The sequence below is a fragment of the Albidovulum marisflavi genome (assembly GCF_025751435.1).
GTDB lineage: Bacteria > Pseudomonadota > Alphaproteobacteria > Rhodobacterales > Rhodobacteraceae > Albidovulum > Albidovulum marisflavi.
The window spans coordinates 1-57671 of the sequence record NZ_JAOWKY010000006.1 but is presented as its reverse complement, the minus strand read 5'-3'; the positions used below and the strand labels follow the sequence as shown (position 1 = coordinate 57671).

41 protein-coding genes and 1 tRNA gene (1 of these 42 running past the window's edge) are annotated in these 57671 nt (G+C 60.7%); 17 read left to right on the top strand and 25 right to left on the bottom strand.

Translation table 11 applies throughout. The annotated features are described in order from the left end of the window. From rnd to purM, 3 genes are all read right to left on the bottom strand, one after another. A protein-coding gene (gene rnd, locus OEW28_RS17450) for a ribonuclease D (protein WP_263736078.1) crosses the window boundary here: on the bottom strand, positions 1-190 show its start. The gene continues 965 nt to the left of window position 1, outside the view; the window shows 190 of its 1155 coding nt (coding positions 1-190); it begins with the start codon at positions 188-190; its stop codon lies beyond the left edge, outside the window. A gap of 159 nt (positions 191-349) precedes the next feature. Continuing rightward, entirely contained in the window at positions 350-940 is a 591-nt protein-coding gene (gene purN / locus OEW28_RS17445; protein WP_263736077.1) for a phosphoribosylglycinamide formyltransferase, read from the bottom strand. Further along, complete coding sequence (gene purM / locus OEW28_RS17440) at positions 937-1980, bottom strand: phosphoribosylformylglycinamidine cyclo-ligase (RefSeq protein WP_263736076.1); 1044 nt, start codon at positions 1978-1980, stop codon at positions 937-939. Before purM ends, purN begins: the two co-directional genes overlap by 4 nt. 256 nt (positions 1981-2236) lie before the next feature. On the opposite strand from purM, the gene OEW28_RS17435 reads away from it, so the two are divergent. Next, a tRNA-Ile gene (locus OEW28_RS17435) sits at positions 2237-2312 on the top strand. A 91-nt stretch (positions 2313-2403) separates the two neighbouring features. Then, entirely contained in the window at positions 2404-3966 is a 1563-nt protein-coding gene (locus OEW28_RS17430; RefSeq protein ID WP_263736075.1) for a DUF6538 domain-containing protein, read from the top strand. A 75-nt stretch (positions 3967-4041) separates the two neighbouring features. On the opposite strand, the gene OEW28_RS17425 is transcribed toward OEW28_RS17430, so the two are convergent. The 12 genes from OEW28_RS17425 to OEW28_RS17370 form a co-directional block, all read right to left on the bottom strand. Then, on the bottom strand, positions 4042-7185 hold the full coding sequence (locus tag OEW28_RS17425; RefSeq protein WP_263736074.1) for a DEAD/DEAH box helicase: 3144 nt from the start codon (positions 7183-7185) through the stop codon (positions 4042-4044). After that, complete coding sequence (locus OEW28_RS17420; protein ID WP_263736073.1) at positions 7178-8491, bottom strand: EH signature domain-containing protein; 1314 nt, start codon at positions 8489-8491, stop codon at positions 7178-7180. The genes OEW28_RS17425 and OEW28_RS17420 overlap by 8 nt, the downstream gene beginning before the upstream one ends. Beyond that, positions 8488-9564: an OmpA family protein gene (locus tag OEW28_RS17415; protein WP_263736072.1), complete on the bottom strand. Its 1077-nt coding sequence runs from the start codon at positions 9562-9564 to the stop codon at positions 8488-8490. The genes OEW28_RS17420 and OEW28_RS17415 overlap by 4 nt, the downstream gene beginning before the upstream one ends. Further along, positions 9564-11654: a hypothetical protein gene (locus OEW28_RS17410; protein WP_263736071.1), complete on the bottom strand. Its 2091-nt coding sequence runs from the start codon at positions 11652-11654 to the stop codon at positions 9564-9566. The genes OEW28_RS17415 and OEW28_RS17410 overlap by 1 nt, the downstream gene beginning before the upstream one ends. Positions 11655-12000: 346 nt before the next feature. Then, positions 12001-15234 (bottom strand): type I restriction endonuclease subunit R, encoded by a 3234-nt coding sequence (locus OEW28_RS17405; protein ID WP_263736070.1) that lies wholly within the window; start codon positions 15232-15234, stop codon positions 12001-12003. Next, positions 15234-16370, bottom strand: coding sequence for a DUF4268 domain-containing protein (locus OEW28_RS17400; RefSeq protein ID WP_263736069.1), 1137 nt, complete (start codon positions 16368-16370; stop codon positions 15234-15236). Before OEW28_RS17400 ends, OEW28_RS17405 begins: the two co-directional genes overlap by 1 nt. A gap of 14 nt (positions 16371-16384) precedes the next feature. Continuing rightward, positions 16385-16810, bottom strand: a complete 426-nt coding sequence (locus OEW28_RS17395) for a hypothetical protein (protein WP_263736068.1) — start codon at positions 16808-16810, stop codon at positions 16385-16387. Further along, positions 16810-18201 (bottom strand): restriction endonuclease subunit S, encoded by a 1392-nt coding sequence (locus tag OEW28_RS17390; protein ID WP_263736067.1) that lies wholly within the window; start codon positions 18199-18201, stop codon positions 16810-16812. Before OEW28_RS17390 ends, OEW28_RS17395 begins: the two co-directional genes overlap by 1 nt. Beyond that, positions 18198-19718: a type I restriction-modification system subunit M gene (locus OEW28_RS17385; RefSeq protein ID WP_263736066.1), complete on the bottom strand. Its 1521-nt coding sequence runs from the start codon at positions 19716-19718 to the stop codon at positions 18198-18200. Before OEW28_RS17385 ends, OEW28_RS17390 begins: the two co-directional genes overlap by 4 nt. Before the next feature lie 249 nt (positions 19719-19967). After that, positions 19968-22601 carry an AAA family ATPase gene (locus OEW28_RS17380; protein WP_263736065.1) on the bottom strand — a complete coding sequence of 878 codons (2634 nt, stop codon included), beginning with the start codon at positions 22599-22601 and terminating at the stop codon, positions 19968-19970. Then, positions 22598-23713 carry a metallophosphoesterase family protein gene (locus OEW28_RS17375; protein WP_263736064.1) on the bottom strand — a complete coding sequence of 372 codons (1116 nt, stop codon included), beginning with the start codon at positions 23711-23713 and terminating at the stop codon, positions 22598-22600. The genes OEW28_RS17380 and OEW28_RS17375 overlap by 4 nt, the downstream gene beginning before the upstream one ends. Before the next feature lie 79 nt (positions 23714-23792). Next, entirely contained in the window at positions 23793-24593 is an 801-nt protein-coding gene (locus OEW28_RS17370) for a hypothetical protein (protein ID WP_263736063.1), read from the bottom strand. Between the two features lie 133 nt (positions 24594-24726). On the opposite strand from OEW28_RS17370, the gene OEW28_RS17365 reads away from it, so the two are divergent. Continuing rightward, positions 24727-25599, top strand: a complete 873-nt coding sequence (locus OEW28_RS17365; protein WP_263736062.1) for a helix-turn-helix transcriptional regulator — start codon at positions 24727-24729, stop codon at positions 25597-25599. A 298-nt stretch (positions 25600-25897) separates the two neighbouring features. Here OEW28_RS17365 and OEW28_RS17360 read toward each other — a convergent pair whose 3' ends face one another. From OEW28_RS17360 to OEW28_RS17350, 3 genes are all read right to left on the bottom strand, one after another. Beyond that, on the bottom strand, positions 25898-26920 hold the full coding sequence (locus OEW28_RS17360; protein ID WP_263736061.1) for a hypothetical protein: 1023 nt from the start codon (positions 26918-26920) through the stop codon (positions 25898-25900). 566 nt (positions 26921-27486) lie between these two features. After that, positions 27487-28155, bottom strand: coding sequence for an SOS response-associated peptidase (locus tag OEW28_RS17355; RefSeq protein ID WP_263736060.1), 669 nt, complete (start codon positions 28153-28155; stop codon positions 27487-27489). 1 nt (position 28156) lies between these two features. Next, a complete protein-coding gene (locus tag OEW28_RS17350; protein WP_263736059.1) occupies positions 28157-28429 on the bottom strand; it encodes a hypothetical protein in 273 nt (90 codons plus the stop codon). Between the two features lie 572 nt (positions 28430-29001). Between OEW28_RS17350 and OEW28_RS17345 the strand changes: the two genes are divergently transcribed. Continuing rightward, on the top strand, positions 29002-30189 hold the full coding sequence (locus tag OEW28_RS17345; RefSeq protein WP_263736058.1) for a PDDEXK family nuclease: 1188 nt from the start codon (positions 29002-29004) through the stop codon (positions 30187-30189). A gap of 116 nt (positions 30190-30305) precedes the next feature. Here the strand turns inward: OEW28_RS17345 and OEW28_RS17340 are convergent, their stop codons facing one another. After that, complete coding sequence (locus OEW28_RS17340; RefSeq protein ID WP_263736057.1) at positions 30306-32042, bottom strand: DUF7662 domain-containing protein; 1737 nt, start codon at positions 32040-32042, stop codon at positions 30306-30308. A 289-nt stretch (positions 32043-32331) separates the two neighbouring features. On the opposite strand from OEW28_RS17340, the gene OEW28_RS17335 reads away from it, so the two are divergent. Together OEW28_RS17335 and OEW28_RS17330 are read left to right on the top strand one after the other, a co-directional pair. Then, positions 32332-32802, top strand: coding sequence for a DUF6998 domain-containing protein (locus OEW28_RS17335; protein WP_263736056.1), 471 nt, complete (start codon positions 32332-32334; stop codon positions 32800-32802). A gap of 181 nt (positions 32803-32983) precedes the next feature. Continuing rightward, complete coding sequence (locus OEW28_RS17330) at positions 32984-35329, top strand: hypothetical protein (protein WP_263736055.1); 2346 nt, start codon at positions 32984-32986, stop codon at positions 35327-35329. A 53-nt stretch (positions 35330-35382) separates the two neighbouring features. On the opposite strand, the gene OEW28_RS17325 is transcribed toward OEW28_RS17330, so the two are convergent. Continuing rightward, complete coding sequence (locus OEW28_RS17325; protein ID WP_263736054.1) at positions 35383-36297, bottom strand: TerB family tellurite resistance protein; 915 nt, start codon at positions 36295-36297, stop codon at positions 35383-35385. Next, on the bottom strand, positions 36294-36746 hold the full coding sequence (locus OEW28_RS17320) for a hypothetical protein (protein ID WP_263736053.1): 453 nt from the start codon (positions 36744-36746) through the stop codon (positions 36294-36296). The genes OEW28_RS17325 and OEW28_RS17320 overlap by 4 nt, the downstream gene beginning before the upstream one ends. Positions 36747-36857: 111 nt before the next feature. Here OEW28_RS17320 and OEW28_RS17315 point away from each other — a divergent pair, with 111 nt between their 5' ends. Then, entirely contained in the window at positions 36858-37295 is a 438-nt protein-coding gene (locus OEW28_RS17315) for a hypothetical protein (RefSeq protein ID WP_263736052.1), read from the top strand. Positions 37296-37386: 91 nt separating this feature from the next. On the opposite strand, the gene OEW28_RS18915 is transcribed toward OEW28_RS17315, so the two are convergent. Then, complete coding sequence (locus tag OEW28_RS18915; RefSeq protein WP_412174814.1) at positions 37387-37581, bottom strand: exonuclease domain-containing protein; 195 nt, start codon at positions 37579-37581, stop codon at positions 37387-37389. 1025 nt (positions 37582-38606) lie between these two features. Between OEW28_RS18915 and OEW28_RS17305 the strand changes: the two genes are divergently transcribed. The 5 genes from OEW28_RS17305 to OEW28_RS17285 all read left to right on the top strand — a co-directional run bounded on the left by OEW28_RS17305 (position 38607) and on the right by OEW28_RS17285 (position 42996). Further along, positions 38607-39425 (top strand): hypothetical protein, encoded by an 819-nt coding sequence (locus tag OEW28_RS17305; protein WP_263736051.1) that lies wholly within the window; start codon positions 38607-38609, stop codon positions 39423-39425. A 72-nt stretch (positions 39426-39497) separates the two neighbouring features. Next, a complete protein-coding gene (locus OEW28_RS17300; protein ID WP_263736050.1) occupies positions 39498-40427 on the top strand; it encodes an HNH endonuclease in 930 nt (309 codons plus the stop codon). A 159-nt stretch (positions 40428-40586) separates the two neighbouring features. Then, positions 40587-40928: a zinc ribbon domain-containing protein YjdM gene (locus OEW28_RS17295; protein ID WP_263736049.1), complete on the top strand. Its 342-nt coding sequence runs from the start codon at positions 40587-40589 to the stop codon at positions 40926-40928. 274 nt (positions 40929-41202) lie between these two features. Then, positions 41203-42237 carry a DGQHR domain-containing protein gene (locus OEW28_RS17290; RefSeq protein ID WP_263736048.1) on the top strand — a complete coding sequence of 345 codons (1035 nt, stop codon included), beginning with the start codon at positions 41203-41205 and terminating at the stop codon, positions 42235-42237. A gap of 351 nt (positions 42238-42588) precedes the next feature. Beyond that, positions 42589-42996, top strand: coding sequence for a hypothetical protein (locus OEW28_RS17285; protein WP_263736047.1), 408 nt, complete (start codon positions 42589-42591; stop codon positions 42994-42996). 296 nt (positions 42997-43292) lie between these two features. Here the strand turns inward: OEW28_RS17285 and OEW28_RS17280 are convergent, their stop codons facing one another. Then, positions 43293-48323 carry a RecQ family ATP-dependent DNA helicase gene (locus OEW28_RS17280; RefSeq protein ID WP_263736253.1) on the bottom strand — a complete coding sequence of 1677 codons (5031 nt, stop codon included), beginning with the start codon at positions 48321-48323 and terminating at the stop codon, positions 43293-43295. Positions 48324-48700: 377 nt separating this feature from the next. Here OEW28_RS17280 and OEW28_RS17275 point away from each other — a divergent pair, with 377 nt between their 5' ends. Next, on the top strand, positions 48701-49486 hold the full coding sequence (locus OEW28_RS17275; RefSeq protein ID WP_263736046.1) for a PGN_0703 family putative restriction endonuclease: 786 nt from the start codon (positions 48701-48703) through the stop codon (positions 49484-49486). 51 nt (positions 49487-49537) lie between these two features. Then, the gene (locus OEW28_RS17270; RefSeq protein WP_263736045.1) at positions 49538-50647 is read left to right on the top strand and encodes a hypothetical protein; all 1110 of its coding nucleotides are present in this window, start codon (positions 49538-49540) and stop codon (positions 50645-50647) included. Between the two features lie 291 nt (positions 50648-50938). Here the strand turns inward: OEW28_RS17270 and OEW28_RS17265 are convergent, their stop codons facing one another. Further along, positions 50939-51340, bottom strand: coding sequence for an XRE family transcriptional regulator (locus OEW28_RS17265; protein WP_263736044.1), 402 nt, complete (start codon positions 51338-51340; stop codon positions 50939-50941). Positions 51341-51662: 322 nt separating this feature from the next. Between OEW28_RS17265 and OEW28_RS17260 the strand changes: the two genes are divergently transcribed. The 3 genes from OEW28_RS17260 to OEW28_RS17250 all read left to right on the top strand — a co-directional run bounded on the left by OEW28_RS17260 (position 51663) and on the right by OEW28_RS17250 (position 54908). After that, positions 51663-52187 carry a hypothetical protein gene (locus OEW28_RS17260; RefSeq protein ID WP_263736043.1) on the top strand — a complete coding sequence of 175 codons (525 nt, stop codon included), beginning with the start codon at positions 51663-51665 and terminating at the stop codon, positions 52185-52187. Positions 52188-52283: 96 nt separating this feature from the next. After that, positions 52284-52736: a hypothetical protein gene (locus tag OEW28_RS17255; RefSeq protein ID WP_263736042.1), complete on the top strand. Its 453-nt coding sequence runs from the start codon at positions 52284-52286 to the stop codon at positions 52734-52736. 711 nt (positions 52737-53447) lie between these two features. Then, positions 53448-54908: a multicopper oxidase family protein gene (locus tag OEW28_RS17250; RefSeq protein WP_263736041.1), complete on the top strand. Its 1461-nt coding sequence runs from the start codon at positions 53448-53450 to the stop codon at positions 54906-54908. Between the two features lie 30 nt (positions 54909-54938). Here OEW28_RS17250 and OEW28_RS17245 read toward each other — a convergent pair whose 3' ends face one another. Beyond that, positions 54939-57389, bottom strand: a complete 2451-nt coding sequence (locus tag OEW28_RS17245; RefSeq protein WP_263736040.1) for a heavy metal translocating P-type ATPase — start codon at positions 57387-57389, stop codon at positions 54939-54941. Positions 57390-57671: the final 282 nt, after the last annotated feature.

Below are 57671 nucleotides of genomic sequence, written 5' to 3'. Positions count from 1 at the left end.
ACAGGTCCTTGACCAGCGGATCGACAAGCACCGCCTCTCCGGTCTTGCCGGGCAGCGCAAGCTGAACAAGGCAGAGCTTGGAGTAATAGGTGCGTTCCCTCAGGAACTCGGTGTCGACGGTGACGTAGGGCTGGGCCTTGGCGACCTCGCAGAAGCGGGCGAGGTCCTCGGTCGTTGTTATGGTCTTCATTCGCGTCCCGTCTGTCGCGGGGTCATCCCGCTGGTTCGCCCTTGATAGAAACTTGAGACCCGATTGAAAAGGCGCACCGGCAATTGGCCGGGCAACTGTGACCGATGAAGCGCAATCGCACTGAGGCTGGACTATTGCGCAAGCCTCGGGGGCAATCCGTCAGTCCAGGTAGATGGGATGCCGCTCGCCGTCCGCGAAACGGCGCAGCACAGCCGGATAAAGCTGATGCTCGACCTTCAGCACGCGCGCCGCAAGATCATCCGCAGTGTCGCCGGGCCTGACCGGGACCCGGGCCTGGCCCAGGATCGGACCTGCGTCAAGTTCTGCCGTCACCTCGTGAACCGTGCAGCCTGCCTCGGCGTCGCCCGCATCGATCGCGCGCTGATGCGTGTGCAGGCCCGGGTACTTGGGCAGGAGCGAGGGGTGGATGTTCAGCATCCGCCCCTGGAACCGGCGCACGAAGTCGGGTGTCAGTACGCGCATGAACCCCGCAAGGCAGACGATGTCGGGTCTGGCCGCGAACAAAGGTTCAAGAAGCGCGGCCTCAAACCCCGCCCGGTCCGTGCCGAAGGGGCGGTGATCCACGGCCGCGGTTTCGATCCCCATTTCGCGCGCCCTGACCAAGCCGCCAGCATCCGGGTCGTTCGACGCCACCAGCACGGGTCGCGCCGGGTGATCGCCCGTCATGCTGCGGACAAGCGCCACCATGTTGGAGCCACCCCCGGAAATCAGGATGGCGACACGCTTCACAGAAGCTTCCCGCTGTAGCTGACGCCTTTGCCCTTCTGCACGCGGCCGATCACGGTCACGGTTTCACCCTCGGCCTCCAGCACGGCCTGCAGCGCGTCGGCCCGGTCGGCTGCGACCACCACAATCAGGCCGATGCCGCAGTTGAAGGTTTTCAGCAGCTCGGATTCGGCCATTCCCGCGGTCTCGGCCAGCCAGCGGAAGACTGGCGGCAGCGCCCATGCGTTCAGGTCGATCTCTGCGCCCAGATCATCGGGCAGAACCCGAGGCAAGTTTTCGGTCAGCCCGCCGCCGGTGATGTGCGCCAGCGCGTGAACGCCGCCCGCCCGGATCGCGGCAAGCGCCTGCTTCACGTAAAGCCGCGTGGGCGCCAGAAGGGCCGCGCCAACCGAGCCTTCGCAGAAGGGGGACCCAGCATCCCAAGACAGGCCGGAAAGTTCCACCACCTTGCGAACAAAGCTGTAGCCGTTCGAATGCACCCCATTCGAGGCAAGCCCCAGAAGCACGTCGCCGTCCTTGACCCCCGCAGGCAGATCGCCGCCACGCTCCATCGCGCCGACCGCAAAGCCCGCCAGGTCAAAGTCGCCGCCGTGATACATGCCCGGCATTTCTGCGGTCTCGCCACCCACAAGCGCACATCCAGAGGAAGCGCAGCCCTCGGCGATCCCTTCGATGATCCGCGTCGCCTGGGCCACGTCCAGCTTGCCGGTCGCGAAGTAATCAAGGAAGAACAGCGGCTCTGCGCCCTGGCAGACCAAATCGTTGACGCACATCGCAACAAGGTCGATGCCGATCGTGTCCACGTTGCCCGTGTCGATCGCGATGCGCAGCTTGGTTCCGACGCCGTCGGTCGCCGCCACCAAGATCGGGTCGGCATAGCCGGCGGCCTTCAGGTCGAACAGTGCGCCGAAGCCGCCCAGGCCCGCCATGGTTCCAGGCCGACCCGTCCGCTTTGCCGCCGGTTTGATCCGCTCGACAAGCTCATTGCCCGCGTCGATATCAACGCCGGCATCGGCGTAGGTGAGCCCGTTCTTGCTGGTCATGGTGATCCCCCGGATTCCGTCGCCGCTGCGATAGCCCAAACCGACCCCGAGGGCAACGCGCGATCCGGCCGACCACGATGCTTGTTTGACCTGCTCGCAGGCCAGCCGGGCCGAATGGGGGTGAACCAGCTGGGGGCATGCGGCATTCCGGGCGACGGACCCGCCGGATTGCCAGGCTATCCGTCCCCCCGCGTCCCGCCGCAGGCGCAGCGCGCCCTTGACCGCCGACCTGCTCCCCCCTAAGCAGTCATTGGCTGGGCCTGTAGCTCAATGGTTAGAGCAGGGCGCTCATAACGCCTTGGTTGGGGGTTCGAGTCCCTCCGGGCCTACCACACTATCCCCTTGATATAAAAGAAAACCCTTGCAATTTAGGGTTTTCTTCCGTTCTGTGGTTACAGTTTTGGTTACAAACCGCAGGCAGTCATGGCTGGCAAGATCAAGCATCTGGTGAATCGTTCAGGGCGCTACCACGCGCGCCTGGTGGTCCCGAAAGACCTCAGGAAGATCGTCGGAAAGACTGAGTTGCGAACGCCGCTCGGTGGCGACTACCGCCAGGCGGTCAGGCTGTTGCCCGGTGCGGTTGCGCAACTGCAGCACAAGATCGCACTCGCTGAACGCCAGCAGACCGGGAGCAAGGTTGGCGTCGGCGTCGCTCGCTACCCCCTCGCGCCGGACCAGCTTGCGCTTAGCCACTACATGCAGCGCCTCGCGTTTGACGATGTGCTGCGCAACGATCCCCGCTACGCCGCCGTCAGTATCGATGACCTACTTGTGGAGCGGCTTCGCCAGGCTATCGCCGGCAAGCTCAACGACAGTGAACTTCAAGAGCTCGTGGGTGAGCAGATTGATCGGTTCCGCTCCCTCGGCAACCTGACGGCTGAACGTGGCTCAGACGAATGGCGCATCATCGCTCGTGCACTTTGCAGCGCCGAGCTTGAGGCCCTGGCGCGCGCCGCTGAGCGGGACGAGGGCGACTACAGCGGCCGGCCTACTACCCCCATGCTGATCGACGCCCAGCCCCCTGCCCCGCCCCAGGAGACCGTGAACCTCAAGAAGCTCTGGGACGATTACAAGACGAGCCGCACACAGGCGGGCTTCATGCGCGACGGCGGCAAGCGCCAAGACCCGGTAATTGAAAACCTGCGCAAGTTCCTCCGGCACAACGACGCCCGGCGCGTGACAAAGAAAGACCTCCTAGCCTGGAGAGATCACTTGATGACTTCGCTGTCCGCCAAGACCGTGAACGACATCTACCTTTCGACGGTCCGCTCGCTACTCGGCTGGGCGCATGAAAACGAGCGTCTGCCTGAGAACGTGTCGACGACCGTCAAGCAGCCCAAACCCCGCAAGGTGAAGAGCCGGGAGAAGGGCTACACTGACCAGGAGGCGTTGACTGTCTTGACCGCCTCTATCAACTACCAGCCGAAACCGAACCAGTTTGGCTATGTCCGCGAAACACCTAGGCACACTGCCGCGAAGCGGTGGGCGCCGATCATATGCGCCTTCACCGGCGCACGGATCAGCGAGATAACGCAGCTCAGGAAAGAGGATGTGCGCCAGGAGGGTGACCGTTGGATCATTCGCATCACGCCCGACGCCGGCACTGTGAAGGCGGGCGATTACCGCGACGTGCCGCTCCACCGTCAGATCGTGGACCTCGGGTTTATCGACTATGTGAACGCCGCCGGCGCTGGGCCCCTCTTCCACAACGCGACAGAGCCGGAGAAGTTCGCCACCGCCGCCAGCAGCGTCTCGGATGAAATTTCCAAGTGGCTCCGGCGCTCGAAGGTCACACCAGAAGGCGTTCAGCCGAACCACGGATGGCGGCACCGCCTCAAGACGAAGGCGAGCGAGCTAGGAATAGACGCGCGCGTGATAGACGCGATCCAAGGCCACGCAGGACGAACAGCAGGCGACAACTACGGCGACGTAACGGTGGCTGCGAAGACGCGAGCGATTGACCGACTTCCATGGATCGCCGACTAGCTGGGCCAGTTAATTCCCTGGTTAGACCACGGTTTAATTATGCAAGCAGGTTATTTGTAAACTATGGTTGATCGCTCACGGTAGTATGTAAGTGCCAGAAGCATCTGGGATAATGTCGGGAACCCCTTCCCTCGCGAACATTGCGGACATGCTATCAGAAATGACGTTTCCGGCTGGGTCTTTGGGTCCAGCGTCGAGACCGTGCTGAAGGCCTTCCAGATCGGCTTGGGTATCTCCCATAGGCCAAAGCGCCTGGGAGGCCATCTTCCGCTTGCGCTGCATAAGGCTGTTGAGCAAGCAGTCGAATGACCCTTCCCTGTAGCCGGGATGAATCGCCAACGGCACGTGGACCTGCACTGGCCGAGTCTGGCCAATCCTGTGAACCCGGTCGTTGCACTGTTCTTCGACGGCCGGATTCCACCAACGCGACAGATGGATCACATGGGTTGCCGCTGTGAGTGTCAACCCGGTTCCGGCGGCCTTGGGGCCTAGAACGAGGAGATCGAACCCGCCATCATGCTCGAGATGCCGCTGGAAGTGGTTCACGATGGTCTGGCGCTTTGGAATTGGCGTGTCGCCGTTTATGATGTCGACACGGTTCAACCCGAAGAAATGCCGGGCGAGCTCGGCGAAACGGAACTGCATCTCCCTGTGCTCAATGAAGACTAGTGCACGTTCGCTCTTCGCCTTGATACCCTCGAGAACGCGCATCACGGCGGAGAGGCGCGCGCTCATTGCTACGAACTCTTCCGGCCCCAAGCTGCCCGGGAACCCGGGATGGACTGATACCGAGCGGATGTGGTGCAGCGATTTCAGCGCGGCACCAGGACCACCCTGGATCTTCTTGATCCTAGCCGCGTCGTAAGCTGCGGACTGGACCTGGGGCATCACTCGCGGATGTAGCAACCGGTCTTTCCGCGGAAGGTCGGTAGCCACCTCGTCTTTCAGTCGGCGCAAAGCGAGCGGAGGCCGATCGAGTTGCGGCTTGAAAACACGCGCATGGAGCTCCGTCATGTTCTCCTCATTGGGCACTCCGTAGGAGGCGCGGAACGCCTTGCCAGCCCCCAATGCGCCTGGAACCAACCGGTCCATGATGGTCCAGAGGTCCATGGTGGTGTTCTCGATCGGCGTTCCGGTCAATCCGATCCGGAAATCCACATTCATCGCCTCCACCGCCTTGGACGCGATCGTGTCTTTGTTCTTGATGTTCTGGATCTCGTCGAAAACCATGGCTGAGAAAGCAACGCGCCCTAGCGAGTGCTGGTAGTTCGCAAGCGTTGTGTAGGTGGTCAGGAACCAGTAGCGATGGGCTCGCCCCTCCTCGAAAGCCTCGTCGAGCCATTCGAGGTCCAGCAGCGGCAGGCCGGAAGCCGTTTCGGTGGCCTTGGCACCCGATACCTTGTGACCAGAAAGCGATGAGCCGTAGAGTCGCACGAGATGCCCGAACTTGCGAGCCTCGACATGCCGCTCGACCTCCTCTTCCCAGTTTACGAGCAGGGAAGTCGGCGCCACGACCATGATTGGTCCGCGCATTTTGGCCTGCGGCTGCTGCATGTGCTTTTGCAGCCAATTGAGAAACGAGATCGTCTGAAGCGTCTTTCCTAGGCCCTGTTCATCGGCATTGAGGATGCCGGGCAGACCCGACCGCCAGGCCCTGGTCGCCCAGTCGAAGCTGTCCATCTGGTGCTGACGAAGCTTGGTGACAATGCTGTCAGGCACTTCGCGGGCTATAGTTGGAGCGCGGGGGCGCAGATCTGCATGCCACGCGATATCTTCGGAATTGTCTAGTGTGTCGAGAATGATTGGCCCTGCGGGTTTCTCGTCATTATCCAGTGTATCGAGTGCATCTCCATCAGATGCTCTTACCTCCTCTTCAAGCCTATTTGCGAGGACAGCTCCTACCGCGGCCAATCGCTCCGGGCTCACCTCGACATTTTCGCCAGCAATTTCAACCAATGTCGCTTTCCCGGACTCCGACGCTGCCTTCATCCGGTCGTGCAGGGCTTCGAGATCTGGCGTCGCCATCTTCGAAACCGCTTCGGCAACTGGCGGGGAAAACACCTCGGGCAACCAGGTCGTTCCGCTGCCCTCGATGGGACGGGACGGTTTCTCGTAGACGACGACCCCTGTCACCCGCGCGGAATACTCCCGGCTTTCGACGAAAGCGGGACCGGCAACGGACTCGATCATCTCCTCTTGCCCGGCGGCGTCGAGTTGCTCGAGCGCCCCGCTTTGCTGAAGGTGGCGCGCCACCGCTTCGGTGATGAAGGCGCGCGGGTTCCGGATCACCGCTTTTCGTGTCTCCCGGTCTGCCTTCTGCGCTTGCACGAGCGCCTCGAGCACAGGCGCGCTTGACTGTTCGATAACCACGTAGCTGTTGTTGCCGAGCTGATAGGCCGGACGAGCCCCGAGAGCATTCACACGATACTGAAACGCCGCCAGCGCTTCGCCGGACAATTCCGCATCCACTTCAGACACGCCGCCATCGGCCAAGGCACGATCCGACAGATGACGCGAAGAATATGGGACGATCTCGAACTGTCCGAGGGTCGCATCCGGGGAGATCGAGAAGCTGTTCGCGATGCGGACCTCGAGACCGCGGAGAAAGCTCGTCATGGCCAGACCCGCCATGCCACGATTCTGCGGCAGTAATTCCAGCATCGTCTCATCGGGTTCGAGGGCCCGACGAAACTCGGCCAGAACCTTCCAGTGCTCTTCCACTGGCGCGTGTGCGTCGAACCCATCCGCGAGGTCCATTGCCCGCTTCATCCAGAGCGGCAGCCTTCGAGGGCCATCCGCGGTTTCGAGGAATGCGCCCTGACGACGGGGACTTTCTCTTCGACCTGCATTGCTCCACTCGTAAAGGAGCCGGAACTCCGGGCTACCCAAGGTGCCCGCCACATCGGTCCGGAGCGTCAGGTGCACGTCCTGCGGAAGCCCCAGCGCCTGGGCGGCGCCGGCACCCAAGTTCGCTGCGGCATCATGAGAAATCAGAATGTGTTCATCGGAAATGTCGACCTCGCCTTCATGTTGGTCGCCCCAAGCCCGCAGATCGGCGATGGCGAACAGAAGCTCCTTCTGATCATCCGGGACGTGGCCGAAGGTCCTGGCACGAGCATTTGCCTGGGTCAGGCGCGCGAGCAGGCCGCGCTTTTCCACAGGGAAACGGATTTCGATACGGTCGTCGACCAGTCTGTAAACGGGATGGTTCTCAGACATGGCGCATCACCCAGTCCCGCCAGACCGGAATCGAACTGTGGGACTTGGCGTTGCGGGAATATCGCATGATGTCGTCACAGTAGTATTGTGAGCCATATAGTTTCGGCGCCTTTGGATCATCCCGGTTGAAGATGTGGGTTCGATAGTTGTGGCATCCATCAACCACGATCTTGTTCCCGATCCGCATAATCAGGAGGGAGGTGCTGCCGCCACGATCAAGCTGCCTGCCAAACCGACGGTTTAGGTTCGTGGTATCGCTTCGGCTTAATCTCCGCTTCGCGTAGTGTAGCGCGTCACGGCCGAACGCCACCCAAGCCTCGTCGATCCGCCCATCCTCATAGAGACGCAGCCAGAAATCCCTTCTCAAGGGCCACATGTGGCTGCCTTGAGTTGCGGTGACCATATCGCAGAAGAACAGCATGTCCTCCTTGGTCAGCCATCGCAACAGCACCGCTCTTAGGTCGGGGTCAAAGCCGGACCAGATACCTCCTGAATGAGTTCTAGGGTCATTGTAGGCAGAGATGATAGCCTCGCTCAGATCACTGCGCACGGCGTCCGATGGTGTCTCGTTAACCCAGACTCGCAGCAGTGCCTCGACCGCGAGGCCGGCCCCAGCCTCAAGGGCATTTCCACCCTGAGGCACCAGCCATCTTAGCAGTTGCTCCCGTTCATCGGCCCGCTTCAAATGCGGTCCAATCTTTCGCACGAACTCCACATGAGCATGCCGCGTAAGCCCGGGTCCATGGGGCGCACGAATGCCGAGAGACTTCAACTTGCCGAATGGATCGTCAGACTCATACATCACCGAGGCCAGATTTGTCACGGCGCTGGCCGGGTCAAGCAAGTCCGGAAGCGCCGAGATCAGCCTGCGAGCGCGCTCGTCAAAATCGTCTCGTCGGTGGCGCAGAACCGCGCCAAGTGAGGCGGTCGCCTCGGATTTTGGGTCGAAACTTCCGACATAGACCCAGAGCATCGAAGTCAGGAACGAGGTCTGCGAACTTTGGCGCAGTTCCTCGTAGTAGAATTCGCGAACGTCTGCGAGATCTTCGCGTTCCCTCCGTTCCTCATCGAAAACTGCCACCGCCGCTGAAGCGACGCGTGATGTTTTCAATCCGCCCCAGTCCCAAGTTTCGATGCGGCGACGCATTTCCTGCGCGAGCCGCTCGCGGTCGCGGTCTTCAGGTTCCTTCACCGCGTCTGGCCAACGATGAAGGATGCGTCCCACCGCCTTGTCCAACTCTACGAACGAGGGAAGCACCCTCGAATTGAGGGAAATCGACTTAGCGAGAACGTCGGAGACTTTCATTCGGCATCAACCGCGAGTTCCGACAGCGCTTGCCGAATTCGGCGGATCCCGTCCGTGTCCTGCGGTGTGACCATGATGAAGCGCAGATCTATCCGGCGGTTCGTTGCGCGTCCTTCGGCCGTGTCATTGGTGGCAACGGGGCGATCGGGTCCGTAGGCTGCGACCGACAGGACCGGTTGGGTCTTGAAGTTACGGTGCTCCATGATCTCGGGCGCTGATCGCGTCATGGTGAAGAACGTCTGGTTGGCGCGCGCAGTCGACAGGTTGCGGTTGGTTGCGTCGGAACCGACATTGTCGGTGTGTCCTTCAATCTGGACGGATTCGATCAACACGAACTCGGGATTGCATTGCGTTGAGAATGCCGAGCGTTGCCCAACCGTATAACAGGGCAGGATTTCGTCGAGCCGCGTCGCGAGCCGAGAAACGATTGCTTGTTTTTGCCGCGTTAGGACTGACTGACCCGTCGCAAACAGGCCTTCACCCTGGAACCGCAGTGCGTCGCTTTCCTCGCTTAGCTCCACCTGAAGATCGGGGAAGTCCGTCTTGATCGCGTCGCGGAGCCTAATCAGTATGCCTTGCCGAGTTCTAGCCACCTGCGCGAGATACGCCTCGAGTGGATCGATCTGGTCCAACTGGGTAATCTTGGCCTTCAGCTCAGCGATTTCGATCCGAAGCTTTGCTATCAAATCATCCTTATTTTTAATCTCCTGATTCAGTTCTGCCAATTGTCGCTCCAGATTGGCGATGAGCTTCTTATTCGCGTCTATTTCTTGCTCCGCCTTTCGTAGCTTCCGTTCCGTTTCATCGAGCTGCTTAGAGAGATTCGATTTTTCACGCTCCAACTGATCAATGAGAAGCTCCCTTTCTTCCGCCAACGCACGCCAGTGATTGCGATCGTCTACCATCTGGTCGAATTGGCTACGCGGCACGGTATCTGTGGTCCGGACCTGGCTGGCGAAGAACGCCAGAAGGATCATAATGATGAAGAGAAAGCCGACAGTCATGTCGGTCATCGAGACAAACGCGCTCTCCTCCTCTTCCTCTTGAGCGCCGTTTCGGGCTTGAGCGCGCATCAGGCCCTCCTGCCTTGAGCCGGCAGAAATGCTTCGGCCTGTTCTACGACGCTTCTAAGCGTATCTATACCCGGAGCCAGTCGGTCACGCATTTGGGTGACGTGATCTTGGGCGGCACCGAGCGCCGCTTCAAGCTGGCTGTTGTAGTTAGAAAGCGCCTTGCCCAGCATGATGTCGATCTGATCCAGCTTCTCTGCCTGATCTGAGATTTCCTGCAAGGCAACGCGGGTGGCTTCGAGAGACGCCCTGATGCCTTCCCGTTCCGTTCCGAGCGCAGCCTGGGCTGTGTCGAGCACATGTTTCGAATAGGCGACGACACTCTTAGCGTCCGCTTGGACGATATCCGACACCGACGCGGTGGTTTCCGCTAGCTTGCGGATCTGGCTCTCGATTTTGTCGTGCGCGTTCCGCAGCGGCTCGACCGCGCCAACAAGCTGGCGGCTGGCATCCCCGAAGGACGCAGAAGCACCGGAGACCGCTTCCGCGCCACTGCGAAGTCCGGAAGCCGCCGAATTCGCACCGGCGACGCTGGTGTCGATGGCGGCCCCGAGATCCCCAAGCCGAGAACTCACGGCGTCCAGTTGGTGCAGCAGAGTGCCGCCGATTGTTTCGCCCATTGTGGCACCGAGCCGGGCGATTTCCTGACTTGCGGATTCGAAAGACTCCAGAACCACCTTGCCGGCTCCGTCGATGGCCCGGCTCGCAATCGTGGTAGTAGCCGCCATCTGCGACTGCGCGGCGGCGGCGCCGTCAGATGCAGCCGCGGCAAGCTCGTCGCGGAATCGTTCCGCGGCCTGACGCATTTCGTCTGCGGCAGATCTCATCGCGGCGGCGCCTTCTGATGTGTTGTCCCGGATACCCGCGAGCGTCTCATTCATGACGCTCAGGAGCTGTTCCGCGCCTCTCGTCATCGTGGAGGACGCCGTTTCTCCAGTCGCTGCAACCTGTTGTCGCAGATTGTTGATGGCAACAGCCATCTCCGCGAGGGCGCTCTGCAAGCCGTCTCCTGCCTGGGCATTGGAGGCGTTCATTCGGTCAACCATCAGGCTGATCCGGTCAGATGCCTCTCCAAGAGACTCGCTGGCGCGGTTCAGTGCGTTTCCGACCGAGTGCGTCAACTGTGTGGAAAGATCTCCAACCAAGCCTTCCATGCTTGCAGTTCCCATTCGACTCACCTTGTCGATGATGGGATCCATCTGTGCCGAAATGGACCGGGTTATGTGCTCCGGAAGCTCGTCTAGTGGCTTCCGCAACTCAGCCACCATAGAAAACCCGATCTCCCGAAGATGCTCTCTTTGTTCCGTTGCCGCCTTGAGCTGACGAAACCCAATATCCTCAAGGCTGACAAACACCAGCCTGCGCTCGATCCTCAGGCAAAGCTTGTGCAGTTCGTGATCGACGAAGTCTCCTCGCTTGCGCAGCAAGTAGGTAAAGACGATCGAGCACGCCAAGCCGACCAAGGACATGACGAACTTCGCCGACGCGATCTGCATGAAACCGGTCATTGCGCCCTGCAGACCCGCATCGGCGTTTGAAGCTCCCTGCATGGTCAGGGAAAATTCGTTAAGGGCAGCAACCAATCCAAGAAACGTCAGGAAGAGCCCGACAGAGACGAAAAGGTTTGGAAGAATCCGAAAGACACCGGGACCAAAGCCCAGATCATGAACATTCAAGAATGAGGATGGCCTGATGGAGTTCCGCTGCGTAATCGTTCCGTCCACGTCGTCAACAACCACTGTCTCACTGAACTCATCCCATGCCTCGGACAGATCAAACCACTGCTTCGAGGCGGCGCTTCGCTCCTTCACCTTCGCCCTGAACTCATCAAAACCGGATGAGAATTCGCGAATACCCGGATATGCCTCGACCATGGCACGCATTTCACCGACAGCCTTCACCTGATTTCGGGTGCGCAACCAAAACGTAAGTCCGAATACCAAGAGTGCGAGCACCAAAAGGATCGCAACAAGCCCTGGCGCCCCATCGTTCTTTGTCAAAAGTTCCGCAAGGGTAATAATCAGATCGACGACGGTGCGGCCAGCATCATCAATGGTTTGGTTGAGACCGACATTCTCAAGCTGGTTTTCCACTTAACCTCTCCAATCTCTTCTTACGTCTAGCAGGACACTTATGCCGTCAGCCGCGAGACTTGACATCTTCATCTTCTTCAGAGCGGAACCAGCCGATACAGCCGCGCCCTCTTTGGCGGATCCCCTTCCAGTAGACATCCGACGTCATCGCCCTGATCGGAAAGCAGTCTTGAAACGCCCAGTCAGAAAATTCATGAAACTCATTTGGTTACCTCTGTTTCCGGCAGGTAATCACCAGCGTCGAGCCCGTTCAACCTCATTCGATTTGACTTCAGCTAAAAGTGCAGGGGCGCACTGACCAGAACGCTTAGAAAGGCCCCGTTTTGATGAGGCCGAAATGAGCGTGCTATTCGAGCGGCCCGCACCCTTCCCGAAAGGCGCGTGCCGCGGTTGTCCTGCAAGGGATCATTCCGCACGGCGAACCGCCCAGAACTGTGCACTCACAGGTCCTGCCAAGACCGGCACTGTTCGCCTGAAGCCGAGCATCTGAGCTTTGAACCATATCAGACGCCAGTGCCTCCGCCTGCTTCAACACGGTCTTCACAGCCTCGCTCGTGAGATCCGGTGGGTATCCATGCCGCTGCAGGATCTTTTTCACCGCGACGCGCATCTTGGCCCGAACATTGTCCCGCCGCCACCAATCCGTGCCGGAGTTGCGCCGCACGGTCTCGACGAGTTCGGTGGCGATGACCCTCAACTCCTCGTTGCTCATAAGCTGCACGGCGCTCTCATTCTGCGCCAGCGCATCATAGAAGGCTCGCTCAGCATCGCTGAGACCGTCTTCCGGTTCGCGTTTCAAGTCCTTGGCGATGGCGATCAGTTCCTGGAGAACCTGGAGAGCGTCAACGCTGCGGTTGTGATACTTGGCGATCGCCTGCTCGAGGCGCGAGGAGAACTCTTCCTTGCGAACGATGTTGGTCCGGGTCCGTGCCGTGATCTCGCCGTTCAAAAGTTTCTTAAGCGCCTCGACCGCGAGATTCCGATGCTTCATGTTCTGCAGCTCGATCATGAAGGCATCCGACAGGACACTGATATCCGGTCGGTCAAAACCACAAACTTCGAGGATGTCGACGACTTCGGTAGAAGCGACGGCTCGATTGACCAGTTGCTGAATCGCGAAGTCGGCGCCCTGGGCGCCACCTGTCCCACCACCGGCTCCGACCTTCTCAAGCCCGGACCGCACGGCAGCGAAGAAGGCCACCTCCTCGGCATGAGACGTAGCCTGGGGGCTGCCAGACGCCAGCTTGAACGCTTTGACCAGGGCCGCGGCCGCATCATTGAACCGCTTGACGCCACTGGCCTTCTCGTCGGTCTTGTCCTTCTGGAGAACGTGATCGAGGGCACCGGGGAGGATCTTGAGCCTCTGGGCAGGCGCTCCGCCCAACGCGCTCGAATAATCGAAGCCGTAGAACTGCGCGCGCGCAACGTCGAGCGCATCGAGGAAGGCCGCAACCGCCTCGGCTTCGCTGATCCCGGTCTGCTGCTGATCGGACTGCGAGTAATGCGCCAGTGCGCTTTTCAACTCCGCCGCAATCCCGATGTAGTCGACGACCAGGCCCGCCGGCTTGCTCTTGAACACCCGGTTGACCCGGGCAATCGCCTGCATAAGCCCATGCCCTTTCATCGGCTTGTCGACGTAGAGCGTGTGCATGCATGGCGCATCGAAGCCCGTCAGCCACATGTCGCGCACGATGACCAGCTTCAACTTGTCTCCCGGATCCTTCATCCGGTTGCGGATCGCCTCTTGCCGAGCCTTCGATCGGATGTGTGGCTGGAACCCGGCCGGATCCGTTGCATTGCCGGTCATGATGACTTTGACCTCGCCGGTGTCATCCGTTTCGCCATGCCATTCGGGGCGCGCCGCGACGATCCGGTTGTAGACCTCGACGCAGATCCTCCGGCTCATACAGACGATCATCGCCTTGCCGTCCATGGCCTCAAGCCGTGCATCGAAATGCGTGAGGATGTCGGCCACGACCGTGTCGAGGCGCTTGTCCGCCCCGACCAACGCCTCGACCCGAGACCACTTGCGCGCCACGGCCGCGGCATCGCCCTCGGCCAGCGTCTCCGTTGCCTCGTCGAATTCATCGTCGAGAACTTCGGACAGATCTTCATCGAGCTCGATCTTCGCGACCCGAGCCTCGTAGTAGATCGGGACCGTCGCGCCGTCCTCGACGGCCTGGGCGATGTCGTAGATGTCGATGTAGTCGCCGAAGACCGCCCGCGTGTTGGCGCCCACAAGCTCCACCGGCGTGCCGGTGAAGGCCACGTAGACGGCGTTGGGCAGTGCCTGGCGCAGCTGGTAGGCCAGACCGTGGCGAATCTCGCCAGTGTCCTTGCTCAGCTTCGCCTCAAACCCGTATTGGGTTCGGTGCGCCTCGTCGACCATGACGATCACGTTCGATCGGTTCGTTAGTTCCGGGAACACCTCGCCCTTCTCGGGGCGGAATTTCTGGATCGTTGAGAAGACGATGCCGCCGACTTCGCGGTTGAGGAGCTCCTTCAGATCGCTGATGCTCTCGGCCTGAACAGGCTCCTCGCCAAGAAGATCCTTGCAGCGACCGAAGGTCGCGAAGAGCTGGTTATCAAGATCATTGCGGTCGGTCAGCACCACTAAAGTGGGATTCTCCAGCGAGGGGTGGCGCATTGCGCGGCCCGCGAGGAACGTCATGAGCAACGACTTTCCCGACCCCTGGGTGTGCCAGATCACCCCGCCCTTGCCGTCCGTCCCACGCGCGCCGAGGATGGTCTCGATCGCCTTCCTGACCGCATGGAACTGGTGGTATCCGGCGATCTTCTTTATAGGCCCACGGCCTTCATCTTCGAAAACCACGAACCAGCGCAGCATGTCGAGCAGCACCCGGCGGTTAAGCATCCCTTGGTTCAGGGTCTGCAGCGCCAGCGCCTCGTTTTCATCGACGATCGTCTCGCCGTCCACCGTCCGCCATCGCATGAACCGGTCGAAGCCGGCAGAGATAGAACCATAGCGTGCGTTTAGGCCATCCGAGATAACCGTCAGCAACGACGTGCGGAACAGGTCTGGGATGTCGTTCTTGTAAGTGTCGATCTGGTTGCAGGCGGCCTCGATGCTGGCGCCCTCCGTGCCCTTCAGTTCGACCACGACCAAGGGCAAGCCGTTCAAGAACAGCACAACGTCCGGGATGCGTGCGCTTTTTCCAACCACGTCCATCTGGTTGACGGCGCGCCAGTCGTTCACCTGGTCGTTCCAGTCCACGATCTGGACACGGGCGTTGCGCTCCTCACCGTCAGCGAAATAGGTCAGGGCAACGCCATTGACGATCAGGTCATGAAGGCGACGGTTTTCCTGGACGAGATCCGTGGCAAAGACGACGTCGCTCAGCCGCAGCGCCGCCTCCTTCACCGCCGTCTCCGGCAGTTCGGGGTTCAGTCGTCGCAGCGCGTCCAGGAACACCGGCTCAAGAATGGTATCCCGAAAGCTCGCGCGCATCGGGTGGCGCATCTCGGGCGAGATCTCGGAGCCGTGATGCCGGGCGAAGCCCTCGCGTTCGAGTGCTTCCAGGAACCACGCTTCGAGATCCGCTTCCGAGGTCCAGGCCATCAGCTGGCCTCCTCAATGTCGGCGTGCCGCCCCCTGAGCTGCGAGATCGGCTTTAGGAACGTCTCCTGAAGCTTCGCCATTTCGGTGGCCATCCAGTTGGCCATCTCCGGCCACACATCTTCGTTGAAGCCATCGAAGGGAGCCACCTGGACGATCTTGGACATCTTGCTGTCATCCATTCTCAGCCACTTGAGGGGCGTGCCGAAAGCGCTGTCGAACTCCGCCCGCCGCGCGAAAAGCTCGTCGAACAGGAGCTTGTTGCGCGCCTTGTCCGGCCCTCCGAAAACGACTTCGACGCGCGCCTCAGACTGGGTGAACGCCAGGCTGAAGATGATCGACCTCACGCCAGAGCCGCAGTAGATCCAGTTCTCACGCGAAGGGGACACGTTCTCATATCTGCTCATGCCGGCTTCCCGGAGTTTTCGCAGTGCGATCTCCCAGAACTTCAGGCGCAGCTTGTGACGCCTCTGCTGCACGCCCTTGGCGGATTTCTCTTCGCTCTCCTTCTCCGCCATGCCGATCATGAAATCCGCCGCCTCAGGGGTCGGGATCACCGGCTGAATGTCGATCAGGAGTTCGTCTCCGAATGCATATGGCGTCACCTTGAAGCACCGCGCGTCGATGCGGTGCTCGCGCAGCCAGAGGACCGTTGACGTGACCTCCTTGCGGAAGTTCGCGGCGATGAACATCAGGCGTTGATCGTGCCCAGGATTCAGGACCACCTCATCGAGGGCATCGACCTCCAGAAACTCGCAGATCCGCTGAACGGCACTGCCGCCGCCCTCGTGCCGATCGAGATATTGCTGGTAGATGTCGATGATCTGCGCCTTGGTCAGGCTGGACACGTAGGCCGCGTATTTCAGCGCCTGCCAGGCGACATCCCGGCCGGAGTCGTCGAGTTTGTTCTCGATCACCACCAGCTGCCCGTTGGCATCGAGCGCCAGCAGGTCCAGCCGCTCGCGCGTGTCGGCGAAACCGTCAAACTCCTTCTGGATGATCAGGAGATCCTCGCCAAGCGCGTCGGGCTGGTTGGCGAGCCATTCCTGCAGGTGGTCCCGCTCGCGGAGCGCGAGGTCAGAGAAGCGCTTCTCCTCGAGTTTCTTCAGCCGGTTCTGGGAGCGATTGACTTGGAACATCTTGCCTGCGCCTTTCAGAACGAGCCGTCTACTCTTTCGACCTGCTCAAGGACCTCTTGGGTCTTCGTCACCCAGTCATCCAAGAAGTGCAGGTCGATCTCTTCGCCGGGCCACAGGGACACTTTCTGCTGGTTGATATGCAGGTTGTCCTTCGCTGGTCCGGGACTGAAATGCTCTCCATAGCCCAAGACCAGCACACCCTCGAAGACCTCTGCGGTGACTGTGTTGGTCAAATCATCTCGCTCCGGGTGACGGCCATAGACCACGATGTAAGCGTCCGACTGAGGCGGATGCCGATCGTTCCACGCCTCAAGGTGCCGCAAGATGGAACCGACGGCCATGATCTCTTCGCCAGTCTGACAATGGCTGAGTATGCCGTGGACCATCTGAGCCACATCCTCCAACTCGCTTGGACAAGAAGGGATATAGCCATCGCCCATTATGCCACCGCCTCCACCTGCTCCCGCGCCTCGTCCACGCGCAGTTCGCCCGACATGAGCCGGGGCAAAAGCGTGTCGCGGAGGGTGGCGAGGGTTTGGTTTTCGTTTGTTCTTGCCCGCATAAGCAAGGGTTTGGTCAGATCGAAGAATGCATCCACAATTGCACCATTCCTTGGCAAGCAAAGCATTTCCGCCTCAAGAAATCTTGGCGTTTGGAAATTCGAGATTCCGGTGCTTTGGTTTTGATAACCCCATGTTCCACCATCAAGATAGAGCTGCTGAGCATGAAGAAATGACAACACCCCTGCCGCTGCGTTCACGGGGCGCAAACGTCGGCAGAAGCTCGCTGGCACGAGAGTTTGCTCAAATCGAGAAAGCTCGGCTTGCGTGATCAACAGAGTTCGGCCCGTAGGCTGTTTCGGGCTACCGCCAGAAACTTCCAACACAACGTCGAAGGGGCGAAGCGCTCGCTTGGTGATCTTCTTTTCTGTGCTGTATCTCGTCGGAACTCCACCTCGGCCGCCACTTAAGAGACCCGGAAAGTCGGTCCCCCGAATGATGCAGACCGGAGTGTCGTTGCTCGCGTCTGGAGCATCTGCTCCCCAATCGCCCCCAATAGTGTCCTCAATAAGCGTTCCGATGCATTGATGCTCCCACCCCACCGGCAGGCCATCATCTCCGAAGCTGTCGGGGAAGAGGGCGGCGGTGGCGGGGTCCATGTGGGCGGGGGGGCGGCCTTCGGTCTTGGCCCAGACGGGGTCGAAATCGACGAACCACGACCGATAGAGCGCCCGCGCCATCGCCTCCATCGTCGCCGCCGTCTTGCGGTTCAACTCGATCTTGTCATCCAGCGCCCCGAGGATCGCCGCGATCTCGCGTTGTTCGGGGAGGGGGAGTATCGGGACAGGCAACGCCCTGATCGTCGCCATGTTGAGGCGCTCGGCGACCGAACCATCCCGAAAGCCGCCAAGGTGACCCTCCATGACAGGCGAGTTAAGCCAGTAGAGCAGGAAGCGATGATAAAGATCCTTACGATCTGGCCGGATCAGCACCATCCGTTGCCCAAGGCAAACACGAGAGCCGCTCGGCACCTCGGCAGCAATCCCGAAGTAGGTTCCCTCGCGACTGTAAAGCAGATCGCCATACCGAGGCTCAGCCCGCGCAATCCGGTCCTCGTAAGTCTCTTCGGACACTCGGCCAGCACTTCTGAAATCGAATACTCGCCCCCGAATATCCTGAGATCGGACAACAAATGGTCCTTCCTCAACCAGATTCGGCGTGGTGTGCGGGCAGTCAAAGACACCTTCGCAGACTTCATCGAGACGCGCCCATCTCAAGGCGTGCGACCAGCCCTGCGCAGCCAAGGGCAGATGAAGCGGCTTCGCGTTCATCCCAGCGCCCCCAACCGCGCCTCGATTTCGGCCTCCAGTCGCCGCCCCTCGGCGAACTGGGCGCGCAGCTCGCCCATCAGGCGCTCGAACTTCTCCTCGAAGGGCTCGCCGTCCTCCTCTGCGGCCCCTGCGCCCACATAGCGTCCCGGGGTCAGGACGAAGTTGTGCTTGGCGATCTCCTCCAGCGACGCCGCCTTGCAGAAGCCCGGCTCGTCCTCATAGGCGCCGGCGTCCGGCTCCCCCCGCCAGGCGTGGTAGGCGCGCGCGATCCGGGCGACCTCGTCCTCCGACAGTTCTTTCTGTTTGCGGCTGCCCGGCACCAGCGCGCCCATCTTGCGGGCGTCGATGAACAGCACCTCGCCCCGCCGGTCGCGCAGCTTGGCGTCCTTGGCGATGCCGTTGGATTTATCCTTGGCCAGGATCCACAGGCAGGCCGGGATCTGGGTGCCGTAGAAAAGCTGCCCCGGCAGCGCCACCATGGCGTCCACCGCGCCCCCTTCGACCAGCGCGCGGCGGATGTCGCCCTCGCCCCCGGACATCGACGACATCGACCCGTTGGCCATCACCACGCCGCCGATGCCCGTGGCCGAGAGGTGGGCGTAGATGTGTTGGATCCAGCCGAAGTTGGCGTTGCCCACGGGCGGGGCGCCAAACTTCCAGCGCACATCCTCTCGCAAGAGTTCGCCCGACCAGTCGGAGATGTTGAAGGGTGGATTGGCGAGGATGTAGTCAAAGCGTTCGTCCGGAAAGGCGTCCTTGACCAGCGTGCCTTCGGAGTTCCAGCGGATGTCGGCGAAGATGCCGCGGATGGCGAGGTTCATCCGGGCAAGGCCGAAGGTGGTGTGGTTCCGCTCCTGCCCGTAGATGGCGATGTCATTGCGCTGGCCGGAGTGCGCCTCGATGAACTTCTCGGACTGGACGAAGAAGCCGCCGGTGCCGCAGCAGGGGTCATAGACCCGGCCCCGGGTCGGTTCGATCATTTCGATCAGCGTGTCGACGACGGATTTCGGCGTGTAGAACTCACCGCCGCGCTTGCCCTCGGAGCTGGCGAACTCGCCGATGCAGTATTCGTAGATGCGGCCGATCAGGTCGAAGTCCCGGCGGTCGCCATGCAGCTTGATGTTGGTGAAGAGGTCGATCAGGCCGGTGAGCATGCCCCGGTCGATGCTCTCCTTGCCGAAGACCTTGGGCAGCGCGCCCTTGAGGGTTTCGTTGTCGGCCTCGATCGCGCGCATGGCGTCGTCGATCATGATGCCGATCTTCGGATCCTTGGACTGCTTGGCGAGGCTCGACCAGCGCGCCTTTTCCGGCACCCAGAAGACGCTTTCGGCCAGGTATTCGTCCGGATCCTCGGGGTCGGCATAGTCGTCGTTGGTCAGCTGGTCATGAAGGCGTTCGAAGGAGATCGACACGTAGCGGAGGAACAGAAGGCCCAAGGCGATATGTTTGTATTCACCAGCGTCCATGGAGCCGCGCATCTTGTCGGCGGCAGCAAAGAGGGTCTTTTCAATGCTCACGGTCGGTCCTCGCAAATTTCTGGGTCTCCGGCGGACCGGAAAACAACATGGGAGAAGTCTTGGCTCATATCCCGGCAAGCGGCAAGCTTTGCGATGCCAAATGTGGAGGCCACAATCTCACGGCGCAGCGGCGGCGCATGTTCAACGAAGTTGCAGCGCTTCCAGCAACTTGCCGATCTCTCTTTGCCTTTCGGCCGCGGAGCAAATCGCGTCTGCATGCACGGGCCGCCAAAGCGTGGTTCAGCCTTTTCACGCCGCCTCCACAAGGACTTCAGCGCGGGTGCCACCCAATGCAGCGAAAGCACGTTGGCGGCAGGTAAGGACCAGGATCTGTTGATCACGAGCCGTGCGGTGCAGCGCCGTGAACATCGCCTCAATCCGGTCATCGTCGCTGTGAACGAGCGCATCATCCAGGATTACGGGCACGGCGCGGCCATCGGCCGCGAACAGGCGCGCGAACGCAAGGCGCGTCAGGATAGCCACCTGTTCTTGCGTGCCGCCTGAAAGGATTTCCATCGCCTCCGTCTGTCCGTCGCGGGTCAGAGTCACTGGCAATAGACTCTGGTCGTCGATCGAAAGCTGAGCCCCTGGGTATAGGATCGAAAGCAGGGGCTGAAGCTCCCGCAGCACAGGGCCAAAATAGGCATCCCGAGCCTTGGCGCGAGCGTCTTCCAAGGCCAGGCGCAGCCGGTTTAGCGCGCGCACTTCAGCTTCATAGCGGGCAGCTCGCGCCTCGGCTTCTGCGCGAGCGCCGGCAATGCCCGCGAGGCGCTCCTCAATCCCTTCGTCTGCCAGCGCCGAGATGGTGGCGTTCAGCCGAGCTAGTTCCTCGCGTCCGGCCGACTCAGCCTGCCGTGCCTGCTCGACCGCACTCCTCGCGCGCGCCAAGCCCGCTTCGCACGTGGCGAGGTCAGGGGCCGAGGACTTAAGGGCCTCTAGCGCCTGGGCCGCAAGCGAACCGGTGTTATGCAACTCTGGCAAGCGTTTGCGAATGAAGGCAATTTCCTCTGCCAGCTTTTCTGGCTCGCCCGCCTCCTCCTGTGCCTCGGTCAAACGGCGCTCCGCCGTGCGGCGATCAGCTTCGCCGCCAGCGCGCGCTTCACCTGCGGCTATCGCAACGGCATGTGCGGCCTTGGCACTGGCGCGAGCCTCGTCCTCTGCCTGTTCAGCCTTGGCCAGTTCGGCGGTCAGGGAGACGGGATCCTCGACTTCCGCAGGCGCTTCCGTAACTTCGGCTAGCGCGCTGGCGATGGCTCCTCGGAGGGCGTCCACGCCGTCAGGGGCGACTTCTGCTAGCAGTGCGGCGCCTTGGGCCAATGCCGCGTCCAGCCTGAGTGCCTCAGACCACGACTGGCGAGCTTGTGCCACGGTCTCTACGCCGCATCCAGCAAGGACCGCCTCGATGGCCTTGAGCGCCTTATCGACCTCGGCGCCAAGGTCAATGTCACGAGATTCCCCTGGATCAACGCGAAGGTGACCAAAGCCAGAGAGAGCAATCTCGGTAGCGACAAGGATCGGCTGAGGACCGGTTGGCAATAGCCGGCCATCGATCGTAGCTTCTGCGCCGGAATCTGGCATCGCCTCCACGGTAACCGCCTGAGACTCGGCCCGAGCGCGGGCGAAATCGAGCGCGTTCTGCGCCTTCTCCGCGATATCCAGCGCTTTCGCCGTCACGATAATGCGCTGGCGGCGAGCGCGATCACTGTCGATCGCGCCCTGCAAGCTGGTCGCGCGATCAAGCCGACGCCGCAGGTCCTCGGCTCGTGCTTGCGCTGAACGAGCGGCATCAGCCTTCATTGCACGCGCCAGGCGGAGGCGTAGTTCACGGGTCGCGGCCGCAGCGGTCTCCACAACCTCCGCTGCCGAGCGGTCACGAGAGGCCATATCTTCCGCACGGGCGCGGGCCGTCTTTGCTTGTTCCTCTGCTTCAGCCAAGATGCCGCGTGCTTGCTCCAACCGATCGACCAGAGCTTGAAGCCGATCAATTTCACGCTGTGCCGCCTTCGCATCGAGGGTCGCCACTCGCGCCGCCGCTTCGGCCTGTTCGACGCGCGCGTTATGCGCTTGCGCTGCCAGGTGAGCCGCCTCAGCCGCCCGAAGCCCATCCGCGCGTGCGGCTGCGTCATGCGGATCAGTTAGCCGCGCAAGACTCCGTTTCACCTCGGCCCGGCGCTCAAGGTCCGCCGATAGCCGAACAGCGCGCGGGCGCAAGTTGGCCTCTTCGCTCGCAAGAGTTTCGGCCTCTTCCAGAGCACGAGCCCATTCTCCCCCAGCCTTCGGCCGACCCGTAGCCGTGGCGAGCCGTTCATAGTCTTGCGCCACGCGATCGAGCACGGCATCCATACGCCGCCCACCGGTCATCATGTCGATCTCGCCCGCAACGGAAGAAAGCAGGTCGCGCCGCGCGGCGAGGCCGCGTTCGCGTTCGCGCCTGTCGTCCGTGCCGGCACCTTCAGGTTCCATGCCATGAAGCCCCTGCCGGACCCAGAGAAGACCAGACGGACCTGCCAGGTCCCCGCCCATCAACCTGTCAATCCAAGCCTCGGCCTCGTCTTCCTGAGCGATCAAGCGACCATTTGCATCCGTCACCCGTGCTTGAGGACGCTGCAGCCAACGCTTGGAAATCCGGAAACGGCCATCTGGGAGTTCCACCTCTACCGCCACCTCGGGTGCGCCCCCGGCATGAGGCTGCAGCGCCTTGACGGGAGCTTTGTGGCTGCGGTGCTTCTCAAAAAAAAGAGCATGGAGCGCATCGAAAAACGTAGACTTGCCGAATTCATTTGGCTCCGAGAGCACGGTTATGCCGTCTCCGATTCCGCTCAGACTGGCCCGTTTTCCCGCGAAGCGTCGCACATTGGTGATGTCGATCGTGCGCAATCTCATGCTTGCACCTCTTGCGCCAGAACATAGAGCCGCGACAAAGCTGCTGTTGCGGTATCCCGGTCGACCTGTGAAAGTGCCATGTCAGCCGCCTCCGACATCAGCGCTTCTGCTGCCTGCCTGAGTGCACCAGCGCGATCGATCTGGTCGAGATCCTCGGGCATCGCCTCGACCGCCAGATCTGACAGGTCTGCCGCGAACCAGCCGAAGTCAGGCGCGCATCGGGAAAGCTCGACCTCCAGCGATGCACGATCTGCCAACGGCAAACGGCCGGTGACAGAGAGGCGGATGAGGTGATCGCGTGCTCGGGCTTGTGGCAATACTTCTGAAAGACGGGATGCAGCGTCATCGCCCGGCAGGAGATCAAGGCGCGGCCTAAGCCAGCGGAAATGCGCCGTCTCGATCGGCGCCACCTTGGGAAAGCGGCCCTCAAACGTGACGAGCAGCGCCGAACCAGGAATGTCATGCTTGAAACCTTCCGGCTCGGGAGTGCCGGAATACCATGTGACAGGTGTCACCTGCATCTGGCCGTGCCAGTCGCCGAGCGCGAGATAGTCGAGGCCTGAGCGGACTGCCCGGTCAGGTGGAATGATTCCCGTCGCCCCTTCCTCACCGGTGAAATCCATGATCGCTCCATGACCCAAGCCGATCCTTAGCCCACCTTCAGGAGTGGGCGCCGACATCGCTTCGGTAAGATCGCGACCCGGACGGCGGTGAGTGCAGGGCGCAGGCAGAAGCCACGCACCAGGGAAGAGTTCCTGTGGAGAATCCGTCGTCATCACGCGCAGATTTGTCGGCCCGTCAGATGCGATGCGTTGCCAGAGTTCCGACGCAGCAAGGCTGTCATGGTTACCGGGAAGGAGCACCCAGGTCAGATCTCCTTCATCTCCCATCGCGCGCAGCGCTTGCCGGAGCGTCTCGGGTGCAGGGGTTTCGGCATCGAACGTGTCGCCTGCCATGAGCACAACCTCCGCCCCACCGGATCGCGCAGCCCCGGCCAGCCTTGCGATGGCGCCGTGCCGTGCCTCGCGCAGACGGTTACGAATTCCTTCAGGATACCCACCAAAAGGTCGACCTAGATGCAAATCTGATGTGTGAAGAATGCGGAACGTCATCGTGCCTATCCATTTGTCAGGAGCAGCCCTGCCCCAGGTTCAACCTTGCCGCGAACTCATTCAGGATCAATCCCTTGCATCACGCCATCCGACACCCAGGATCATCCTTCCAGCGCAGCCATAGCGTCGGACGCATCTCGGCTTCTGAAAGAAAGGTCCGGGCAGAGAATATCGGCAAGGTCATGTCGTCGCGGCTGCGCAGGTTCCAGTCGTCGTCGATCGCCATCCTGTCATAACCTCCAGCCCAGAGCCCCGAGGTTGCCGCGCGATAATACTCGTCGCCAGCGTCAACGATCAGCCTTGCCGTGTCCCAGCTGCGGAAGATCTGTATTGCCTCGGTGTCGAGAGCCGGAATGAGCGGCTGATCAAGTCGCAGCGTCGACCGTTCGACCAGTCTCTCCAAGGCGTGCCCACAGAAACCGACCGCGCTAAGCCGAAAAGTGAGATCGTCGCCGTCGATCCCCACGCGCGCGCGCAGATAGATCAGGCCTGTCTCCCGGAAGACTTCTTCGCCTTCAACACAAGCCCTGATCTCGCGTGCAGCACGGGTGACGAAAACCAGCGCCTTCCCATCCGCGGACAGCGCCACGCGCACTACGCCAGAGCGAGCCTTGATCCGGCGGGCCACGCGTTCCAGCGCCTTGCGGTTCGGCCGTAGTTCTGACGCCTGCCGGAATAGCTGCGGCAGGTCCGGCGCAGTGCGCGCAGCTGCTTCGACCGCTTGCCTTGAAAGCCCGCGCTTGAGCGAAACGCGGAGAGCAGGTGAGCTTTCAAAGGCAGCATGGTTCATTTGCATCTGTGCCCTCCTTTGGGCTGGACGTCTGATCAAGGAATCGCCAACACCTCCAACATGTGCGATAAGGGTGGCAATTCCTGTCATGGAGGTGTCTGTGTCGTTCCAGAAAGCTGCAGATCTCCTCCGCCTCGCTGAGATGGCCACGGCGCGCTATGCCGGCGTATCCCTGACAGATATCGAGGAAGACTTCTCAGTCGACCGGCGAACGGCGCAGCGGATGACTAAGGCACTCGAGGAGATGTTCCCGAACTGCACCACGAGAATCGACGATGACAGGCGCAAATTCTGGAAGCTCAGGACCGACCACGCTCGGCTGATGCTGGCCCAAGGCATCCGCGACAGCGAGCTTGCAGCGCTGGAGCTCGCCATCCGCCGGGCGGAACGCGAGGGTGCGGTGACCGAGGTGCGCGCCCTTTCCGGCCTTCGTGACCGGCTTCTAGCCGCCATGCCAGGACCCCACGCACGCCGTGCAGAGGCCGATGCAGAGGCAGTCCTGGAAGCACATGGCTTCGCCTCTCGGCCCGGGCCGCAGGTTCGAACAATACCGGACCTTCTTGGCGTGATCGCGGAAGCCCTCAAGGGGCCACACGTTCTTGAAGTCACTTACGCTGGTGGCCGCGATCCCGAGCGCGAGCGGCGGCTGGAACCGCACGGTCTTCTGCTTGGCACGCGCCGCTACCTTGTCGCGCGGGAAGCGGGCGGGGATGGGAGAATGCAACACTACCGACTGGACCGCATCACCCGTGCCCGTCTGGAGGCCACAAGTTTCGCGCGCGATCCGACATTCGATCTGGCAAGACATGCCGCACGAGCCTTCGGCAGCTTCCACGCCGACAACGAATACGGTGAGGTGATCTGGCGTTTCAGCCCGGAGGCGGCGCCCATCGCCCGGGACTTCCTCTTCCACCCGTCACAGGAACTGAGTGAAGACGCAGACGGCAGCCTCACCGTCCGTTTCACGGCTTCCGGACATCTGGAAATGGCCTGGCACCTATACATGTGGGGCAATGCGGTAGAGGTGCTCGCGCCAACAGCTCTGCGCGACTTGGTGACTCCATACCGGCGACCGGACTTCCCGGCCTTGCCATGAGGAAAATGAAAAGCCCATTGGCTGCCTGCTGAACCGGAACTGCAGCATCAACGGCACCGGCAGGGTATCACCTTAGGATCAAGAGGGAGCGCTTACCTGCCGGGAAGCAAAGACGAACCGGAGTGTCACGCTCCCCAATTCCTCCAAATGTGAAGATAATAATACTAGGGGAGCGTTACAGACTTCCCGGCCGGGGGTGTGTAACGCTCCCCTAGTAGTTAGAAGCCTATTTAGAAAGTATAAGAGTCGTTGGGGAGCGTGACAGCAGACAAACGCTCTCCGGTTCTCTAGCGCATGCTCAGCAACTCCATACCTTTGGATCTGGAAAAGCTGCGGCTGATGTGGCTGCAAGCCGCGACTTCTTGGCTCTACTTCTTCGAGTGCGCTCCCGCTGCAGTCGCTTCTTGTGCTCAGCCAAGGGATCGGCCGTTCCGGTTGTGCTTCGAACTACATCCTCCACGACCTGCAATGCCCGAGCACACCCTTTCTGTATCGGGCAGCAACTGCAGGCGCTTCCCGGCTCCGCCGCAGCCCCCGGTATTCCGAAGCAGCTGGGTAGCAATTGGTTGATGCTGATTTTCGGATAGCCCTGGACCTCCGCGACACCGTCCCGGACGGCATCTCCGAAGGACCTGACACCCCGCTCGACCATCTCTGTCCCGAAGCGTTCCGTGCACTCCTCTAACGAAAGTTGACGCGTTCCTTTCAGTGCCTTTCCCAAGAAGAAACTTGGATCATCCAGATTGGACGCATGATCCATCAACTGTTCACGAAACAAAGCCTGCGCGGGATGGTTGCGATCGTTCTCGATGCAATACTCAGGGGCCGGCGCCATGCGGTTATACTCATTGCTGCGTCGATCAAGGTTCCACTCTTCTTTGAACTTTACGAACCACGCCGTCTCCTGTGCCTTGGTGGGACGAAGCTGATTTGGTTGAGGTTGCGCTCTCCGCTGTCTGCGCATTGCGAAGTCGAAGACGAACCCCAAGTAGAATTCGTATGGCACGCCAAGCTCGTCCGCATGCTGCCGGGCGATCCACAACTGGGTGAGATGCGCGTTGTTCTGTTCAAGCTTGAGACGGCTTGCCACCTCCAAAATTGAGGCGTAATCGCGGTCGCAATTGACCGCAACGCTTTTCGCGTAGGCAGTCTTGTAGGCGATGACGAATTTCGCGGTAGCGGCCCAAGGCGAAGTGAACCGATACGCCGGCCACTTCGTGAGCATCAGCCGACCTTCGGTTCCTGTGTATGCCCTTGGGATCCGGGTCAGGATCTTTTGCACATCATCAAGTCGCTGCTGCAGTGGGGTCAAATTGGGCATGGTTTCTCCTTTCGGGCCGACAATAGTCGGCCTCTTCGCTGGTTTGCGTGGTCGAGATTGGCCGCTCGGATGCGCGAGCCGACGTGTTCAACGCCGCGGTTTGCCGCGGACTGTAGATATGCTACCGAGCATGTATCGCCTCACAGGAAAGAGGTCGGATGCCTCATCGCGTGCAGCAGTTGGGCTCTGGATGGAGGATGCGAACGATCGCTGCTTCTCGTTTTGGTGCTATTCAGGTCGCTGTTGTGCATTGCCGCCTTGGGGGGGGGGATAGGATTTCTCCTCTGCTTTTCGTGGGGACACACTGCAATACCCCGGAAGTAACGGATATATACGTTACCGTTACAATCTTTGTCAATAGGCTCCGCCGCGCGCAACTGAGGTTTCGGGGGCGCGAGCTGACGCATTTGTCGTGGACACTGGGGGCCTTGCCTTATCCCAGTCGGCGCCTTCGTCATGCGCCTCCCTAGCGCTCCGCGCGCGCGCGGCGAACGATTGGCTTGCCGGGGATGGCGGTCGCGAGGCGGGTCTTGGTTCCCGCCGCGAGAGCGCCTTGCCAAATACGCCTACCCGTCCTCGCGTTCGCTGCCCTCCTTCACGATCTGCATCTTCTCTGCCGGACACGGCTCCAGGAGTTCCACGGCTTCGTCGGGCGTGCCGGTCAGCCATTGCTCGTAGTTCGCGGGATCAAGGATCACCGGCATCCTGTCGGGGTGGACGGGCCGCACCAGTGCGTTCGGCGATGTGGTGATGATCGTATGGGTGTCGATCTCGGCCAGCCCGTCGCGGTAGCGCCCGCGCCAGTGCCCCCAGAGGCCCGCGAAAGCAAAGGGTGGCCGCGCAGCCGGGTCGTCGGAGGTCATCCCGAACCAGACATAGGTTGCGGGATTGCGGCCCTTGGCCTCGCAGAACGAGGATGCGGGGACCAGGCAGCGCCGCTGCTCGAAGCTCGCCCGCCAGAAGGGCGATGTGCGGATCTTGTCGTCGCGCGCGTTGTTGACCGCCTTCGGCATGATCGGCTGGCCGCGCTTGCCGGTCTGTGGCAGGAGGAACCCCCAGTGCATCATCACAGCTTCCCGCTCGCCCTCAGCATCCAGGCGCACGACCGGCGCGTCGTAGCGCGGGTAGATCGCCGTCAGCGGCTCGTGGTTGCCCAGATGGTCATGGTCCGGTCGGATGGCGAAGAGTTGCCGCATCGCTTCCGTCGCCGTCGTCGACGAATAGAGGTTGCACATCTCACGCCCTTTCGTTGCGCCAGATCCACTTCACAACCTGCTTGACGGGTCGGCGCACGGTCAAGCCGTCGGCGAGTTCACGCACCGACGGCACCCGGCAACGGACATCCAGAAAGTCACGCGTCCTGCACGCACTGCAGGCGAAGGGCGCGACATGGACCGGGTGATCGGGGCCAAGAACCATGCGCAGATCAACCGCCCAGTAGGCCACCTTCCTTTGACATGCGTTGCAACGGACCTCGACCAACAGGCCGTCGCGCGCGGCGTCCTCCATGCGGCGGTTCCTGAACGGGGATGCGGATGGGTGGGCAGCTGGCATGAATGAGAACAATACAAGAACGCCCAAAAACCGCAAGCGTTGGGAGCCGAAGCACGCGATCTTCAGCCCAATCAGCGCGAGACCTTCTTCGGTTAGGCTGCGCCGTTAGAGCTCCGAGGGAGATCCACAGCAAGCCCTGCCCCCTGACGACTCCGTCGCCGAAGCGAATCCCAAGCGCTGTCGCCTGGAGAGGAAGCCAGAACGCCAGGATGTCGGCGGCGCCAGAACGCATCCCCATTACAGACTCGGGATTCTTCTAGGACTTCGACATCCAGCGGGAGTTCTCCTACCTCCTATTGCTGTGCATCGATCTATTCCGCTTCTCGACCATGGGACGCCCCGCCGGTCTGTCTGCGGACGTCGAGCCATTCCTCTCTGCACCGATTTTCGACGCTGGGTCTGGCACTGCGGCTTTAGTTTTCATCCTGGTGCGCGCGCACACCGTCGGCGCACGCCCATCCACGCAAGCTCTTGATCGCCCTTCCCATCTCCGGCACTGCTGAGCAGACGATACCCGAGGAGGCAAGATGTCCCGACAGCACGCGAACCCAGTCTTGTTCACTCTCAGGGCGAGCGCTGGGGTCCCCCTTCGGTCCATCGAAGTCACGCTTGAGGCGGACATTCAGGAGTTCGTGCACGCGCATCCCGAGGCGCTGCCCATCGCCGAGATCGATCCAGCCTTCGTGAACCCGATCGCGATCTGCAGGGAACTCGGCACACCCGCGGGACCGATCGACAACTTCATGGTGACGGCTACCGGGATGCCGGTCCTGGTCGAGTGCAAGCTCTGGCGCAATCCGCAAGCGCGGCGCGAGGTCGTCGGTCAGGTGCTCGACTACGCGAAGGAACTGTCCCGCTGGACTTCGGCTGACATCGCACGCGAGGCTGCGAAGCGCGGCGTGCCGTCTCTCTTTGATCGCATCCGCTCTATAGCTCCTGACGCGGACGAGGCGGCCTTCCACGATGCGCTATCCGGCAACCTCGCACGCGGTCGCTGTCTCCTCCTGATCGTCGGGGACGGTATCCGCGACGGCGTGGAGGCGATCTTCGAACACCTCCGCAGCCAGGCTCTGCTCCACTTCTCCTTCGGCCTGGTGGAAATCCCCATGTTCGAGCTGCCGGATGGTGGCCGCTTGGTGGTGCCAAGGGTGTTGGCAAGGACCGCCATCGACGTGCGCCGAGTCATCGAACTTCCGGCCGGCCTCAAGATGGATGATGGGGAAAACACGGAAGCCTCCGGACCTGACCCCGAGACGGTTGCCTTCGGAGACGAGCGACAGCGCTTCTGGGAAGACTTCCTTGCCAGGCTGAAGCTCGACGACCCCGAGCAACCCATCCCACGCGCGCCGCGCCAGGGGCACATCACGTTCACCATGCCTGCGGCAGGCTCCAGCGCCTGGCTCACGGTCTACCGGATCGTCGCGAAGGGTGAGGTCGGGATGTTCTTGTCCTATTACAAGAACTCGCCTGCCGAGACCGCAGTGCGCGCGGTCGTTGAAAACTGGAGCGATGGCCTGTCGCAGCGGCTCGGGGGAACCGCTTTCGTCCACATGGGCAAGGACGAGAAGCTGACGATCCTGGAGAAGAAGCAGTTCGGGGATCTGTCACAGGCTACGGCGCGCAGTGCCGCTCTCGACTGGCTGACGACACGAACCAACGACTTCATCAATGTGTTCCGGCCTGCCATCCGCGCGGCGGCGGCGGAGCCGGAGTAGTTCAGGAGCTCGCAACCCCGCTGAAGGTTTCGGCCCGCCCCGCCTGCGCGAAATGCATCCGCAACTCGACGTCGGCATTTTAGCATATTTAAGGTTACGCCGATGTGGGACAGTTTTTAAGAGGTTCGCTCAAAGCGCACCCAGCTCGTCTTCGCATCTTTCCCCAGGTGATGCGCCGCCTTCCGGTATCCCGCACGTAGCCAGGCCTCTGCTTGAAGGTGCCCGCCATTCGCCCACCAGACAGGTGCGTGGATCCTGGCCGAAGCTGGTAGCGCCTGACCGAGGATCTCAGCGATCTGCGCGAAGGTAAGCGTCACGGACTTGGTGCTCTCTTCCTGCTCCATCAGATGCCTGTAGAGCGGTGCATACTTCCGACTGACCGCGCCGGCCCGGGTTCCTGCCGAAGCGCCAGGAGTGGTTCGTTTTCTGACCTGTCGATCGGCCAGCCCTCTCCTCGGAACGGCCCGTGCAGACAGACCCGCAACGTCCCGACCATCGGCGAGCTCCTTGGCAAGCGCGTAGTGCCAATTCGTTCTCGTGTCGGACGGGTAGCGGATGAGTTCAAAGCCCGTCACTGCCGGCGGCGTGTTGCTGTTGTAGTAGATCGCCCTCGGCCCGGCATAGCCCCGCGTAAGCTGCAGGAAGAGGGGCAGATAGTCCTTTCCGCCGATCATGCAGAGTCGACCGGAAGCCGTCTCAGGCAGCTGGACCAAGTCGTCGAAATCAGGATGCAGCGCGCGCGAATTGTATCCGGTCGCACGCCCCGCCTGGCTGAGCGTGATCTCGTATTGGGGGAGTAGGAAGTTCCCCCGAACGAGGCCCCAGCCGGCAGAGAGCACGAGCAGGTTTTCGGCGCCGAACGCGTCGCGCATCGCCGCGTATGCCGGGTTGCGGTAAAGGTCGATTGCCCGGTGAAGCCCATCAGGATTATCGGGCCGCTCGTCATTGTAGCGAAGCAGATACTGCCGCCAGGACAACCCGTCGGGGCGGTGGTCATCTGGATGAGCGTAGACGACATCGCTTCGCTTGGGAGCCGATCCGGGATCCGCGACGAACAGCACCGGCTTCCCCGAAGGGTCCCGCAGGTAGCCGCCCGGCACCTTGGATTTTGCGCACTGGATGACATAGATGTCGCGCGTGCCTGGGGCGGAGGGCATGGTATCACCGTCTTCGATCAACCGCTCCAGAGCGTCCAGAAAGGACGGGTCATAGCCTTCGTCGACATGGCGACTGTTCCACAACCCTGAGCGGCGCACCTTTTCCCGGCCACTGAGACGCCCGAGCCAACCGGGCGACGCAGGGTCGATCGATGAACCAGAGTAGTTGCTGAGAAGAGCAATGGCATTGCGCTCGATTGTCCCGCGGAGAGACGCAGGCGATGGATCATCGCCGACATCAAGGCATAGGATCTTCATCGCGCCGATATGCGCGCTTACGAGCCGCTCCAAGTCTGCCTCAGCGCTCCGAAACTCATATTCTGCCGACTTCCCATTCCCCCAGGACGGCACGATCAGCCCGTCGCGCGCCATGATTGCCTGGCCGACCAGATCCCGGAACACCGATCCGCGGTGGTTTCCTGTCCTATCGCCGACGCTCCCCCGGTGTTGCGACAAGCGCCCCCAGAGCGTCGACTTCGAGCCGGAAGTGAGCGCGTGCGTTCCGACACGAACGACGCGCTGTGATCCGTCCTCACGAGCTTCACCGTCTTCGAAGAAGAAGTAGACGCCGCGGGACGGCCAGGACTGACGCGCCGTTGCGTCTTCGAGGCGCACGAGGCCCCCGGTCTTTGAAGCCAGTCGTTGAAGCAGATCGTAGAACCGGTCGAGATCGGCCTTCCTGTCTACTGCGGCCATGGATAGACTGCTCCCACACTGTCGCAACTCCACAAAGAGCATGGCAATTATCCGCTGCAAAGACCATCCACCGACGGGCCGGCCGAGAAGTCATGTGCGGTGCGTCGAGCCTGTGGGGCACCCGAAGAGCGCGCTCGTCTGCGGCAAGCGGCGCGAGGCGGCCGGCCTGATTTGGCTAGAGCCCCAAGAGGCAGACGCCTACGACGGGGGGCAGCGTATTTTCGAGGCGTTCGTGGCCTCAGCAATGAAGATGCGCGCCCAGTAGAAACGGGAGGCCCAGAGCAGAAACGTGGACCATGATGTCGACTGGGCGAAGGTCGAGCGGTGTCTCGAAGACCTCTACACTGCGTCCGAAAGTCTTGAAGCGCTGTTCCCAGGCCGCAAGTTCACCCTGGATGGCCACCTGGTAGGTAGTATCGGCGAAGTCGTCGCCGCCTACGTCTTCGACCTCGATCTCAATCCAGCTTCGACGCTGGGGCACGACGCCAAGGCGGCGGATGGCCGAGCGGTCGAGATCAAGTTCACGCAAGGAACCGGCGTTGCGATACGCCATGAGCCGGAACACCTGATCGTTCTGCACCGGCCCAAAGGGGGACCGATCAGCGTCGTCTTCAACGGGCCGGGTTCCCTTGCCTGGGCGGCTGCGGGCAAGATGCAGAAGAATGGACAACGACCGATCTCCCTGGCGCAGCTATCCCGTTTGGCCGAGAGCGTCCGGGAGAGCGATCGGATTCCAGAGGTGCGAAGACCGCCCGTGTGAAGTTTTCGGTGGCTAGCTATCACTCTGTGCGTTTGGGCGCCCACCGCAGAGCGCTCGAATGATCTAAGGGCACGCGCTTCCGAGGAAGAAGACGGCAGACCTCAGCCCGAAGAATGGCCTTGGAAATGGCGTGTTCCGCGTCGATAGTGCGCGAAGATCAATTGCGAACATGTGTGTTTCCATGGACTTGCGTCAAATTCCCCCAATCCAGCCCGAAGCCATTCTGTCCGGGATCGGGCATGCCGATCGCGACCTGATCGCCACCTACCTCGCGCTTCTCGCGGCGGGGGAAGGACTCGCTGTAGTGAAGGGGGCGGCGAAGGGCCTCGGCAACAAGTTGAAGCTTATAGAAAACGATGCCGCCGCGCAGATGAAGGCGCACGCTGCGGCCATTTCCAGATCGACCGCGAGCGATGATGAACTGCGTCACCAACTTTGGTTTACTTTAACGGAAAGTCTCGCAGCCCAGGGGCCCACGCCATTCTCGCGCCGTTCCGGCCGGATGAGCGCCTCGGCTCTCGCCGTGCGCGCCTCAGAACGGCTTTCACCAGCAATCCGCGCGGCGCGGAAGTTGGAAGAGAAAAAGAGGAAGCTGTCTCGAGAAGTCGAGGATACACCTTGGGCAGAGAACCTCGGAGCACAGGCCGCGAGCATAGTGATCCAGCTGACGAAGCAGTGGCAAGGGACCGAACCCTTGCCATTCCCCGTGATCGTTCAGGAGGAGATCCTCGCATTGTTTGGGGATCCTGAGCTCATGGAGAGGGCCACGCAAGAAGCTGCGGTGCATGATCCCAAGATGGCCGAAGCCATGAGAAAAGCCCATCTCGCCGCGCAAGCGGCCATCGCCGCCGGCGGTGGTTGGGCAATGTTCGCGGTGGCCGTCGCCAATGCCGGTTTCACCCCCTACATCCTGGCAGCCCAAGCGAGCGCCTGGATCCCGCTGATCGGAGGTCAGACGCTCGTCTCGCTCCTGGCTGTGCTTGTCAACCCGGTGGTGCTTGTCGCTGGCATTGCGGCCCTTGCCTGGCTCGGTGCGACCAAGACTGGCGCAACCGTCAGGTCTGCAATCGCGGCCCGGATCTGCGTTCTCCTGGCAATGGCCGGACATGGAGAAGCCGAAGCCGGCACAACGGTCTTCTTGGACTCAATGAGATCTCTGACCCGGTCGCCCGAACCACGGATGGCGCATCTCTCCAAGTCGGAGCTTCGCGGTTTTCGTAAGCAGGCTGCCTTCATCACTCGCCACCTGGGAAAGCCGTTTGGAAAGATCGCCGGCACACCGCCAGCACCCTGGCACCAGTGCCGGCTTCCGAAGGCATCGATGACCGATCTCAATGACGCCCTTCTTGCTGGCGCACTCACGGCCGGGGAGATGTATTGGCACGCCGCAGCGATCAACCCGAATGTCATAGCCGCCGCCGATTTCTGTCGCATCGACGATCTGGGGGACCCGATCACCTTCGCGGCGAACGCCCAGATGTTCGCGTCCGAAGCCGCCGGCTACTCATTGCGCGGATATACCGCGGAGCGCCTCGTCTTGGATCGACTCGTCGCCGACGGACATGCGGTATCGCTGGCACCAGACAGTAATACCGCGGGGTTGGACGTGATCGTCGACGGCTCTCCTGTCCAGGTAAAATGCGCCCAAGATATCTCGAACCTGACCGAACACTTCGAGAAGTATCCGGACATCCCCGTCATCGCCAACGCAGAGCTTGCGCAGCAGGCGTGGAAGCGTGGCGAGGATTGGGCCGACCTCGTCACGACCGTTCCCGGCTTCGATATCGCCGGGCTTGAGCATGACATCTCCGAGGCACTTGGCCATGCGGCCTCCATACTAGAGCCGGGCGTGGTTGAGCTGGCTCTCGAGCTGGGCGTGCTCAGGGGTGGGATAGAAGTCTGGCGCGGCAGAATTCCCCTGTCGGATCTCCCGGTCTGGATGGCCATGAATGCAGGCGCCAAAGGTGCACTTGCGTTCGCCGGAGGTAAGGTTGGATGGCTTGCGGGTCTTGTGGCAGCCGGCCCGGCAGGCGCGGTGATCTTCGGCCCCGCTGTCGCTTGCGCGGCCCTGATCGGTGCTGCGCCGCTTCAGGGCGTGGCGAACAAGATCCTGATCCGGGAATGGCATGCGGATCTGATCTTTCTTGCCGCGGACCTGCATGCCGAACTGCGCTTGGCCATCGAAACCCGCATCCGGGAACTCAGTGCACGATCCGAGCAAATTCGTGCCAGAACGTCGGGTAATAGCAGCGATTTCGGCCCATGGCTCAACAGCCGATCGAATGACGACCTCGTAGCAGCGATCGAGGATCTGGCCAGCCTGGCCGAACCACCAAGGAACGAGGAGAACGTTCCTGCCCTGATCGCCACCTCAGCACTGCTCGCTCCGGGATCGAAAGTCGTCATCAAAGCACGCAGACGGCTGGAGCGGCACCTCATGCAGCGCCCCGGCCTTCTTGACGCGGTGGGGGAACAGGCGAAGGTCTGGGTTCATCGCGCGGGGGCACTCAAACCGGCGAGGGACTGACGATCGCCTGTCTCCCCTTGGCCGAGTGGACTGAAGCTTGGGCGGAGGGAGCGCTACTCCTTGCGCGTCAGGTTCTTGAGCGCCCCGATCCCGGACTTCGCAACCTTATCGATCTCCGCGGCGGACTGGTCGGCCATCTGCGAAATCGAGCTGCCCACCGATCGCGCAGCATCGAGCAATGAACCTGTCAGTTTTCCCGCCGACCGCGAAATCGACGGGCTCATCTCTGCGTGCAGGATTGCCTCGATCTTCTCGAGCGCCAGCTCTTCGACTTCATCAATCTTGCCGTCAGCTTCCACGATCTCGCGCAGCAGGTTGATGAGATCAACACGCATCGCGTCCGCGTTGCAGTCCTGATGATCGCGCACGAATCCACCAAGAACCTTGGCCGCATCCTTCAAGCTTATGCTCGCGTTGTTCTCGATGATCACGGAAAGCGCTCGATCACAATAGTTGCGGTCGAAACCCCACTCGCTCACGAAATGATCGAGGATCGCAGCCCGTTCGTCATCGTGTATGTTTCCGTCAAGCGTGGCGAGCTTGATTGCCAGCGTCCCGATCATGTCGATGAGCACCGCGCCGAGATAATCGATCGGCGTGTTGATGAACTCTGGAATCTTGCTGACGCGAGCACCGCCATAGGCACCGGCAAGCCGCATCACGCCGTAGTAGGCACCTCCACAGGCAACTCCCGCAGCGATCACCCATCCGATCGGCGTCACCGCCGTGGTCAGTCCGAGACTTGCAAGCAGCCCCGATCCCCCAAAGAAGGATGCGACCATTGTGGAGGTGCTGGCAAACTTGGCTCCTGCCGCGGCGACACCCCCGACATCCCATAACTGCTGCAAGCGTTTTGCGTAGCGGATCGAGGTGTAGGCGTCCTCACCGATGCCGAGCTTGAGGCGAAAACGAAGGTCGTCGGCGACGACACCTTCGATGCCCTCAAATTCGGCAATGGTCGTCGTCATGCAGTCTGCCCACCCAACGCGGCCTCCAGCACGTCCACCAAACGACCCATCTGCTCACCAATCTTTCCACTCTTCATGTCTGCCAAGGCACCGACTCCGATGCCGACAATCGCGAGCAGCGGTGTCAATATTGCACTCAACGGGGGCCCGAGCAGCGGGATGGACGCCACGATCATTGAAAGCGCGAGCGCGACGATCACTCCGAAGAGCAAGTTCGGGAAGGTTCGGAGCAACGCGAGACAGACTTGCAGTATCTTTCGTCCGACGGCTACTACGGTTCCGGCAACCGTCACCGTGAAGCGCGCGAGCGTCTCGAGCAGGGATTTTGCGTCCGCAGACAAGTGAAGACGCGCGATAGAAGCTTTCAAGCTACGTATGTTCGGGGCTGCGTTGAGGTCAAAAAGGAGAGGGTCGTCGATTGAAGAATTCTGCTGCATTGCGTGTTTCATCGCCTACAGAGCAAGGATATACGAATGGATTGAAACGCAAGTTTACAGAAGTTGGTAGAAGAAAGATGAAGCTGGGCGCGCAAAAAACAGCGCTAATGGAGACTGGGCCCCATGAAGGTCAAGACACTACCCCTTCTTAAGTTGCTTGTTCCACTTCTGACGCCGATCATGGCCGTAATTGTGTTTTCACTACTTTGGCGGAGCAATAGAAATAGGCTCCGCTTCGTGCTCAAACCAACTTGGTCACATATTGTCACGACAGCAATTCTTGCGCTTGCCACACCGATTGGAGCAGATCACTCGCTGCCGCTTCCGGCAATTGTCTTGCTTATCCAGTTTGAGCCTGACTATTCCATGCGAGCTGTTGGTGTGTGGATCGTCGTATTTTTCATCGTCTGGTATCTTCCCGCTAGCCTTGCGGTCGTAGCGATCCGCAATCGGGTGCTTCGTTTTCTAACCTTGTGTTTGTTTTGGGGCGGCTATGCAGGCTTCCTGTATCTTGCCCTTCGCCTTTCGGACAGCGAAGGGTATCTCATGCCGGGCATCTAAGCGCAGCGAAGTGGCCGCGTCGCTACCCAGCGGTGGATCAGCTCCGCGGTCGCCTGGGCGAAGATGAAGGCATCCGGCAGCGAAGGGTCGGTCAACTGGTCCGGCGTGACGCGGTCACGATCAGCGCTTGCGGTGACGCCAGGATATGGGGTGCGAGCCGGCAGCGGGGGTTGATCCGCTGGATCTCGTTGAAGTCTTCGTCCGACCTGATCGCCGCGAACTGAAGCGGCTGATCGAAGGCAGGCGAGGTGCCGGTGGTCTCCAGGTCATAGAACACGAAGGTCATCGCACTGCATACCTAGAGCGGCAAGCACGGACAACGGGGCTCTCCGCTCGTTCGCCGCAGCTCGCGAAGATCATCTCAAGAACGCCCAAGGGAGGATGCTCGGGCGTTTGGTCCGTGTCGCGGTCGTAGGCGCGAAGGAAGAGCCGGAGACGGTGCGGAGCGGAGCGGAGCGGATTCAATAGGAAGCAAGATGGCGGTCTAGGTGCCGAGCGCAACGAGGCGACGCGGTAGCTCGCGTCCTCTCGCTGAATTGCTGTCCTCGGAAATAGTCCTGGCCGAAGAGCGCTCTACGGAAGAGACCAACCAGGCTTGCTCCAACTGCATGTCTAGGCGCGTCAGATGAAGAACAGGCGCGCTGAACAGCTTCAGGAAAAAAGGCGAAAAAGCGCGATTTTTACCATGAAAACGTAAAGGTCTGTCAACTTAGCGTAAAGGTAGCTCGCGAAAAGGGCCGGTTTAGGGCATGGAGCCGGACGATTTCACTCCCACACCTTGACACAGCTTTACATCGAAAACCCAACAAACCTTGACGTTTTCACCCCGGGTGCAAGGTATTCGTCCAAAATGTAAAGGTAGCGTGACCGATAGAGCTGACGGAACGGCGCCGATGTAAAGCTAGCCGACCACAAAGCAAGGCCCGAGCCTTGATCTGGACGCATGGATCGGGGCTGTCCGTGATACGCAGCCCGGACATCGGGCAAGCCACCCCCTGCACTTGGTCAACCTGGTTTCTGTGCTTGTCCATGGGTCAATCTCGATGGAAGATGAGAAATGCGCGGAGCCCACCTCGAAGGCCGGCGAGTCGACCTGCGCAGAGCCGGAACGGACGGTGGTGGCACGGAAAACTGAGCCTTGGGCCTCAAGCCCAGGCTCGAGCGCAGGCCCATATCTCTGGCGGTATGGTGCCCTTCGCAAACATGTGTTTGATAGGTGACAGACCTGGATCAGTCAGCACGATGACGGCACCACCCGACGACACGGTTCAAGCGCTTCAGCGAGACGTTCAGCGATTGCTGGGTCGATGCATGCTGCAGCTCCAAGCATACGAACGCCAGTTGAAGGCGATCGTGGCTCATAGCCGGTTCTCATTCGAATCACGGACGCTCGACACGGCCCAGAAGGAGCGCGTAGCCGCGACCGCGCGCAAGACCCTCGGCACCCTGGTCGGCGAACTGCTCGGATCGTATCTTGTCGCCGACGAGATTGCCGCCCAAGCCTGGGCTGAGGACGACGCACCAGAGGGGGAGATGTGGATCGAGGCGAGGTTTTGCTTCTCTTTGACAGCAGAAGATCTCGCGCGGATTGAACACGGACTGCGGGAACTTGTGTTGTTGAGGAACGGCCTGGTTCATCACTTCATCGACCAGCACGATGTCTGGAGTTCGGATGGCTGCCGTGCTGCGCAGGATGTCTTGGTGGCGGCTTATGATCGCATTGTCCTGCACTACCAAGAACTCCAGACATGGGCCAAATCGTTGGACGAGGGTCTGCGTCAACATAGGGAGTTTCTTGGTTCGCAGGTGTCCAGAGACTTCATCGTTTATGGAATTGCCCCGGATGGCACCGTGCACTGGCAAGTCTCAGGGATCGTGAAGGCTCTAAGGGAAGCGGCCAGTGAGTTGACGGTCGAAGGCTGGACCTCTGTCGAGTCGGCCGGCCGATGGATTGCCGAGCGCTATCCTGCTCTGCTTCCAGCGAAGTATCGGTGCCGCAGTTGGCGACAGGTTGACCATGAGTCCGGTCTGTTTGATCTTTGCTACATGGACAGGGGTGGACAGCGCGCCGCCTGGTATCGGGTAAAGCAGGTTTCGGGGAAAGCGGGTAACCTGCCCGCCACCTCCTGAACGGAGCCTGGCTGCACTCGACCGCCGCCGATTTCGGCTTGCCATCACCGGCGATCCTGGTTTCCTGGACGCATGGTCAAGCTCGTTCTCTTGCACAAGGCGGATTCGATCTACGAGGATGAACTCGATGTCGAATACGATTTTCCGCGCGCCTACCTCAAGGCCGTCGAGGCGGCAGTCGGCGACTGGATCGTCTACTATGAACCTGTAAAGGCCGGTCCGCGCGGCTATTTTGCCGTGGCCAGAATCTCGCAGGTCATTCCGAAGCCCGGGGTCGACGGAAGGTATCTGGCCCTGATTGCGCCGGGAAGTTACCTGCCCTTCGACAGGGAAGTGCCACGACTGGTGAACGGAAGCACCCTGGAGTCGGCGTTGGCAGCCCCCGACGGCACACCGCTGACGGGTGGTGCCGTGCAGTCAGCGGTGCGGCGCCTGCCAGAGAGCGACTTCGCACGGATCGTCAATCTGGGCCTGCCAGAGGATCTCGAACGGATCGAAGCGACCCGCTACGACCAGCACTCCCGTGAGCTGGCAGATGAACCGTTGATCTTTCAACGGCCGGTGATCGAGCGGCTGACACGAAGGAAATACCGCGAGGTCGCCTTCAGCAGAAAGGTCAGAGAGGCCTACGGATATCGCTGTGCGATGTCGGGGTTGCAGCTGCGCAATGGTGGAGGCCGCCCCGAGGTCCAGGCGGCTCACATCCGGCCGGTCGAACAAGACGGAAGCGACTCCGTCCGCAACGGTCTTGCACTCTCCGGCACGTTGCACTGGATGTTCGACCGTGGCCTCATTTCGATTGCCGAAGACAACGAGACGATTCTCGTGTCCCGCAACAAGGTTCCCGGCGATGTCGTCGATCGCCTCATCAGGCCCGGCGGCAAGCTGCTGAAACCGATGAATCCCCGCCTCGCGCCGCATCCGCACAACTTGCGCTGGCACCGAGAGAATGTCTTCGGACAGACCGTGGAGGATGACCACTCCCCTTGGCCCCTCGGTTGAAGGGCGCTTGGAAAGCCAAGTCGATTCTAGACGCGACCGCCCCCTTCTGCGTGGCCGAATGGTGCGCATGCAAAGGGCGGCGCCGATCGTGGGGCAGAAGCTGCGTCCCGCTGCCACTCGTCCTGTCCGTCCCGCGAGTTTTCCTCTATGGGTGCGCACATGACCGAGTCCCTGCCGCCGTGCCCCGAATGTCGCTCTGCCTACTCCTACGAGGCGGATTCCCTGCTCGCCTGTCCGGAATGCGGGCACGAATGGTCACCCGATGCCGTGCTGGAGGCTGGTGCCGAGGTGCGCGACAGTCTGGGTAGTCTACTCGCAGACGGTGACACCGTCACCGTGATCAAGGATCTGAAGGTCAAGGGCTCGTCCAGCGTGATCAAGGTGGGGAAAAAGGTGCGCGGGATCCGCCTTGTCGCCGGCGACCACGACATCGACTGCAAACTCCCCGGATTCGGGCAGATCAGCCTCAAGTCGCAATTCGTCAAGAAGGTCACGGACTGACAAACGGGCGGGTTGCGAACCTTCGCCGCGCCATGCTCGGAGGTCAGCAACGCGCAATAGATGCCATTTGAAAGCCGCAACGCTGATCGACGGGACAGCGAGGATGCGATCGAGTGTAAGTCTTCACATGAGTGCCAGCGATCCGAAAGCAGCCACCTCAGCCCAGTCACTTCGAAAGCCCGTGGGGCCTTCATGACGCATTGTCTGACTTACGGCCTCGACAAAAAACGAAGCTATTGCTATGCCATAGCGTAGTATAGTGAGGCTTTCCAGCATGACAGCGTTGAATCTCCCCTGCATTCGTCTCGAGCAACACGGTCGGCCATTCTTCCTCCTAAATATGCCAGCCGAATTGGTCGTGAAAATTTCCTACGCCGCTATACGTGGCAAGGATAAAGAGCAAGGGGCCGTCCAGCGCGTTCTTAACTCCAGGCGAATTTCAAGAATTAAAGACTTCGCCCTTTCAGGTGGGAGCTTTCCAAATTCCATTGTAATGAATTGGGTTGAGGAAGGTGGATTGACGTATGACCCTCAAAGCGGCTCGGTTTCATTTGATCCGAAACCAAGGCTGGCGCAATTGATTGACGGCCAGCACCGCGTGGCCGGTCTTGCTGAGGCGATGGAAGCTAATGAAGAATTGAAGCGCTTAGATCTTCCCGTGGCCGTATACTCCAATTTGACCACACAAGAATGCGCTGACATCTTCTTGGCCATTAACACTGAGCAGAAGCCAGTTCATAGAAGCTTGGTTTTCGACCTCTATGCTATTGCCGATGAGCAAATGATTGATCCTGCCGCAGCTCGAGCCAGAGATATCGCATTGGAGTTGAGCGACGTCGGCGCCCCATATCATGGCATGATTAAATTCCCGGGTGAGGCTCCGAGAAAGGGAGGTGTCGCCCTGTCAACGGTCGTTACCAGTATCAAGCCACTTATCGAGCAAAATGGGGCGTTCGATCAAGTTGCCCTGTCGACATTGGAAAATCAAAGTCGAGTTATTATTAACTTCTTCAGCGCACTTCAGCAGCTTTATGGTGAGCTCTGGTTTGAACGCCAAAACGCGTTCATGTTTGCAGCTGGGTTTAGTGGGGCGCTTGATTTCCTTGCATCCCGGCTGCTGCCGTATTGCGTGACAAAAAAATCCTTCAGAACAGAGGTTATAGTTGAAGCGCTCTCCATGACTTCGGAAGATCTAATCCTCCAGAAAGAGGTGTCGGGAAGGTCTGGTTCGGAAGCGCAAAGTTATATTTTCAGTCGCCTTGATGATTTCTTCGATAAAGGAGATGTCGCGGACGAGTATGATTTCTAAATGCTCCATTCTGACCAGTTGTCAGCGACTATCGCAGGACGAACTCGCACAGGGAACAGGCAGTTCTCGCCAATCACTTCAGGTGATGCAAGCGCACTCCAGAGAGCGCAGAATTCCGACGCATTCTCTTTGGCGCATTCTTCTCTCGCCTCTTTTTTTGAGGCAACTCTGGGTGTGTCCCGTGATCGACACACCTGGGCGATTGTGAAATACTATTACTCTGCATACTATGCTTGCAGAGCATTGATGTTGCTTCGAGGCGTCTCCATATTTTATCTGGGCCGAAGCCCATTTTCATTATCCTCACATGCCGGGAGTATAGTTAACAGAGAAGGTGGAAACTCACACACGTTGACATTTGAAAAGTTTTCACAACAGTTCTCGGCGGACCCTATACTCTCGCAGGAGATAGGCGGCCTGCCTCCGCTCGATTGGTTGGAAGAGAATAGAAATTTAGCTTCCTATAAGGCCGCTCCTTTTCTGGACCCTGCGCCGAGTGCGCTATTCAATAAACCCGCGGCCAAGCTTAGGAATCATCTTTCTGCATACCTCACATGTGACTTGTCTCTATATGTATTTGACCCTGACCATTCGATGATCGCATATCCACTGAAGCTCATCATCAAGCTTAATGATGAGCTTCGGCAGTTCAGACTGACCAAGATCCAAGTGACAAACCATTATGTGAAGATGCTGGGTTCCGCGAACTGTTTCGTTCCTGAATTCGCCAAAACTCTGACGGCTTATGACTTTGATTAGTATGTCATATTTTTTTGGGTTGACATCGGAATGACAATCAGAGCCCAAACATCACAGTAAATGCGTAAGCCCCCCTTGTCGTGATCGGCTGTAAGATATGGGTTTGCACCGATCACGGTGGAGTTAAACATGAAGGGTTAAAAGGGCCGTCTCCAAGCGCAAGGCGCGCTTGGCGCCAACGTCAGCTTTGGGCTGGGGACTGGTCACGCCTGTCGTCAGGTTCGAACGTCCGCAGAGGGCCGTTTTCTGCCTCTAAGCAGCTCTTGCATCCGCGAGCCTATTAAATGGGCGACGCTTCATCCCCGTAAGCCGCTGCGGAAGACCAGCTCTGGCAGGACCGTCTCCCACTCGTCGCGCTTGATATAGGTCTGGTAGCGCTCCTCGTTGTCCGATTTGCGCCAGCGCACGATCGCGCCCACTTTTCCCGACGCAAGAGCGGTGCCCTCGGGCGGCGCCCAGTTTGCGGCCATCCTCCCAAGCAAACGACCTTTGCGGTCAAGGATTATCCATTTCCCCTCACGCCGCCCAAGCGTCACCGGATCTTCGACCTTCGCTTCGGAGATGGCGAGAATTGTCGGGTTGGTCTCGGGCAGCCGGCCTGCATAGGATAGATCGACCGATGTCAGATCTGGCACCTGATATTGATCAGGATCGGGAAGATCGAGCCGCCGCAGCATATCGACTTTGCGCAGCATTTCGCAGTCGCTGTCCGCCAGCACAAAGGCATGCTCCCCGCTAGTCACCACCGCCAGGCTGCGACGCGCGCGCGTCATAGCTACGTAGAACAGGCGGCGCGGGGCTTCACCGTCCTCGCCCCTCGAGAGCAGCTTCCAGCCGCCATTGAGGATCACAACATGGTCAAACTCGAGCCCCTTGGAGCGGTGCGCGGTGAGCAGCAAGAGCCCGCGCTGCGTGGCGCGAATATCTTGCGACCATTCCGCAAGCCACTCGATCGCATCGGGAACAGGAATTGTCTTTTTGCCCAGCTCGCGGGCGAGGTCCGCGATGCCTTCGGCGACAAGGTCGACCCAGCGGTTAGGCTGCTGCTCGTTGAGCACATTGAGGATGTCCTGGATCGTGAGCATCGCCGCAGGGTTTCTGCGCAAACCAGTCACAAGGCGCTGCATCTCGCGCAGGCGCCAGACGCTCGGTAGCTTTTCGTTGGCCATTTCGACAGGCAAGCCGAGCTTCTCGGCATAGGCGCGCACGGGACCAAGACGCCGCCAGTCGCGCGAGATGATCGCAGTGCGCGCCCAGCTGAAATTGGGATCGAGCCGAGAGATCCGCACCAGTTCGTCGACCGCAGCCATTGCCTGTGAAACGTCATCGGGCGCCACATCAAGAAACTGCACCCGCCCCTGACCAACCGGATCAACACGGGCCATCAGTCCGCCACCCGGATCGAGGCTGCGTATCTTGTCCACAGTGATCGCGTGCCCCGCTTTCATGCGACCGCGAGCGGGCTCGATGACCTGGTTGGCAGCATCGATGATGTGCCGGGTCGAGCGGTAGTTCTCGGTCAGGAACTTGGGCTTGGCGCGATAATCTTCCTCGAACTGACGGATGAAGGATATCGAGGCCCCGGCAAAGGCGTAGATATTCTGGTCATCGTCGCCCACGGCAAAAAGGCTCAGTCGCTGGTCGGGATCGTCAAGCGATCGCCCGGCCACCGCGGCGATCAGCGCGTATTCCTCGGGTCCAATGTCTTGGTATTCGTCCACAAGGATCCACCGATAGCCTTGGATGAGCGCCTCACGCTGGGCCTCAGCCTCTGATCGGCTCAGGCCCTCGCCATTGATCTGGCGCACCGCTTCCATCACGATGCAGTCGAAGTCGCGCGGCTCAGACGCGCCGCCCGCAAAGCTCGCCCCCACAAGCCGCATCGCCAATGCGTGGCAGGTCGAGACGGTGACGCGGGCTGCATCATCTCCGACCAGATGACGTAGACGCGCACGGATCTCGGCCGCCGCGTGTCGGTTGTAGGTAAGCACGAGGATACCGCGCGGATCCTCGCGCCTGACGCGCAGCAAATAGGCGATGCGATGCACGAGAACCCGAGTTTTGCCCGAACCCGGCCCCGCCATAACCAACACGTTTGTTTCCTCGCGGTCGTCCGCGACGATCTCTTGCTGGACCGGATTACCCAGCCCCTCAACGATTTGCTTCCAGGCCTTTCCGGTGGTTTGGCGGCGGATCTCGACGTTGCGGCCAGGCATCCATCGTTGCAAGAAGCGGTCTTGATCGAGCACGAAGTAGTCCTCGGACAGGCGCACAGCTTCGTCGATCTGCTCCAGCCCTTTTTCAGCATAGGCGGCCATGACATGCGTCTGGAGGGTCTGCTCGCGGTAATGTTCCTCGAGCGGCAGGAAGTCCTTCTTGGTGAAGCCTGAGCGTCCTGGTTTCAGATAGATGGTCATCGCGGAGCGGAACACCGTCAGCCCCTTGCCCAGCGTAACAACCTGCTGCTCGTGCAACCACAGAAGCGCGCGTTCCATGAGCTTGGTCATGTCCTTTACGCCAGACGCCTTTATCAGTGCATCGCCGCTGAGCGCAGCCATCATGTCGCCGACAGTTGTATCGACCTGAATATCCTTGCCTTTCGTGCCCGTGGGCACCTTGGCAATCAGGAAATCGAGGAGTTTCTCAGCCGCCATCCAGCGCACGGAGGCGGTCTGGTCCACCACCCGCCAAGTGCGTTGCAACACCACCTCGAGAGTCTTCGCGGAAAGTTTGCGCAGGCGGATGTTGCCCATGCCACCGTCGCTATCCCGGCCGTCCCGCTCGATGCTGCGCAATAAGCGATCAAGGATATGGGGGCTGGCGTCCTCATGTCCCTCACCCCGCAATAGCTGGCTCGCCGCCGCCACGTCGAGCGGCGCGCTATCGCCCACACCGGCCTCGGGTGCTAGCTCGCGCATCCTGGTAATGAGCGCCTGCTCCAGACGCATCGCACGCTTCATACGCTGGCGGGATTGGTTCTCGACGCCGACATGCACCGAAACCGTGATGGCAATGTCATTTCGCGCGATGCCAAGGGCCTCAAGATCGGCCATCGCTTTGCTGAGCTCCCGGTGTGAAAGCCCGCTGATGCCGGTCAGCTCGTCTGTTGAAATGCCCTGATCAGGCGGTGTGTTCATCACATGGCGCACGATGGTCAACAGCTGCTTGCGTCGTGCCTGCGTGATCTCAGCGCCTTGCAGGCGGGTCTCGGCTTCGGTCAGCGTGCGCACCAGAAGCGAGGAAGGAAATACCTGCACCCGGTTTTCCTCACGCGAGACGAGCGTCGCCTCTTCGAGCCAGGACACAGCCGTTTTGACCCGCGTGTCGTCGGTGGCGCTGTCGCGCACGAACTCGCGGTCCTTTTCCTCCCTCACAATCTCGCCCGGTGTCGCCACCACCTTGCCGCTGTTGCGGGTGTGCTCGTCCATGCGGCGCAATGCCTTGAGAATGGCGCCGATCTCATGGCGCTCGAGCCGCGAGCGCGCGGTCAGGGTGAACTGCCGTTCGACATCGTCAGTGTGGTAAAGCAGAACGCATTCGGCGGGGGCCCTGTCGCGGCCCGCACGCCCTGCCTCTTGCAGGTAGTTTTCCAGCGATCCTGGAATGTCGGCGTGAACGACCAGCCGGATGTCGGGCTTGTCTATGCCCATGCCAAATGCGTTGGTCGCTGCGATCACTCGCTGATCGCCCACGCGGAACCGCTCCTGCACCAAATGCTTGTCGTCGGCGGTCAAACCTGCATGAAAGTGTTCCGCTGCGAGGCCCTGCTTCTTCAGGAAATCCGCAACGCGCTCGGTTTCTCTCCGGGTCGCGCAATAGACCACGGCCCCCGACCGATCACCTTTGGGCAAGCGCTCTGTGATAACCGTAAGAAGGTCCCCGAGCTTGCTCTCCTTGGACGTCGCCAGCACCGAAAATGCCAGATTCGTTCGCGTCGCGCCGCCATCGAACAACTCTAGTTCGACGCTCAAGCGATCGCGGAAATGCTCGGTTATGTCACGCACGACTTCTGGCTTGGCCGTGGCCGTCAAACACAACACCGGCGCTGGGCCCAAATCGCCCGAAAACTCGCGGATGAAGCGCCCGATGTAGCGATAGTCGGGCCGGAAATCGTGCCCCCATTTCGAGACGCAATGCGCCTCGTCCAGCACCCACAATCCCACCTCGCGCTGCGCCAGCACCGACCGGATCGAGATGCTGCGAAGCTGCTCCGGCGAGATGAGCAGGATTGCCGCCTGCCCCAGCCGCACCCGATCGAACGCATCCTGCCGTTCGGGCATCGACAGCATACCGTTGATGGTGACGGCGGACGAGATCCCAGCACGCTCCATCCCTTGCACCTGATCGGCCATCAGAGCCACCAGTGGTGAGATCACTACAGTTAGCGCGCCGGTCTTTTCATAAAGGCTGAGTGCGGGCACCTGATAGCAGACTGACTTGCCGGTGCCGGTGGGCAGGATGCCGAGGACATTGGCATGCCTCATGGCCTCAGAGACGATGACCTCTTGCAAAGGTCGGCCGTCGCTGTCCACGGGCTGGGGGCGATAGCCGTCAAAGCCAAACCACTTCTTGAGCGCACCGACCGGGTTGCTCATCTCGGCGCACCAGCCGCATGCGCTGTCGCCGCAGTTGGTATCGCGTAACTCGTGCACGATAAGGGCGGCTTGCGGAAAGGCTGCCCGCACCCAGGGCGGCATCACGGATTCCCCACCAGATACCGAGATCCAGGCGAGCGCATAGGCCGTAGGCCAGGCCATCTGCGGGTCTGACAGCTGCTCGAGCAGCGCCGCCACCTGCGCACCACAGGCTTTGCCTGCAAGTAACACTCGTATCGCCGCAAGCGCTTCGGCCCGATCCGGTTTCGGCGCCTTGCGGATTTCGCTGAAAACGGCGTCAAACCCGGCGGCACGATCCATGCGGGTCGCCAGATAGTGATAGGCAACCAGCGTTTCGGGCGACAGCACGGCCAGTTCCGTCAGCGCCTTGATCTGGTTGTTCAACACCTCGAACACCAGCCGCGCATCAAGCTCCGGGTCGTTTACATGCCCCACTTGCAAACGCCCGTCGTGGTAGTGCTTCACGAGGTGGTGGTAGGGATTGCGCGGAAAGGCAAGCGGATTGAGCCAAAGCGTATCAATGGGCTCGGCCAATTTCGCGGCCAACCGCGGGCGCGCCGCTACAAGATGCTCGATATCGTGGAGGAGGATATTGTGGCCGATCACATAGGGCGTTTTTGCCAGCGCTTTTTCGAGCTGGTCCAGACCCTGCCGGATCTTGCCTTTTGCCGCCACGACCGCAGGCCCGTCGCCGACCCGCACAGCTGCCATGTCAAAAATCTCGGCGGTCTTGGGGTTGACCTCGAGATCAACCGACAGACACCGCTCGAGCAGAGGCCTTGTGTCCTCGGCCTTTGATCTTAGGAAGCTCAGAAAAGCCATAAAGTCCAAGACAATAGTTGATCACGGTGCGAGCTTAGGGTGACCCAATCGGCACTACAATAGAGTAAGCTTGGCGCAGGAAACGGATTACCTGGGCAAAGCGTGGCTTCGCGGCCCAACACTCAGGCAATCGATCGAGCAGCTGCATCGTTCCTTTGCACTTGCGCATGGCAACGGTGCCATAGCCTGATGTGCAAGCCGTCCGGGTGGTGGTTGAAGAGACCCTGAAATTAGCGAAAGTGTAGTATCTGGAGGGACAACGAAGCATGCAGTCGAACAACCACTTTCTTCCGGGCGTTCCGATCGAGAAGGTTCGATCAGCCTACGACCATGCAGCCGGGAACGAGATCGAAAGCGGCAAGTTCTGGAGTCCTGAAAGCTCCTCCGCGCTGGCTGCCAACACTTTTGGCTGGTTTCTCGAACGACCTAAGGCATTACCAAGGCTGCCGGTATCGCTCATCGCATCACCCGTGAAAGAGGTCAGGCTAGAAGCGGAAATGCGCTTTCCCTGGGCCGGTGGGAAACATCCGTGGCTTGACGCCGTTCTTGTCACCGATGACCTGCTGATCGGAATTGAAAGCAAACGCTACGAGCCGTTTCGTGGCGGCAAGAAAGGCCTCGGATTTACCGACGCCTACGATCGCCCAGTTTGGGGCGACAGCATGGCCCGCTATTGCGCCGTCCGCGACGAGCTGAAGTCCGGTGCGCTCTGCTACGAGGCGCTCGACGCGGCCCAGTTGGTAAAGCACGCCTACGGGCTGCGCAGCGCCGTGCACCGAGAGAACGGCCCATGGCATGGGCTCCGCCCGGTGCTCTTCTACCTCTACGCCGAGCCTGTTTCTTGGCCGGGAGGGCGACCGGTCGATGCACTCAAGAAAGCGAAACACAGGTCAATGATCGACAACTTTGCCGGTCGCGTGGCGGGAGATGAGGTTGCCTTCATCGCCCTCGACTACGCCAGTCTGGTCGCAAGCTGGGCGCAGGCTGCAGACGCGCACCTCGCGGCTCATGCCACAAATCTGGCTGCCGAGTTCGACATCGGTCCGCGGTAGCCTACAACTTCAAGAGATCACTGGCGACAACAACGAGCAAAGGCGGGCAAATTGATTGGGTCATTCGCCAGAAAGCTGCTGCGGTTCAGTTTTTTTCTTACCACAGCCACCTTTCTCGGTGTGACCGCAGTAAATCTCTATCAAATAGCTGGCAGTCACACTGGCCGGCTATTTGTTGAGCGCTCACAGTCCGAGATCACGGCAGCAATCGACAGGCTAGTGGCTAAGGGCAGCTCTCGGTCTTTGGTAGAGGCTCGCCTTCGTGAAGAGCTCGCGACAGCCCCGAGGGACTGGATTGTCATCGAGAGCCTCCAAGCGATCGCCCATGATGCCGGCTATGCGCTTCCAGCTCCTCTGGTCTTAGAAATTGAAGCTGCCCATGATGCGGACTATTCGCTTCTTCAAGCTGGGACGGATTGTGTTCGCTGCGCATGGGATCCAGCATCGTGCGAACTCTCGGTTGCAGCGCTCTGCGGAGTAGTTTGGTCGATCAGTCCATTTGGCGATGTTACTTCGCTCTCGCTGGGCGCTCTGGACTACGCCGCTGGCAATGACATCGACCAAGTCGATCTCGCGCTTTCGGCTGTCGGCCTCGGAACGACGGTATCTTGGCTCCTCTCCGCAGGCACAGCAACCCCGGCCGCAATGCCGATTAAAGCTGGCGCTGGAGTCCTCAAGTTTGCCTATTTGGCCGGGAAGGTTCCGGCGCCCATTGTTCGAACCTTGCGGAAAGCAGCCCGCGAAGGCATCGACTGGGTGCGCCTAGGCACGGCCCGCTCAGTGGATGACCTCGGAACTATATTCAGAAAGGATGCCATTGAGCCAATTATTGTTGCTGCGGGTTCGCTTGAGGAAATCAGGGCTGCAAACGGCATTTCCAAAGGCATTTATCTTTTGGACAAGGCAGAGAGCGTCGACGAACTCAGAAAGCTAGCTAAGGTAGCGGGTTCTGCGCGTGATCGAACCGCTGGGCTTATCTCGATGTTCGGGAAAAGCCGTGTTCTCCGCCTTGGCCTAAGACTCGCCGATGAAGTCTATTGGGTGGCTACGGGATTGGCTGGATTCATTGCGTCGATTGTCGGCATGTTCTGGTCAACGCTCGGGTCGGCGCTCGTTCGCATCCTGCGAAGGATCGAGCGCCAGACCTCGCGCGAGTCGTAGCCGCGCGCTATCAGCAACGAAAGTGGCCCGCAGTCACAGTCAAGTCCGGCTATGGTCGCTCGACGTCGCGCGATGTATGGAGGAAGTAAATCCTAAAGGCCTGTGAACAAGTCTAGTTTTAAGACCCTCGTCGCCGAAGCAACCGCCGTAGCAGTTGCACTTCTCGAAGGCCAGGCGCTGGGTCCCGTCCTGCCGAGACCAAGCGCAGGAACTCTAACCAGATCCACTCATTCGCCGTTAAGTCGCTCTTACGGTTCGCGTGCATCTTCGCGGTATCTCTACAAGACCGCATCATTTCCCGAAGATCCCCCTGATCGCCGTTCGCCCCCTTGAGGTCAGACTAGGGTCGGTATGTCCGGAGGCATCGCGGATCTCCTGGATCCAGGCAGCCTCGTTCTTCGTCACGACGACGCCGAATATCTCTTCGATCGCACGGACGGTCGTATCGCCACCGAGTTGCTCAAGCGCGAGGTTGAAGAGCTGCCGGGGATCGCACTCGAGCGCCGCAGCCAGGCTTGGCACACGGTCGAGGGGCAGCTTGGTCGCGCCACTTTTCAGCATCGCGATCATGTTCGGGTTCACGAAGCCGGCCTGCTCAGCGATCTCCGCCTGGGTCTTGCGGGGCCGGAGTTCGAGAACGCGCTTCTCGAGGAACTTCGCCAGCCGGGAGTCTTCATAGGGTTTTCTTGCCATCATCGTCACCTTTCTCATCGCTCGCAGATCGTTCTGCTTGCTTGATCTATAGCGACGTAAAGTTGGGGAGATCGTGGGAACTGGGTGGGAGGCACCGCCCCCGACTCAGAGCGTTATTGTCACGCTGTGGAAATCCCCGCTTTGCTCCACGAGTGCGTTCAAGCATCAATGTCTTCCTGGCCTCAAAATGCGGCACTGGGAACTGATCACGCTGCCAGGCGTGCGGATGATCGAGTAGCTCGAAATTTCTCCACTCAGCGATTTGTTTGCTTGACAGATAAGTTACGGTAACGTATATATCCGTTACTAAAGGAGAGACGCTATGTTAACACCCGCCGAGAAACAGCGACGCTACCGAGAGCGTCAGAAAGCCAAGCGGCTGGATGCCCTCAAGAAGCCCGAGATCGTCAGCCTCAAGGTCTTCGCCTCGCCATTCTGCGAATGGGCACAGTCTGACGGAAACTTCTCGGACTTCGAACTCTACCTCGCCCTTGCAGGAATCGAGCCGCCCCAGTTCGACGATGACCGCGGACCGCTGGCGTTCGCTCTGAACGAAGCTGTCGAAGGTATGGAAGACCCGTTTCCCGGCGCTGAGAACTCGCTGGCGCGCGCGGAAGTCATGGTCGGGTGCCTCATCGACGCCGCCGCAACGCTCGCAAGCATTGTCAACCGATACAAGGAAAAGGAGATCACCAGGCGGGTAGACGAAATCGAGAAGTCCGACAAATCGGACGAGAACGAACGGAAAGCCGCGACACGAGAAATCGTGCGGCTGAGCAAGCTACAGGATCAGCTTAAAAGGCAGGTCCGGTGGACCTTCCCGCAGTGGAAGGTGTCAGGCGCATAACGCCCATTAGAGCGGCAGGACGGTCATCTAGGTCGGCAAACTTCGAATGACCGCCCCGCCCATGTGAAATCCATCGCCCAACAAAGGAGATATGCGATGAATACACCTCACCATAATAGCACTGTAGATGCCGAGACAGCAACGCTCACGAAATCGGCGCTATTTCAGCGATACTTGCGGTGCCAGGTGAGCACGGCGACAAGCTTTGACCAACTCATAGACTCTTACGTTCCAGAGGACCTTTTGGACGACTATTGCTACGAGTTCCTCGATGATTTCATCGAAGAGCTTGCCGACGGTATTAGAATCTCGGACGACCCCGAAGAGGAACTTAACCAAGCAATTGCGGAGCTTCGCCAGTATACCGAGAACCTTCAAACGATCAGAGATGGTTTCAGTGCCGTGGCCCGTGCTCTCCGCATCCAGCCCACAGATGACGAACCCGATGATCCCGTAGAGCGGGAAGCGTGGAGCCTGGCTTGGGACCAAGCAGAGAAGAACCCGCGATACCTTGCACCTCATGTGAACGGTGTGGCCAACGCTTCGTAGCCGCCAAGACATCTGAACAGTTGCCCGCCGGATCACCCCGGCGGGCAACTTGTTTGTGGCCCTCATTCCCGGTAGACAAACCACTCAAGCAAGGACTGCTTTAGTGAAGTAATAGGTCCATTTTGTGATCGGATACATTGTTACAAAACAACATGTAAACCATTGTTTTTATTATACCAATTGAGGGTTCGAGTCCCTCCGGGCCTACCATCCCCGGCCGCGTCAGTTCATGCCGTAGCGCATCGGCCGACGCCCCGATCACGGCTTCGATGGCAGATTGCGGGTTGCTCTCGATGCCGAGAAAGTCAACTGACAAGCATCGCCAGTTTGACTAGGCTCGACTCATGTTGCTCCTGGCCGCAGCTTACCGCCTGATCGCCGCGATGATTTTCGTGGCTGGCCTTGCCATGTTGGCGCCGGCGTGGACGACAGAGCCCGCGGCCTCTGACCATGCCGCAGACCATCATTCCGGTCTGGTGTCAGGCGTTTCAGCATCGCAGGATCAATCATGCCGGGATCACTGCCTTGGACTGATGGCGCTGCCTTCGGCGCCACTTTCGGTGGCACTGATTGGATGGCGTGTCACGCCGATACACGTCGCGGCGCTGGAAGAAGACTCCCCTTCCCTCAGCCCGCAGCCAGAGTGGCATCCGCCGCGTTCCTGATCTCCGATCGATCAGCTGAATTGCCAACCTGCTTGCGGAGATCCTCATGACCCAACTTTCCCGCCGCGGCTTCATCGCCGCCTCTGCGGCCTCGGCCGTCTCGTTCTGCCTGCCCGCGCGTGCGCGCGCCACCCAAGGCAGCCTGTCCCTCAGCGCCACAACCCGCGTGATCGAGGTGAACGGGCGCGCCGCAACCGTCCTGGGCCTGGTCAATGCCCAGGACGGTCTCGGACTGACCTTGGAACCTGGCCAGCGCTTTCGCACCGATCTGACGAACACCCTGGATTTCGACACGATCATTCATTGGCACGGCCTGATTCCGCCCAATGCTCAGGATGGCGTCCCGAACACCAACCCGATGCTGAAGCCCGGCGAAACACGCGCCTACGATTTCCAGCCGCGGCCGGGCACCTTCTGGATGCACAGCCACATCCCCGAACAGGAAATCGGGCTGCTGGCCGCACCGCTGATCGTGCGCAGCGAAGAAGATATCCGCGCAGACCGGCAGGAGGTCGTCATGTTCCTGCATGACTTCAGCTTCCGAACTCCGCAGGAGGTATTGGCGGACGTCACGGGCGGAACGGCCGTGGATCATGGCCATATGGATCACTCTGCCCGGGCCTCGGCAAAGGGCATGACCGGAACGGCGGGCATGACGATGGATGGCATGCACGACATGGGCGGCATGGCGATGGATCTGAACGACTTCGATTTCGACGCCTACCTTGCCAACGACCGCACGCTCGACGATCCGGACGTGATCGCCGTCGAGCGAGGTGGAAGGATCCGCCTTCGCGTCATCAACGGTGCCGCGATGACCGCCTTCTGGATCGATCTGGGTGCGGTCAATGGGCGGCTGGTCGCGGTCGACGGCGAAGCGGTCGCGCCACTTGACGGCACGCGCTTTTCTGTTGCGCCGGCACAGCGCCTGGACATCGAGATCGATTTGACGTCCGACGGGGCCGCCCTGCCCGTCCTCGCGCTGCGCGAAGGCGCGCGCGAACGCACCGGGATCATCCTTGCGCCCAAAGGGGCCGAGGTGCCACGCCTTGAAGCGCTTTCCGGCGAGGTGCACCCTCCGGTATCGGGCGACATGCGGCAGGAACTCGCGCTGCGCGCGCTTTCACCTCTGCCGGACCGCCCAGCAGGGAACCGCCGGATGGTGATGCTGATGGGTGCGATGGCCCCCTATCTCTGGACCATCGACGGCAGCGTCTGGGAAAACCGGACACCGATCGCGGCCGCGGCCGGCGAACGGGTGGAACTCATGTTTCACAACATGTCGATGATGGCGCATCCCATGCACCTTCACGGTCACGTCTTCCAAGTGGTCGAGGTGAATGGCAGCCGCATTGCGGGCGCGCTCCGCGATACCGTTCATGTCCCCGCGATGGGAAGCGTGACCATCGCCTTCGACGCGGGCGAGCCCGCGCCGTGGATGCTGCACTGCCACCACATGGCACACCTCGCCACGGGCATGATGACAGAGCTTGCCGTGTCCTCCTGATCAGGCCGGCGGCGCGGTCGCCCCGCCGCCCTACAACCTGACCTTGCGCAATCGAAGCGCGTTGGCGATGACCGAGACAGAGGAAAAGCTCATCGCCAACGCCGCGATCACCGGCGACAGCAGCAGGCCGAAGACCGGGTAAAGCACACCCGCCGCCAATGGAACGCCCGCGGTATTGTAGGCGAAGGCGAAGAACAGGTTCTGCTTGATGTTCCGCATGACCGCCTCTGCCAGTCGGCGCGCGCGAAGGATGCCGGTCAGGTCGCCTTTCACCAATGTCAGGCCCGCGCTTTCCACGGCGACGTCGGCACCCGTGCCCATCGCGATCCCGACGTCGGCGGCGGCGAGTGCAGGGGCGTCGTTCACCCCGTCACCCGCCATCGCGACCCGCGCGCCCGCGTCACGCAGTTCCTTCACCAAAGCGGCCTTGTCCTCGGGCGAGACACCGGCGCGCACCTCGTCGATGCCAAGACGCCGGGCCACGGCGCGCGCGGTGCGTTCTTCGTCGCCTGTCGCCATGACGATGCGCAAGCCCTCGGCATGCAGGGCGCGGATCGCCTCGGGGGTGGTTTCCTTGATCCGGTCCGCGACCGCTATCAGGCCAATGGCCTTGCCATCGCGCGCCACGAACATGACAGTCTTGCCGTCGTTTTGCAGATCGCCCGCATCGTTCGCGAAGACGTCGGGATCGACCCCTTCCGAACGCATGAGTGCCGCGTTGCCAAGCGCGACGCGCGCGCCCTTGATCGTGCCGCGGACCCCCTGCCCCGTGACGGCCTCGAAGTCCGACACATCGAGCTTTGGAACCTGCCCGGCGCCCTCTACGATCGCCTCGGCCAAGGGGTGTTCCGACCCGCGCTCGAGGGCAGCAGCCAATGCCTTCAGCTCCGCCTCGTCTATGTCCCGCGCGGTCAGGTCGGTCAGTGCGGGCTTCCCTTCGGTCAGGGTGCCGGTCTTATCCACGATCAATGTGTCGACCTTGGCAAAACGCTCAAGCGCTTCCGCATCGCGGATCAGCACGCCTGCCTGAGCGCCCCGTCCAGTGCCGACCATGACCGACATCGGTGTGGCCAGGCCAAGCGCGCAGGGACACGCGATGATCAGCACCGAAACCGCCGCGACGAAGGCGTAGCCAAGCGCGGGGCTTGGCCCGAACGCAAGCCAGACCACGAACGACAGGATCGCGCAAAGAACCACCGCCGGAACGAAGATCATCGAGACCTTGTCGGCCAGCGCCTGGATCGGAGCGCGCGAGCGTTGCGCCTGCCCGACCATGGCAACGATGCGCGCAAGCGTGGTTTCGGACCCCACGGCGCTGGCCTTCATCACGAAGCTACCCTGACGGTTTAGCGTGCCCCCGGTGACCTGATCGCCCGCCGTCTTTTCGACGGGGATGGGCTCGCCCGTGATCATGCTTTCGTCGATTGACGAATGGCCCTCCACGATCTCGCCGTCGACGGGCACGGACTCGCCTGGGCGCACCCGCAGCTGGTCGTCCACCTGAACCTCGGCCAGCGGCACATCCTTGTCGCCGCCCTCGGTCACGAGCCGTGCGGTCTTGGGGGCAAGGTCCATCAGCGCGCGTATCGCGTCGCCCGTGCGCTCGCGCGCCGTCAGCTCCATGATCTGTCCCACCAGAACAAGTATGAGTATGACGGCGGACGCCTCGAAGTAAACCGGCGGCAGGCCGTGGTGATCCAGAAGCGCGGGTGGAAAGATTCCCGGCGCCACCAGCCCCGCGACCGAAAACAGGTACGCCGCCCCTGTCCCAAGCGCGATCAGCGTCCACATGTTGGGCGAGCGGTTCACGACGGATTTCCATCCCCGCACGAAGAAGGGCCGCGCGATCCACATCACCGGGGTCGCCAGCGCGAACTGAAGCCAAAGAAAAAGGCGCGCGCCGATCCATTCGCGCAGGGGCAGCCCCAGATGCGCGCCCATCTCAAGCACGAAGACCGCCAAGGCCAGCGGGCCACCGATCCAGAGGCGGCGGCGGAAGTCGACCAGTTCCGGGTTCGGCCCCGCATCGGACGTGGGGTGCATGGGTTCCAGCGCCATGCCGCATTTCGGGCAGTCGCCGGGATGGTCCTGAACCACCTCGGGATGCATCGGGCAGGTATAGAGGGTGCCCTCGGGCATCGCTTCGGGTTCTGCCCTGTCACCAAGCCAGCGGTCCGGATCCGCGGCGAACTTGTCGTGGCAACCTTGCGAGCAGAAGTAGAAGCGCTGACCATCATGTTTGGACACATGCGCCGCCGTCGCGCGATCCACGGTCATGCCGCAGACAGGGTCGGTTGCTTCCAGATAGATTTCGGGCGCGGCTACGAACTTGTCATGACAGTGCTTCGAACAAAAGTGGTAACGATGGCCGGCGTGTTCGTGCGTCGGCTTGCCGGCCTCTGGATCCACCAGCATGCCGCAAACCGGATCCCGGGTGACCGTCGCGGTCGATGTCGTTAAATGCTGTTCGCGCGAAGGCATTGCAGTCTCCCTTGCTGGCTTCGCATCACCAGTTAAGGCCTCCAGCAGATGGAGGGTCAAGCGCTGACTTCATCTCTTTCGCACAAGCGCTCCGCGCATGAGCAGGGTCCGAAGGCATCACCAATTCGTGGCTTTACCCACCAGCAGATGGAAGGTTTAGGGGGTGTCCGCAAACCGTGTTGGTGCGCTTCGTTATTTCGCAGAAGGGCCTATATCACTCGGCTTTTACGCGGAGGACACCCATGCTGCACCACGACTTTCGCCGGTTTCTCGATGCCCTCG

What these genes read in the sequence shown, in the direction of transcription:
- OEW28_RS17425 (WP_263736074.1), bottom strand. Translation starts at nt 7,185, where the DNA reads ATGTCTGAGAACCATCCCGTTTACAGACTGGTCGACGACCGTATCGAA.
- OEW28_RS17250 (WP_263736041.1), top strand. Translation starts at nt 53,448, where the DNA reads ATGACCCAACTTTCCCGCCGCGGCTTCATCGCCGCCTCTGCGGCCTCG.
- OEW28_RS17365 (WP_263736062.1), top strand. Translation starts at nt 24,727, where the DNA reads ATGACTAAGGCACTCGAGGAGATGTTCCCGAACTGCACCACGAGAATC.
- OEW28_RS17280 (WP_263736253.1), bottom strand. Translation starts at nt 48,323, where the DNA reads ATGGCAGCTGTGCGGGTCGGCGACGGGCCTGCGGTCGTGGCGGCAAAA.
- OEW28_RS18915 (WP_412174814.1), bottom strand. Translation starts at nt 37,581, where the DNA reads ATGACCTTCGTGTTCTATGACCTGGAGACCACCGGCACCTCGCCTGCC.
- OEW28_RS17345 (WP_263736058.1), top strand. Translation starts at nt 29,002, where the DNA reads ATGTCCCGACAGCACGCGAACCCAGTCTTGTTCACTCTCAGGGCGAGC.
- OEW28_RS17325 (WP_263736054.1), bottom strand. Translation starts at nt 36,297, where the DNA reads ATGACGACGACCATTGCCGAATTTGAGGGCATCGAAGGTGTCGTCGCC.
- purM (WP_263736076.1), bottom strand. Translation starts at nt 1,980, where the DNA reads ATGACCAGCAAGAACGGGCTCACCTACGCCGATGCCGGCGTTGATATC.
- OEW28_RS17405 (WP_263736070.1), bottom strand. Translation starts at nt 15,234, where the DNA reads ATGGCCTGGACCTCGGAAGCGGATCTCGAAGCGTGGTTCCTGGAAGCA.
- OEW28_RS17265 (WP_263736044.1), bottom strand. Translation starts at nt 51,340, where the DNA reads ATGGCAAGAAAACCCTATGAAGACTCCCGGCTGGCGAAGTTCCTCGAG.
- OEW28_RS17370 (WP_263736063.1), bottom strand. Translation starts at nt 24,593, where the DNA reads ATGACAGGAATTGCCACCCTTATCGCACATGTTGGAGGTGTTGGCGAT.
- OEW28_RS17275 (WP_263736046.1), top strand. Translation starts at nt 48,701, where the DNA reads ATGCAGTCGAACAACCACTTTCTTCCGGGCGTTCCGATCGAGAAGGTT.
- OEW28_RS17395 (WP_263736068.1), bottom strand. Translation starts at nt 16,810, where the DNA reads ATGGGCGATGGCTATATCCCTTCTTGTCCAAGCGAGTTGGAGGATGTG.
- OEW28_RS17315 (WP_263736052.1), top strand. Translation starts at nt 36,858, where the DNA reads ATGAAGGTCAAGACACTACCCCTTCTTAAGTTGCTTGTTCCACTTCTG.
- OEW28_RS17375 (WP_263736064.1), bottom strand. Translation starts at nt 23,713, where the DNA reads ATGACGTTCCGCATTCTTCACACATCAGATTTGCATCTAGGTCGACCT.
- OEW28_RS17340 (WP_263736057.1), bottom strand. Translation starts at nt 32,042, where the DNA reads ATGGCCGCAGTAGACAGGAAGGCCGATCTCGACCGGTTCTACGATCTG.
- OEW28_RS17330 (WP_263736055.1), top strand. Translation starts at nt 32,984, where the DNA reads ATGGACTTGCGTCAAATTCCCCCAATCCAGCCCGAAGCCATTCTGTCC.
- OEW28_RS17260 (WP_263736043.1), top strand. Translation starts at nt 51,663, where the DNA reads ATGTTAACACCCGCCGAGAAACAGCGACGCTACCGAGAGCGTCAGAAA.
- OEW28_RS17360 (WP_263736061.1), bottom strand. Translation starts at nt 26,920, where the DNA reads ATGCCCAATTTGACCCCACTGCAGCAGCGACTTGATGATGTGCAAAAG.
- OEW28_RS17415 (WP_263736072.1), bottom strand. Translation starts at nt 9,564, where the DNA reads ATGCGCGCTCAAGCCCGAAACGGCGCTCAAGAGGAAGAGGAGGAGAGC.
- OEW28_RS17420 (WP_263736073.1), bottom strand. Translation starts at nt 8,491, where the DNA reads ATGAAAGTCTCCGACGTTCTCGCTAAGTCGATTTCCCTCAATTCGAGG.
- OEW28_RS17380 (WP_263736065.1), bottom strand. Translation starts at nt 22,601, where the DNA reads ATGAGATTGCGCACGATCGACATCACCAATGTGCGACGCTTCGCGGGA.
- OEW28_RS17355 (WP_263736060.1), bottom strand. Translation starts at nt 28,155, where the DNA reads ATGTGCAACCTCTATTCGTCGACGACGGCGACGGAAGCGATGCGGCAA.
- OEW28_RS17350 (WP_263736059.1), bottom strand. Translation starts at nt 28,429, where the DNA reads ATGGAGGACGCCGCGCGCGACGGCCTGTTGGTCGAGGTCCGTTGCAAC.
- OEW28_RS17300 (WP_263736050.1), top strand. Translation starts at nt 39,498, where the DNA reads ATGGTCAAGCTCGTTCTCTTGCACAAGGCGGATTCGATCTACGAGGAT.
- OEW28_RS17305 (WP_263736051.1), top strand. Translation starts at nt 38,607, where the DNA reads ATGCTGCAGCTCCAAGCATACGAACGCCAGTTGAAGGCGATCGTGGCT.
- OEW28_RS17295 (WP_263736049.1), top strand. Translation starts at nt 40,587, where the DNA reads ATGACCGAGTCCCTGCCGCCGTGCCCCGAATGTCGCTCTGCCTACTCC.
- OEW28_RS17400 (WP_263736069.1), bottom strand. Translation starts at nt 16,370, where the DNA reads ATGTTCCAAGTCAATCGCTCCCAGAACCGGCTGAAGAAACTCGAGGAG.
- OEW28_RS17255 (WP_263736042.1), top strand. Translation starts at nt 52,284, where the DNA reads ATGAATACACCTCACCATAATAGCACTGTAGATGCCGAGACAGCAACG.
- OEW28_RS17290 (WP_263736048.1), top strand. Translation starts at nt 41,203, where the DNA reads ATGACAGCGTTGAATCTCCCCTGCATTCGTCTCGAGCAACACGGTCGG.
- OEW28_RS17390 (WP_263736067.1), bottom strand. Translation starts at nt 18,201, where the DNA reads ATGAACGCGAAGCCGCTTCATCTGCCCTTGGCTGCGCAGGGCTGGTCG.
- OEW28_RS17320 (WP_263736053.1), bottom strand. Translation starts at nt 36,746, where the DNA reads ATGAAACACGCAATGCAGCAGAATTCTTCAATCGACGACCCTCTCCTT.
- OEW28_RS17430 (WP_263736075.1), top strand. Translation starts at nt 2,404, where the DNA reads ATGGCTGGCAAGATCAAGCATCTGGTGAATCGTTCAGGGCGCTACCAC.
- OEW28_RS17245 (WP_263736040.1), bottom strand. Translation starts at nt 57,389, where the DNA reads ATGCCTTCGCGCGAACAGCATTTAACGACATCGACCGCGACGGTCACC.